Genomic DNA, 46266 nt, shown 5'->3' with positions numbered 1-46266 from the left:
GCGGTAGCCGGGGTTCGATTCCCCGTGGGGACGCCAGGATTCAGAAAAAAGCCTCGCATGAAGATGCGGGGCTTTTTTCATTCCATCAGCCAATCCCCCAATATGCCGCCGCGTCATTTGCATTGCCATTTTTCTTCGCACAACAAAAATGACATGGAGATATCCTGTTCTTCCTGATATCCATACAAGAACAGGCCCGCCGTGCATTCCGCGAAAACTCCACCCTACCCCAAGCTGCTATCCGCCCTGCTGCTTTTCTCCGCCTGGCCAGCCCTGGCCGACACGCCGCCGACCGACTCTCTGGAGCGCGTGACCGTCACCGGCTCGCGCATCGCCCGCTCCGCCAAGGAAGGTCCGACCAGCGTCACCGTCATCAGCGGCGACGACATCGAAAAGCAGGGCTACACCAACGTCTACGACGCCCTGAACAACTTGACGCAGAATACCGGCTTCACCCAGGGCGCCGACTTCGGCAACACCTTCACGCCGGCCGCCAACGCCATCAGCCTGCGCGGCCTGGGGCCCAACCACACGCTGACGCTGATCAACGGCCGCCGCATGGCCGACTACCCGATCGCTTACGAGGGCGAGGTCAACTTCGTCAATCTGGCCAACATCCCCGCCGCGCTGATAGACCGCATCGAGATCCTGAACGGCGGCGCCTCCGCCATCTACGGCTCCGACGCCATCGCCGGCGTAGTCAACATCATTCTGAAAAAGAAAACCGACGGCGCCGCCGTCAACGTCAAGATCGGCTCCACCGAGCATCACGGCGGCGAAAACGCCAGGCTGCAGCTGACCGGCGGCAAAAGCTGGGACCAGCTCAGCGTGATCTACGGCCTGGAGCTGAGCAAACGCAACGCGATCTGGTCGCGCCAGCGCGGCTTCATGTCAGACTCCACCGCCCTCGGAGAAGCCCCTTCCGCCATCCTGGCGCGGCGCATCGCCGGCGGCGCCTATCTCGATGCCGGCAGCGCCTGCGGCAATTTCGCCGGCATGTTCGCGGGCAGCGTCACCACCGTCGGCAACAGCCAAAAAGGCTATTGCGCCAGCGGCCTGCTGAAGCCCTCGTACTGGACGATACAGACAGCCAATCAGAGCCAGAGCGGCTTCCTCAGCCTCAACTATCTGATCAATTCCCACGCCGAACTGTTCGGCGACGCGATGCTGGGCCTCACCCACACCGAAAACAACACCCGCGGTCCCAACTGGACCGCGGCCGCCGGCCAAGGCGGCTACTTCCTGAACCAGAACAGCGGCAATTACGAAATCTGGAACAAACGCTTCGCCCCCGAAGAGCTGGGCGGCACCAGCAACTACAACCGCAAGTGGGACGACCTGGCGGCCAACCTGACGCTGGGCGTGCGCGGCGACCTGACCGGCAGCTGGAACTACGAGGCGGCGTACAACGCCTCGGTCTACACCAGCCGCACCACCACCCCGATGCTGCTGTCCGGCGTCAGCAACTACTTCCTCGGCCCGCAACTCGGGACCGACGGCAGCGGCGTGCCGATCTACGCCCCCAGCACCAGCCGCTTCTACCAGCCGCTGACGCCGACGCAGGCCTCCAGCCTGATCGGCGACAGCACCGGCAACAACAAATCCTGGCTGCAGGTGCTCAGCCTGAGCGCCAGCGGCGAGGCCTTCCAATTGCCGGCCGGCCCCGCCAAGCTGGCAGGCTTGCTGGAATGGGGCAGCCAAGGATTCAGCAACGATCCCGACCAGCGGCTGAGCCAAGGCGTGTTTTACAACGCCAACCCGGCCATCCGCGCCAGCGGCTCCCGCTCGCGCGAAGCGGCCGGCGCCGAACTGCTGCTGCCGCTGGCCAAACCGGTCAACCTAACCCTGTCCGGCCGCTACGACCGCTACCAAACTACCGCCAATAGCGAAGGCAAGCTCACTTACGGCGCCGGCCTGGAATACCGCCCCACCGGCAGCCTGCTGTTGCGCAGCAATTACGCCACCAGCTTCCGCGCGCCGGACATGAGCTACCTGTTCCAGACCCAGACCCGAGGCTACTACTCGTCCACCACCGACTACTGGCGCTGCGCGCAAGCCGGCCAGCCGCTGGCCAACTGCCCATACGCCGGCGTCTCGCCCGGCTCCAACTACATCAGCAACGGCAACGCCAGCCTGAAGCCGGAAAGCGGAAAATCGTACGGACTCGGCTTCGTCTGGTCGCCCAGCCGCGACGCAGACATCTCGCTGGACTACTGGAACATCACCATCGACGACCTGGTCACCACCCTCAGCGCCGACAAGCTGCTGCGCGACGAGGCGCTGTGCCGCGGCGGCCAATTGAACGCCAGCTCCACCCAGTGCCAGGACGCGCTCCGCCGCGTGATACGCAATCCGAACAATGCGGTAGTGGACCCCGGCGCGATCAACACCATTGTCGTCAATCCGATCAACGCCGCCAGCGAGCGCACCAGCGGCATCGACCTCAGCGGCAAATACCGCCTGCGCACCGCCAAGCTGGGCGACTTCCTGTTCAAAGCCACCTACACCAAGGTCCTCACCCACACCTACCAGCAATTCGCCGGCGACCCCGCCCAGAACCAGCTGACCGACATGAGCAACACCGACTGGCCGGACAAGCTGGATTTCACCACCACCTGGAACATCGGCGACTGGTCGTCCACATTGCTGCTGACCCGCTACGGCAAGATCCCCAACGGCGCCGGCAACGGCTACCTGACGCCGACCGTGCTCGCCAACCTGAGCGCCACCTATCAGGTCAACAAGAAAACCTCGGTCGGGCTGATCGTCAACAACGTTCAGGACTTCCTCAAGAAGGACTATACCGGCGGCTGGCCTTACTACCCGGTGGGCAGCTACGCGCCATACGGCCGCCAGGCCTGGCTGGAGCTGAACCACAAATTCTGAGCGCCGGAGAAAAACCTCGCCGACAAGGGCGGGACAAAGCGAGAGCGATGGAAGAGGCGGGACGCGCATGCGATGCATGCGCGGGAACACCTCTCGCCGCGCCGCATCACAGGCGCACAGCAAGCATCGAGCAAATGAACGAGAAGGGAAAGGCGAACGGGATGCCTTTTGGCATCCCGTTCTTATGCGCGGCGGCAAAGCAATGAAAAAAGCCCCGCATCTTCATGCGAGGCTTTTTTCTGAATCCTGGCGTCCCCACGGGGAATCGAACCCCGGCTACCGCCGTGAAAGGGCGGTGTTCTAACCGCTAAACTATAGGGACGTTTTGGTGCACCCGGAGCGATTCGAACGCCCGACCCTCTGGTTCGTAGCCAGATACTCTATCCAACTGAGCTACGGGTGCAGATTCTGGCGGAGAAAGAGGGATTCGAACCCTCGATACAGGTTTAAGCCCGTATGCTTCCTTAGCAGGGAAGTGCCTTCGACCACTCGGCCATTTCTCCGTTCAGAGAGCGCCATATTAAATAGCGACGCCCTCCCTGTCAAGCTGCTCGCGCAAAAATATTTACGCTGCCTGATCCAGGCCGAAAACTTTATGCAAAACGCGAACCGCCAGTTCCAGGTACTTCTCGTCCAGCAGCACGGACACCTTGATTTCCGAGGTGGAAATCATCTGGATGTTGATGCCCTCTTCCGCCAGCGTGCGGAACATGGTGGACGCGATGCCGCAGTGCGAACGCATGCCGACGCCGACGATCGAAATCTTGGCCACCTTGTCGTCGGCGTCGATCTTGGCGGCGCCGATGTGGGTCTGCACTTCGCGCAGGATGGCCAGCGCGCGGTTGAACTCGCCGCGCGGCACGGTGAACGAGAAATCGGTGGTGCCGTTCTCGCCGACATTCTGGATGATCATGTCCACTTCGATGTTGGCATCCGCGATCGGGCCCAGGATCTGGTAGGCGATGCCCGGCTTGTCCGGCACGCCCTTCACATTGATGCGGGCTTCGTTGCGATCGAACGCGATGCCTGCCACTACCGCCTTTTCCATGCTCTCATCTTCCTCAAACGTAATCAGGGTGCCCTCGCCTTCGTCCTCGAAGCTGGAGAGCACGCGCAAGCGCACCTTGTACTTGCCGGCGAATTCCACCGAGCGGATCTGCAATACCTTGGAGCCCAGAGACGCCATTTCGATCATCTCTTCGAAAGTGACCGTCTTCAGGCGGCGCGCCTCCGGCACCACGCGCGGATCGGTGGTGTAGACGCCGTCGACGTCGGTGTAGATCTGGCACTCGTCGGCCTTCAGCGCGGCGGCCAGCGCCACCGCCGAGGTATCCGAGCCGCCGCGGCCCAGCGTGGTGATGTTGCCCTCCTCGTCGACCCCCTGGAAGCCGGCGACGATGACCACGCGGCCTTCCTTCAGGTCGGCGCGCATCACGCCCTCGTCTATCGACTGGATGCGGGCCTTGGTGTGGGCCTGGTCGGTCACCACCTTCACCTGCCAGCCGCAATAGCTCTTGGCCGGCACGCCGATTTCCTTCAGCGCCATCGCCAACAGGCCGATGGTGACCTGCTCGCCAGTGGAGACGATCACGTCCAGCTCGCGCGGGTCCGGATAGTCCTGAATGTCCTTGGCCAGCGCGATCAGACGGTTGGTTTCGCCGCTCATCGCGGAAACCACCACCACCACATCATGCCCCTGAGCCTTCCACTTGGCGACGCGACGGGCCACATTCTTGATGCGCTCGGTTGTCCCGACCGAGGTGCCGCCGTACTTCTGTACGATGAGTGCCATACGTGCTTCTTGTTTCAAAATGGTTGAAATGTCGAACTTCGATTCTGACCACATAATGTCGATAAATGCAAGGCGGAATTGGGCGTCCGCGCCCGGCGCCGGCGGTTTACGACAATTGACTGCCTGTTTGCATCCCCACATCGCAGCGGCTACAAATCAGTAGGAAGAATACGCATCCGACCGACGGGACCCTTGCATGATCGCCCCTGTTCAACCCTGGCGCTGGATCCGGCTGCAAATCGGCCTGGCCGTCAACGGGGGAATCCAGTACACGCTGCTGATCAACCATCCCTTGTTCTGGCCCGCTCTGGGCCTGACTTCGCTGTTGATCGCGCTTTTGCTGCTGTGGCCGATCCCCATTGCGTCCTCCCCTCGCCTGTCCGTTTCCGACGGCGGCGGCGAAAGCTACTGGCGCGACTACGCCAGCCACGTTTATGCGCTGCTGCCGCTGTGGGCCGGACATATCGCGCTCAGCCGCGAACAAATAGACGAGGCGGCCGGCCACCTGACCCACCGTTTCGACAGCATGCTGCGCCTGCTCGGCCACCAGCCGGAGGAGCGCGATGGCCTGAATCTGATCGACGCTGCTGAAATCCCAACCGCCGATGATGCCCGCGACGCGCCATGGCCGCCCGTCGAGCTGCAGCGCAGGCTCTCGGTCGAACTGCAGCAACTGCGCCAATCCAGCTTGAAGCTGGACGAGTTGGCCCAGTCCGGAAACGACGCGGCCCATGCTAGGGAAATCGCCGGCGAGGCCCGCTTGCTGGCGCAACGGCTGCACGCGCTGGACCGGCAAATCGCCGCCGGCCTCCAGGCCGACGGCCAGGCCGGCTTCGATCTGCCCGCCACCGTGGAAGACATCCTGACCCATCTCCAATTCCAGGACCGGGTCAGCCAGATTCTGTCCCACGTGCAAAACGACATCTGGCAACTGGAAGCCTCGCTGCACGAAGCCTTGAACTGCGAGGGCGAATTGCCGCCCCCGCCGGATACCGAAGCCTGGCTGTCCGCGCTGAAGAACAGCTACACCACCCACGAGCAACGCGCGCTGCACGGCCGGGAAGGCAATGACAAGGCGCCGGGGCCCAGCGATATCACTTTTTTCTGAATAACGGGGTAGTCGCAGATGGGCAAAACCATATTGATCGTCGACGACTCCACCACCTTGCGGCAGGTGGTGCGCATGACGCTGGCCGGCGCCGGCTACGACGTGCTGGAGGCCGGCAATGGCAAGGAAGCGCTGGACATTCTGGACGGACGCAAGATCCACCTGATCATCTCGGACGTCAACATGCCGCAGATGGACGGCATCAGCCTGCTGAAGAACATCAAGCAGCTTCCCCATTACAAGTTCACGCCGGTGATCATGCTGACCACGGAGTCGGCGGAAGAGAAAAAACGCGAGGGCAAGGAGGCCGGCGCCAAGGCCTGGGTGGTCAAGCCGTTCCAGCCGCCGGTGCTGCTGACCGCGGTGTCCAAGCTGATCCTGCCCTGAGCCGGCCCACGAACCCAGGAGCGGACATGGCGCTTTCCATCGTCGCCGGACACGAACAGACCATCTACCAGGCCGCGCAATGGCGGACGGAGCTGGAAGCCGCCCTGCGAAGCGGCGAGGACATCCTGCTCGATCTGTCCTCGATAGAGGAGATCGACTGCGCCGGCGTCCAGGTGCTGCTTTGGCTGCAGCGCGAGGCCGCCAGGCTGGACAGGCGGATGGGCTTGCTCGACCCCAGCCGCGCGCTGGGCGAATTCCTCCGCCTGATGGGCATGGAGGGCGAACTGGCGTTCAGACGCAGCGGGGGCGGCGATGGATCTTGAGCAGGCAATGCAGACTTTCCTGGAAGAGTCCCGCGAATTGCTGGACGAGATGGAAAGCATCCTGCTGGACGTCGAGGCCGAGCAGACCAGCTCGGAGCAGCTGAACGCGCTGTTCCGCACCATGCACACCATCAAGGGCTCGGCCGGGCTGTTCGGACTGGACCCCATCATCCGCTTCAGCCATCAGGCCGAGAATCTGCTTGACCAGCTGCGCGACGGCAAACTGAAGCTGGACGACGAGCTGGTCGGCTTGCTGCTGCGCTGCCACGACCACGTCAAGCTGCTGATCCAGGCGCTGGCGGCCGGCGACTCGCTGGAAGCGCTGAGCGACGAGGCGCTGGAAGCCGCGCTGCTCGGCTATCTGGCCGCGCCCCAGTCCATGCAGCCGCCAGCAGCGGAAGATCATCTCCCCGCGGCCTCTCGGCCGGAGCGCTGGCTGCTGTCGCTGCGCTTCGGTCCGGACGTGCTGCGCAACGGCCTCGACCCTTCATCGTTCATCCGCTACCTGGCGACACTGGGCACCGTGGAGGCTATCCGCGCGATCACCTGCCGGCTGCCCGCCGGCGCCGATTTCGACGCGGAAAACAATTATCTGCGCTTCGAGCTGCTGTACCAGTCGGACATCGACGAGAAATCGCTGCATGAAGTCTTCGAATTCGTCCGCGAGGACAGCGAGCTGTTCATCTGGCCGCTGAAGATCGCCGCCGCCCATTTGCCTGAATCCTGCGCCAGCGCGACGCCGGACGAGGCGCGGGAAGTGGAGGACGCCTGGCGGCAGTTCGGCGCGTTGGGCCAGGCGCAGCCGCTCGAGGAGGAGCCACCCTCCGGCATCGATCCCTTGCTGGAGCATCCGCAGGCCGCGGCGGCCGAACCGTCTCCCGCCGAGCCGGCCCAGCCCGCCGCCCAGGCCGACCCGCACTCGCCCACCGAAGCCGCGCCCGCCCACGGCGAAACCCGCGCCGGACGAGGCGGAGAGAGCCGCTTCATCAAGGTGGAGGCGGGCAAGCTGGACAGCCTGATCAATCTGATAGGCGAACTGGTGATCGCCGGCTCGGCGGCCAACCTGATCGCGCGCCGCTCGCAGCAGCCGCAGTTGGTGGAGGCCACGCTGGGCATCGCCAATCTGATCGAGCAGATCCGCACCGGCACGCTGTCGATGCGCATGGTGCAGATAGGCGAAATCTTCCACCGCTTCCCGCGGGTGGTCCGCGACGTCTCGCGCGAACTGGGCAAGGACATCCAGCTGCGCATCGTCGGCGCGGAAACCGAGCTGGACAAATCCATGGTAGAAAAACTCGGCGACCCGCTGCTGCACATCGTGCGCAACGCCATCGACCACGGCATCGAACCCACCGGCGTCCGCCAGGCCCACGGCAAGCCCGCCCAGGGCAATCTCTGGCTCAATGCCTACCATGAATCCGGCAGCGTGGTGATCGAGGTGGCAGACGACGGCGGCGGCCTCGACCGCGGACGCATCCTGGCCAAGGCGCGCGAGCGCGGCCTGCTCGGCATGGACGAGGAGCCGGCCGACAGCGTGGTGTTCCAGCAGATATTCGAGGCGGGCTTCTCCACCGCCGACCATGTGACCAATCTGTCCGGGCGCGGCGTCGGCATGGACGTGGTCAGGCGCGGCATCGAGCAGCTGCACGGCAACATCGAGATCGACAGCGAAGCCGGCCATGGCACCACCTTCCGCATCCGGCTGCCGCTGACGCTGGCCATCATCGACGGCTTCCTGGTGGAGGTGGCCGCCTCCACCTTCGTGCTGCCGCTTGAGGCCGTGATCGAGTGCATAGAATTGCCGGCCGGCCTGCCCGAAAACGGCGTGCACGACTGCATCAATCTGCGCGGCGAATTGCTGCCGCTGCTGCACCTCGACAGTTTCTTCGAATTGACGCCCGCGGCGGCGCTCCGCCGCAACGTGGTGGTGGTGCAATACGGCGAGCGCAAGGCCGGCCTGGTGGTGGACGCGCTGCAGGGAGAATTCCAGACCGTGATCAAACCGCTGGGCGCGCTGTTCAATACGCTGAAGGCGATCAGCGGCTCCACCATACTCGGCACCGGCGAAGTCGCGCTGATTCTGGATGTCCCCTCGCTGATACAGCGCGCCTGCCGGCGGGAGGCCGAGCGCTTCGCGCTGCCGCCGCGCGCCGACGCCGCCCTCCGCCCCGGCGCCCCCTTGCAAGGAAACACCCCATGACAGCCCTCTCCGGCTTGCGCATTCAAACCAAACAGGCGCTGGGCTACAGCGCCATCATCGCCCTGCTGCTGCTGTGCGTGGCCGCCGCCCTGCACGGTTTCTCCAGCACCAGCGGCATCATCCACGACATCACCCAGGTCAATAATGTCGAGGCCAAGCTGGCTCACCAGCTGCTGGAGCAAAACCAGCAGACCCGCATCGACGTCCGCAACGGCTTGCTGGCCAGAGGCCCCGACGAGGCCGCGCGCGCGGCCCAGGCCCTGCAGGACTCGCTGCGCCGCTACCAGGACACCGAGCAGCAACTGGCGCAGATGTTCCAGCGCGAGCCCAGCACCCTGCCCCGGGAGCGGGAATTGATAAGCGCCATCCAGAACAGCAGCCGCATCGTCCATCAAGACTACCTGCAGGCGTTGGCGCTGATGTCCAGGCAGCAAAGCAAGGAGGCGGCGCGGCTGCTGACCGGCAAAGGCGGACAGCTGAACGAAACCATCTCGGCGCTCGCCGCCTACGAGGACAAGCTGAACGACGACCTCGCCCGCCAAGGGGAAGACACCTACTCCGACAGCCGCAACCGCCTGCTGCTGCTGGCCGGCATCGCGCTGCTCGCCAGCCTGGGGATCAGCCTGCTGATCCACCGCGACCTGCTGCGCACGCTGGGCGGCGAGCCGCGGCAGGTGGCCGAACTGATGCGCCAGGTCGCCGCCGGCAACCTGAACGGCCAGATTCCGCTGCGCGCCGGCGACCAGAGCAGCCTGGCCGCCTCCATCATGCAAACGATACAAACGCTGGGCGCCATTCTGAGCGAGGTGAAGAATGGCTCGGAAAGCCTGTCCGTCGCCGCGCAGCACATCCATACCACCTCGCAGATGATCGCGCAGTCGGCCAGCCAGCAGGCGTCAGGGCTGGAGGAAACGTCGGCCTCGGTGCAGCAGATGTCAAACTCGATCAACCAGACCAACGACAACGCGCGCCTGACCGAGAGCATGGCCGAGAAAGCGTCCGGCGAGGCCGCCGAGGGGGGCCAGGCGGTGCAGCAGACGATACGGGCGATGCGCGAGATCGCCGACAAGATCAGCATCATCGACGATATCGCCTACCAGACCAACCTGCTGGCGCTGAACGCCGCCATCGAGGCCGCGCGCGCCGGCGAGCACGGCAAGGGCTTCGCCGTGGTGGCCGCCGAGGTGCGCAAGCTGGCCGAGCGCAGCCAGGTGGCCGCCCAGGAAATCAGCGGCCTCGCCCGCAGCAGCGTCAGCCTGGTCGACGGCGCCGGCAGCCTACTGGAGGAGATCGTCCGCTCCAGCCGCCGCACCTCGGACCTGGTGCAGGAAATCGCCGCCGCCTCCAAAGAACAATCCGGCGGCGTCGGCCAGATCAGCCTGGCGGTGCAGCAGCTGAACCAGACCACTCAGCAGAACGCCAGCGCCAGCGAAGAACTGGCCGCCACGGCGGAGGAAATGAACCGCCAGGCGGAAAACCTGCATGATCTGATAGGCTTTTTCCATCTGGGATCGCTGCATGCCGCCACCCCGTCCGACGCCGCCCGCAGGCACCCGCCAGCGCCGGACCCGCATGGCTTCATGCAGTTCTGAACCGGCAGGAGGGACACAGATATGGCCGCACTCAATATTCTCCGCCGCAGCGAAACCGCCCCGGAGCCCGGCGCCCAGGCCGAGGTGCGACAATTCCTGACCTTTCAGCTCGCCGGCGAAACCTTCGCCATCGGCATTCTGCGGATACGGGAAATCCTGGAATACATCAAACCCACTTCGGTGCCTCTGATGCCGCCCTTCATCCGCGGCGTGATGAACCTGCGCGGCGCGGTGGTGCCGGTGATCGACCTGTCGCTGCGCTTCGGCCGCGAGGAAACCGCGATCAATCGCCGCACCTGCATCGTCATCATCGAAATGGAGCACGACGAGCAGTGGCAGCTGATCGGCGTGCTGGTGGACACCGTGCACGAAGTGCTCGCCATTCCCGACAGCGAGATCGAGCCGCCGCCGCAATTCGGCAGCAAGATACGGGTCGACTTCATCTCCGGCATGGCCAGGATAGACAATCGCTTCGTGGTGATGCTGGATGTGGACAAGGTGCTGTCGGTAGGCGAGATGTCGCTGTTGTCCGAACTGAGCCGGCAGGAGGAGGCGCAGGAAGAATGACCCCGCCCCGCAGCCTGAACCCAGACCGCCTGGAACCAAAATGAAAACATTCACCGTCCGCCGGCAATTCATCCTGCTGGCCGCCTGCGTGCTGCTGGGCCTGGGGGGGCTGACCCTCACCGCCTGGCAGGGCCTGCGCACCGTGATGATCAACAGCGCCATGTACCATCAGGTGGTGATAGGCAAGGACTTCATCAACGATCTGGATCCCCCCACCCAGCAGCTGATCTCCAGCTTCCTGCTGGCCAATCAGCTGCGCAACACCAGCGATCCGTCGATACGCCAGCAATTGACCAGCCAGCTGCAGAAACAGCGCGCCATCTTCTACGATGGCCAGAGAAAATGGGGAAACAGCGAACTGCCGCAGGAGCTGCGCGACATGTTGACGCAGAAGGTGAGGCAATCGGCCGAAGCCTTCTTCCTCGAAGTCGACAATCGCTACCTGCCGGCGCTGGAAGCACACGATCAGTTGGCGATCAACCAGTCGTTCGACCGCCTGGCGGCGCAGTACGACCGCAACGACCAGGCGATGCAGCCGCTGATCGCCAAGACCATGGACCGGCAAAAGCGAATGGAGGACGAGGCGCAGCGCATCACCGCGCAAACCTTCGCCGCCGTGGCGGCGGTCAGCGCGCTGGTGCTGGTGCTGTTGGCCGGATCGCTGATCATGATCTATCGCAAGCTGATTCGCGGCCTGGGCGGCGAGCCGCATGAGGTGGCGAGAATCGTCGGCGAAGTGGCGACCGGCAGGCTGGATGTCGACATGCCGCCCGCTCCGGCGGGCAGCCTGTCCGATTCGGTGCAGCAGATGTGCCGGCAGCTGCTCGCCATCATCGCCGAAGTGAAGAACAGCTCGGACGGCATCGCCTGCGCCGCGCAGCAAGTCAGCTCGACGGCGATGGCGCTGTCCCAGGGGGCCAGCACCTCGGCCGCCGGCCTGCAGCAGAGTTCGGCCTCGATCGAGCAGGTTTCGGCGTCGATCAACCAGACCAGCGACAATTCACGCACCACCGAAGCCATCGCGGAAAAAGCCTCCGCCGAGGCCTCGGAAGGCGGCGAGGCGGTGCTGCAGACGGTGGCGGCGATGCGGCAGATCGCCGAAAAGATCGGCATCATCGACGACATCGCCTACCAGACCAACCTGCTGGCGCTGAACGCCGCCATCGAAGCCGCTCGCGCCGGCAAGCACGGCGCCGGTTTCGCCGTGGTGGCCGCCGAAGTGCGCAAGCTGGCCGAGCGCAGCCAGGTCGCCGCCCAGGAGATAGGCGAGCTTGCCGAGCGCAGCGTCACCGTCTCCGAACAAGCCGGCAAGCTGCTGAAGGAGATCGTGCGCTCCAGCGGCCGCACCGCGGACTTGGTGCAGGAAATCGCCGCCGCCACCCGGGAGCAGGCCGGCGGCATCGGCCAGATCAGCCATGCGGTCCAGCATCTGAACCACGCGACCCAACAAAACGCGGCCGCCAGCGAGCAGCTCGCCTCTACCGCGGAGGAAATGAGCCACCAGGCCGAGCGGCTGCAGCAGGCGATGGCCTTCTTCAAGCTGGGCGCCGCGGCGGCGCGAGACCTGCCGCGCCACGCGCTGCAGACGGCGGCGCCGATGACAGGCGCGCCGCCACCCGCCGGAGAGGACAACGAACTGGAAGACATGTTCCGCTTCTGACAACGCGCTGTACTAGATTGAAACCATGACGACACCAACGGCTGCAAAGCCGCGCACCTGGAAGGCCAGCACCATGCCGCATACTCCGCCGGCGCGTCCGGCGGCTCCCGCCGATCATCGCTCGCCATCCGCGCCGCCCTCAGAGCCGGCGGGCGACGCGGTGTTCCTGCATCCGGGCGACTGGCATTTCGGCGACAGCCAGACCCGCATCCGCACCCTGCTGGGCTCCTGCGTATCGATCACGCTGTGGCACCCGCAAGCCAGGGTCGGCGGCATGTGCCACTACCTGCTCGCCCAACGCACGCCGCATCGCGGCGAATCGCTGTCCGGACGCTACGGCGACGAAGCGATGCTGCTGCTGCTGCGCGAGATCCTGGCCACCGGCCTGCCGCTGCTGGAATTCCAGGCCAGGCTGATAGGCGGCGCTTCGATGCTGCTGAGCCGGGAACGCAAGCTCAGCCACGATGTGCCCTCCCGCAATATTCAACAGGCGCGTTCGATGGTGAAGCAGCTTGGCCTCAAGCTGCTGGCCGAGGACCTGGGCGGCAACTGTCCACGTCTGGTGCTGTTCGATGTCTCCAGCGGCAACGTCTGGATCAAGCAATCGCAAGAAGCCGAGCTGGAGCAGGCTCCCAACACGAGGACGCGCAAATGAGCATCAAGGTTTTGATCGTCGACGACTCCGCCGTGGTCCGCCAGGTGTTGAGCCAGGTATTCACCGCGGCCAGCGGCATCGAGGTGATGGACGTCGCCAACGACCCCTATATGGCGATGGACAAGATGAAGGCGCATTGGCCGGACGTGATCGTGCTGGACGTGGAGATGCCGCGGATGGACGGCATCACCTTCCTGAAGCAGCTGATGGCCAGCCGCCCGACGCCGGTGGTGATCTGCTCGTCGCTGACGCAGAAAGGCACCGACATCAGCATGCAGGCGATGGCCGCCGGCGCGGTGGAAGTCATCGCCAAGCCGGTATCGGGCGTCAAGGGCTTTCTCGAAGAGAGCTCGCACGAGCTGGTGATGGCGGTGCGCTGCGCCGCCGCCGCGCGGATGAACCGGGTGCGGGTGATGCCGTCAGCCAGCGGCAACCCGCTGGAAACTCGCCCCAAGCTGTCGGCCGACGCCATCCTGTCCGCCCCCACCGGCAGCAATGTGTTCGCCACCACCGAGCGCATCATCGCCATCGGCACCTCCACCGGCGGCACCCAGGCGCTGGAGGCGGTACTGACCCAGCTGCCGCGGACCTGTCCCGGCCTGGCCATCGTCCAGCACATGCCGGAAAAATTCACCCGCTCCTTCGCCGACCGGCTGAACAGCTTGTCCCAGATCGAGGTGAAGGAAGCCGACAACGGCGACCGCATCCTGCCCGGCCGCGCGCTGATCGCCCCCGGCGGTAAGCACATGATGGTCAAGCGCAGCGGCGCCTACTACCAGGTGGAAGTGGTGGACGGCCCGCTGGTGAGCCGCCACAAGCCATCGGTGGACGTGCTGTTCCGCTCCGCCGCCAAATTCGCCGGCAAGAACGCGCTGGGCATCATCATGACCGGCATGGGAGACGATGGTGCCAAGGGACTGAAGGAGATGCACGATTGCGGCGCCAAGACCATCGCCCAGGACGAAGAAAGCTGCGTGGTGTTCGGCATGCCCAAGGAAGCGATCAAGCTGGGGGCCGCCGACGAGGTGATGCCGCTGGAACTGATCCCCAAAGCCATCTGCCGCTGAACAGGACGAATCCCGCCGCATGGACATCCACGACATCCTGATCATCGACGACAGCCGGGTGCAACGCCAGCACGCGATGGATCTGTGCCGCCAACTCGGCATCGCTAGCGTGCGCGAGGCGCCGGACGGCGAGCGCGGCCTGACCCTGATGCGGGTGCAGATGCCTGACCTGCTGCTGCTGGACCTGGAGATGCCCAAGCAGGACGGCGTACAAGTGATGCAGGAGATGGCGCGCTCCGGCTTGAGCGCGCCCGTCATCATCACCTCGGGCAAGGATTACCTGCTGATCTCCACCGTGGAGCTGATGGGCCGCGAATTGGGCCTGCCGGTGCTGGGCTGCCTGCAAAAGCCGCTGCAGCTGCCCGCCCTGCTCGACCTGATGCACCGCGTCTGGACGCCCAAGACCGAGCGGTCAGACGATTCGCAGCTGGCGGCGAGCGAGGTCCGCGTCGCGCTGGAGCAAGGCCAGATCATCCCCTACTACCAACCCAAGGTGAATCTCGCCGACGGCAGGGTCAAGGGCGCCGAGATGCTGGCGCGCTGGCAGCATCCCGACCTGGGCCTGATCCCGCCCAGCCGCTTCATCCCGGTGATAGAGGAAAGCGGCTGGGCCACCGAGCTGACCATGCTGATGCTGCGCCAGGGCCTGACGCAATGGCAGGAATGGGCGCGCCATGGCTTGCGGCTGCCGCTGTCGGTCAACCTGTCCGCGCTGTCGCTGCGCGGCGACGACCTGGTGGACGAGATCGAGTGCTACGTGCGCGGCAGCCACGTGCCGCCGCGCTTCATCATATTCGAGGTGACGGAAACCGCCATCGTCGACAACCTGGCGCAGGCGATAGGCTGCGCGGTCCGATTGCGGCTGGCGGGACTGGGCCTGTCCATCGACGATTTCGGCACCGGTTTCGCCACCCTGCAGCAGCTGACCCGCTTCCCCTTCACCGAGCTGAAAATCGACCAATCCCTGGTCACCGGCATCTCGGACAAGCCCCACCTTCAAGCCGTCTTCAACAGCATCATCGAAATGGCCCGCCGGCTGCAGCTGTCCACGGTCGCCGAGGGCATAGAAACCGCGGAGGATTACCGGCTGATGTCGGAGCGCGGCTGCCAGCTGGGCCAGGGCTATTACTTCGCCCGGCCGCTGCCCGCCGCCGCCTTCCTGGAATGGACCCGGCAGCCGCCGGTGCTGCCCACCGCCGGCGCCGCGAGCTGAGCGCCGCTCAGCACGACCACAGCGGCGGCTCGTCCATCAGCGCGATCTGCTCGCGCAGCGACAGGATCTGCTCCTCCCAGTAACGCTGCGCGCCGAACCAGGGGAAGGCCGCCGGAAAGGCCGGATCATGCCAGCGGCGCGCCAGCCAGGCGCTGTAATGCAGCAGCCGCAAGGTACGCAGCCCCTCCAGCAGATTGAGCTCGCGCAGGTCGAATTCGCAGAAGTCCTCGTAGCCGGCCAGCACCTCGCCCAGCTGGCGCGACTGCTCGGCCCGGTCGCCGGACAGCAGCATCCACAGGTCCTGCACCGCCGGGCCGGTGCGGCTGTCGTCGAAATCGACGAAATGCGGCCCCGCGTCGGTCCACAGCAGATTGCCGACATGGCAGTCGCCGTGCAGCCTGAGCTGCGCCACCGCGCCGGCCCGCTCGAAACAGCGCGCCACGCCCTGCAGCGCCTGCTCCGCCACACCCCGGTAAACCGCCTCCAGCTCCGGCGGCAGCAAGCGGCCATTCAGCAGAAAATCCACCGGCTCGCGGCCAAAGCTCTGGATGTCCAGCGTCGGCCGGTGGCGATAGGCCTCGGTCCGGCCGACCGCGTGGATGCGGCCCAGAAAGCGCCCGACCCATTGCAGCGTATCGTCCCGGTCCAGCTCCGGCACCCGCCCGCCGCGCCGGGCGAACAGCGCGAAGCGGAAGCCGCCATGGCTGTGCAAGGTGCAGCCATCGAACACCAGCGGCGGCACCGCCGGAATCTCGCGCTCGGCCAACTGCAGGGAGAACGCGTGTTCCTCCAGAATGGCCTCGTCGCTCCAGCGCGCCGGGCGGTAGAACTTGGCCACCAGCGGCGCTTCGTCATCCAGCCCCACCTGGTAAACGCGGTTTTCATAGCTGTTGAGCGCCAGCAGGCTGCCGCTGGCGCGCAGGCCCAGGCTTTCCACGGCATCGAGAATGGCATCCGGCGTCAGGCCGGCGAATGGGGGAGTGTGTGCGTTGTCCATCCGCGGATTATAGCGGCAGTCGCCCCCGCGACGCGGGGTTTCAACGGCGCGGCGGACCTGGGTCTGCTAATTTCAAAGAGAGAGCGTCAGGCGCGGTGCCAAGCCATGAAACTGTTATTCCCACTCCACGGCCTCCATCCTGACGGCGCCAGGCTGCGGCGCGGCGTCGAACGCTGGGCCGACATCACCCTGCAGGGCTGGCTATTGTTGTTCGACCGCGCCGCCAGGCGGCGGGCATGGCGCCGCGCCCGCCGTCGCACCCCATGGCAATTGTTGGAATGGCTGGTCTGCTGGCTCAGCGGCACGCTGGTGCTGTTGTCGCTGGCCTACCTGCTCTACCTGGCCTCGCGGCGTTTCTAGAACGGCGACTTCCTGCCCGCTCCGCGCCCGGTTTCCGGTCGGATGCGGCTTGGCCATATCAATATCATGGTCTCTGCGGCTCATTATCGTTTTCATTATCATTTACTTTATAAATCAAAATTTAATGACCGATAGGGAAAATAATGGGAAAATACCGAGATGACCCGCCGATGCGAATCACCATGAGCCAAGCACACATTCCTGTTCGCGACGAAACCGACAGCGCCGAGCGCCGGCAAGCCGCGCGCCGCAGCACGCTGGTCAGCGTCGCCGTCAACATCGTGTTGTCCACGTTGCAGATCGTGGCCGGCGCGTGGTCGCACTCCTCGGCGCTGATCGCCGACGGCGTGCACTCGCTGTCAGATCTGTTCGCCGACTTCGTGGTCCTGCTGGCCGGACGGCACAGCGGCAAGGCGCCGGACGACGACCACCATTACGGCCACCAGCGCTACGAAAACGCCGCGTCGCTGGTTCTCGGGCTGCTGCTGCTGGCCGTCGGCGGCGGCATGCTGTACTCGGCGGCAGGCAAGTTCCTGCATCCTGAAGACATCCCCTCGGTGCACTCGCTGGCATTGTGGATCGCCGCGCTGGCGCTGCTGGCCAAGGAAACGCTGTTCCGCTACATGCTGGCGGTGGCGCAGCGCGTACGCTCCAGCATGCTGGTGGCCAACGCCTGGCACGCGCGTTCCGATGCCGCCTCCTCGCTGGTGGTCGCCGCCGGCGTGGCCGGCAATCTGATGGGCTACCCCATTCTTGACCCGGTGGCGGCCTTGGTGGTCGGCCTGCTGGTAGGCAAAATGGGCTGGAGCTTCGCCTGGGACGCGTTGCACGACCTGATGGACCGCGCGGCCAGCGAGGAAGACATCGCGGCCATCCGCGATACCCTGCTGGACACACCCGGCATTGTCGGCATCCACGACCTGCGCACCCGCAAGATGGGCGACCTGATCCTGGTGGACGTGCACCTGGAGGTGGATGGCCGCATCAATGTCTACCAGGCGCATGAAATCACCGAACGCGCCCGCGGCCGGGTGCTGAATGAGCTGCCGGTTCTGGATGTGATGACCCACATCGACCCGGCGGGGCTGGAGGAGCCGCGCGGCCTGGGCCGCACCGCCTGATCAGCGGGCTCTGGCGGCGCCAGGCCGGAGGCCATTCCAATTTCATATCCATCCATATAATCTGTCAGGCAACTTTACCCTGGATGGACGGTCTATCCCCACCATGACCACACCTGTTTTCCATGCTTGGCGGCGCGGCCTGCCGACGCTGCTGATGCTGAGCCTGCTTTGGCAATTCGAGACCTACGCCGTCAACCACGCGCCGCCCCAGTCGGCAGAGCCGATGGTTGCCACCACCTGGAGCGAGTCCTGGCCGGCGGACACGCCCTTCCTGCTGGTGCAGGAAGTCCGCGATCAATTCCGCCATGCCGACGCCAAGCGCGACGCCGGCACCCCGGTGCGCGACATCGCCGCGCTGCCCCTGCGCCCCGGCGACAACGCCTGAGCCGCAAGCCTGAAAATTAAAACGCCGGCAGCGCTTCCGCAGCCGACGTTTTCGCGCCTCATGTCAAAGCGGCGCCGATTGGCGGCGCGATGGATTGCAGATAGGGCAATTGGGATCGTTGCAATGGATGGCGGCCTCATGCACCAGCGCCCGCAGCCGGTACAGCCGCGCCGCCTCCGCCGCGGATCTGCCGCCTTGAAAAGGCGGGCCCAGCACCACGCCGCCATCGCCATGCGACATCGACCGCTCCACCGGCACCGGCGCCGGCCCAGCCTGGCAAGCCGCGGCCAGCAGCATCCCGCCTGCGCCGCAGGCGTAAATCCACCTTCGGTTCTTCATCATCGACTTCCTCGCTGCGGATATCTGCTTCCTTATTCCAGCATACTGTCGTTTCAACGAGATCGCCGCCAAAATAAAACCCCGCCGAAGCGGGGTTTCGTTAACAGCCATTAACGGATGATTTCGACTTTGTAGCGCGGCGGCAGCAGCAAGGCCGGCACTTCGCGCTTTTCCTTGCGGTTGCGGCGCCCCGGGCGGGCTTGCTTCAACCCTTCGCCCTTGCCTGCCGACAACACCGGCGCCGGCGACAGATCGCGCGACGATTCACGCATCGGTTCGCGCATCGGCGCCAGCATCGGCTTGGACCGCTGCTGCGCGGACAGGCCAAAGCCGTCTACGCTCTGCGGCGTCAGCGTCTGCTTGGTCAGTTTCTCGATCGCCTCATGCTGGCGCGTCTCCTCCGGCCCCATCAGCGAAATCGCCACGCCCTTGGCGCCGGCGCGGCCGGTGCGGCCAATGCGGTGCACATAGTCCTCCGGCGAATTGGGCAACTCGAAGTTCACCACATAAGGCAGCTCGGAAATGTCCAGACCGCGGGCGGCGACGTCAGTGGCCACCAGCACCCGCAGCTTGCCTTCCTTGAACGCGGCAAGCGTCTCCAGGCGCGTGCCCTGCGTCTTGTCGCCATGGATGGCTTCGGCATCCAGGCCGTCGCGCTTCAGATCGCGCGACAGCTGGTCGGCGCTGATCTTGGTCTTGCAGAACACGATCACCTGGCTCATCTCGCGCGAACGGATCAAGTGGGCCAGCACCTGGCGCTTCTTGAAGTTGTCCACCTTGAACACCAGCTGCTCGACCTGCTCGTTGGTGGCATTCTGGCGAGCGACCTCCACGGTCTGCGGCGTATGCATGAAATCGGCGGCCAGGCGCTTGATTTCCGGCGCGAACGTCGCGGAGAACAGCAGCGTCTGGCGCTCTTTCGGCAGCATGCCCATGATCTTGCGGATATCCTGGATGAAGCCCATGTCCAGCATGCGGTCGGCTTCGTCCAGCACCAGTACTTCCACCTTGTTCAACTGCACGGTCTTCTGCTGAATGTGGTCCAGCAGACGGCCCGGCGTCGCGATCAGCACCTCCACGCCGCGGCGCAGTTCCTGGGTCTGCGGGTCCATGTTGACGCCGCCGTAGACGGTGGTGGCGCGCAACGGCAGATACTTGGTGTAGCTTTGCACGTTGACGCCGATCTGGTCGGCCAGCTCGCGGGTCGGCGACAGCACCAGCGCGCGGATCGGATGCATCGCCGGCGATACGCTGGTATTGGCGAACTTCTTCAGCCGTTCCAGTATCGGCAACATGAAGGCTGCGGTCTTGCCGGTGCCGGTCTGGGCAGCGGCCAGCAGGTCGCGGCCGGACAGCACCAGGGGAATCGCCTTCTCCTGGATCGGCGTCGGCTGGCTATAGCCCTGCTCGTCGATGGCGCGCAGGATTTCCGGCGACAAGCCGAGTTCGGAAAACAACATTCAACACACTCCTGCAATACGTAAGGGCACGTTGCGCCTTCCGCGCCAACGCGCCCCGATGTTCATCAATAACAGCTACCAGACTCATCTGGCATCGCCCGGTTCCGGGCCCTTGCCTTGCTGGCCGCTCTAAACCGGCGGCAGACAGAAACGCGCCGCCCGCAGGCGGCGATTCCAGATCAACCCATATGGCTGACCACGCTGATCAGCAGCGTCACGGCCAGCCACAGCAAGGCGGAACGCCACACCAAACCAACCGCGCTTTTCAGGAAACTGGGATCGGCTTCATCGCCCAGGCCCAGCTCCGGCCGGTATTTCACCGAATAGTCCTGGCGCAGCGGATCGCCCAGCTTGACGCCCAGCGCGCCGGCCGCGGACGCCAGCAGAATGCCGTTGGCGTAGTTGCCCCACGTCCGCGCCTGAGAGCGCCAGCAGTAGACCGCATCCTCGAAATCGCCCATGATCGCGAACGAAACCGCGGTCAGGCGCACCGGAATCCAATCCAGCCAAGCCGCGAAGCGGGCGGCGAACAGGCCGAACGGATCTTCATCGGCATTCCGGCTGCCCCACTTCTGATTCAGCATAGAACACAAGCGGTACAGCAAGGCGCCGGAAGGCCCCGGCAGCACCACGAACCAGAACATCGTGCCGAACACGTGGCGGTAGCTGTCGACCACACCCTGCTCTATCGCCAGCCGCGAAATCTCCTCCACCGACAACTCGGCGGTCGGCAGTCCGGTCCAATTGGCCAGCGCCACACGGGCATCGTACTCCCGCCCTTCCGTCAACGCTTGGGAAATCTCGGAAAAGGCGCTGGAGAAATGGCGAAAACCCATAGTCAGGTACAACACCAGCACATTGAAGGCCAGCGCCAGAACAGGGCTCATCGCCTTCAGCGAATAGAACAGCAGCAGGCTCAGCAGCAGAGCCGGCACGATGGCGGCCAGCCACGCCAGCACGCCATGGCGCTCGGCGCCGGCATTCAGGTTGCGCTCGAGATGATTGGCGTAGCGGGTGAACAGCAGCCACACCCGGTTGCGATTGCCTAGCGGGCGCAGTTGCTCCAAAGCCAGGGCAAGAATCAGTGAAATCAGGGTCATGGATTCTGGTTAGCGGTTTTCACGGGACCGCTGGGGAAGATACCATAAAGGCAGGGACGCGCCCACCCGAGATATCGCGGCCGCGCCAGAAACAACAAGGGGCGCTTCGCGCGCCCCGTGCAAATCGCTACTGCCAAAGCGGTTCAGGCTGACCCCAGCAAACGGCGTCCGGTCACCAGTTCCGGCGTTTGGCCGTCCCGGCCATAGCCCAGCGTCGCGGCGGCGGCGCTGCGCAGAATGTCCAGCGATCCCTCCACCAACGCCAAGCGCTGGTTAACGAAAACGGCGTTCAACTGGTTGATGCTCTGCGCGCGGTTCACCGCATCCTCCAGCCGGGTCCACCCCGCGCACGCCTCCGGCTTGTCCGCCAGCCAGATGTACAGCGTGTCCTTGTCCTGCACGCCCAGCGACTCCATCAGCCGCCCTCGCTGCGACGACTGCGCGGCGAGCAGGTCGAGCACCTCGCTCTTGCTATCCGCCAACCCTTCGAGCGGGAGGCTCTCGCCCTGGATCAGCAGCGCTTGCTCCTGCTCCAGCAAGTCGACCAGCCGGTCGACGATTTCGGTCTCGTCCCGGCAATAACTGACGAACTGCTCGACGGCTGACATATCGCTTCTTCCGTTATCCGTCCCGGCTTACGCCTCATCCATTCAGCAACTCGCGGGCAGACGAAATCAAGCCATCCGCGATCTTGTCGGGATTGATGCTGAAACTGCCGTTGGCGATGGCGGATTTGATCTGCTCCACCTTGGCCGCGTCAAACGACGGCTGCTGGGTGCTGGGATCGTTGCCGATGGCGCTCAGCTTGCTCGCCAGCGAATCGATCTTCACGCTGTCGTCGCCAGAGCTCGCGCTGCTGCTGGAACTGGAGGAAGCACGGGGCGACGGCTTGCTCTGGGTGCTGTAGGTGCCCAGCAGCTTGCCCGAATTGTCGATCTTCATGGCCTGACCTTCCCGTAGCTAAACTCAACTGATTCTATTATCGACCGAAAAAACAATCTCTTGAACTATTTTCTGCGAGATTTCCCGGTCTAGAAAACCACAGCCACGCTGCCGTCCGCCTGGACCACTCCCCGAACCACCCGGCCGGTGCTGAGCCGCACGCTGATCTGCTCGCCCTGGGCCGCGTTGGCCAGCGCCGTGCCTTCGGCTTCGGCGCTGAAGCCATCGCCCTGCGCCAGCACCTTCACCCTTTGGTTGCTGCGCACCAGATACGGCGCGCGCACCATGAAGCTGCGCACCCAGACGCCGGCCGGCGCGCCGGTCCGCAGCACCTGGCCTACCGCCTGGCTGGCGTCGGTCAGCACATTGCTGGCCAGCGCGGGATTGCTGATGTCAACCACCCGCACATCGTCGCCGCTTATGGTTTCGCCGGCCGCCATCGCGCGGTTCAGCACCACGCCCAGCCGCTTTTCATTGATCTTCACCGGTATACGCAAGGACCAGCCCAACTCCAGACAGGACACCGCCACGAAGGTGGATCCGGTGGTCACGCCCGGCGTCGCCCAATCCGCTTTCGGCGCCTTGCAAGCCGGCACCGCCAATCGCCGGTCAAGCTGCCCCAGCGTCCAGGTGGCGGCCCGCATCTCCAGCTCGCGCTTCAGAAACAGATTCGCCACACGCTCCAGCTGCGCCAGATCCTGCGTTCCGCCGCCCCAGGCGAGGCCGGCGGCAAGCAGCCAGCACAGGCCGATGATTAGTCTTCGCATGCCTGCATTTTAACCGATGCGCCACCCCGGCGCGACGGCGATTGACAAACGGTCGTCATATTCGAATAATCGTTTGATTAGAGCTTAGACTCTTGACACTAAATAACAGCAGACAACACCCCGAACGAAAAGAGGAACATGATGCGCAACCGCTTGACGACTCTCGCCCTGGCCACCGCGATGGCGCTGCCCGCCGCCGCCCATGCTTACAGCAATTTCTATTTTTTCGGCGACAGCCTGTCCGACGTCGGCGCTTTTGGCGGACAATCCGGTCTGCCGGCCGGTGCACGCTGGACTACTGGTTATGGTCTGAACTGGACCAATATATTGACTGGTCATTATGGCCTGAACTCTGTCGCCAACAATCCTCTCAATAGCAGCACCAGCCGCAGCGGCAACAACTACGCCCAAGGTGGCGCAGTTGCACAAACCTACCAATCGATCACCCAATTTCCCGGCACTTCCGGTAGCAGTGGTTCAGTCGAACAATATGGACCAGGCGGCTTGCTGGCTATCCAAGAGCTGCCACAACAAGTGCAATACTATTTAAGTCAAACCGGAGGAAAAGCAGATCCGAATGCTGTTTACTCTGTATGGATTGGTGGGAACGATGTCATCGCAGCAGTCGGAACCGCATCAGGTACATCCGGCACGCAACTGATCGGGACATCCGCGCAATATGCGGCAGCACAGGTCCAAGCATTACAGCAAGCGGGTGCCAAGACCGTCATAGTACCGAGTCTGCCCAATATGGCCGCGGCCCCACTCGCCGTTTATATGTCTTTGGTCGCAGTGCAACAGCAGATAAACAAGCTTGCAGGTGTAACTGTCGTCACAGACACCCAGGTTAATACGGCTTGGGGAGTAGCATGGAGCGTTCTTGGCAGCCAAGGCTCCTCTTCAGCCACCTCTGCCGCGCTGGTCCAAGCCGCACTAACTGCGGCAAACACCTCACTGACTGCGCAGAACGCCGCAGTCCCCTCTGGAAGCGTCGTCACTGCTTACAATGGCGATGGAACAGCAGCAAACCCCGGAATTTCCCCTAGCCTGCAACAACTATCAGCTGGCTACAATCAGTTGCTGGATATGAGCCTGCAAAGCTCTGGACTGCAACACAATATTGTTCGTCCAAACATCGCAACTCTATTCCAAGAAATTCTTGCCAATCCGACTCGATACGGCTTCACAAGCGTCATTGGATCTGATTGCTACACTAGCGCCATTCAATGCACTAGCTCACTATCTAGCCAAAAAAATGTCTTCAGCGACCAGCTGCACCCGACGCCCGCCGCCAACAAGATCATCGGCGACTACGTCTATGGCCTGCTGCAGGCCCCCTATTTCGCCGCCGCCATCCCGGAATCGTCGCTGAACAACGCCCGCCAGCTGGGCGGCGCGCTGGACGCCCGCTACCAGGCCATCCGCTCGCAGAAACGCGCGGTCGGCGAGGTCAGCGCCTTCGTCAACGGCGCCTTCGGCGACGACAAGGCCAGCTACGGCGGCCTGTCGGCCAAGCCCAAGGGCCAGCTGTACACGGTGGGTCTGGACTTCCAGGCCACGCCGGCGCTGAGCGTCGGCCTGGCGATGTCCCGCCAGCAGGGCAAGACAGATGTCGACAGCGTGGGCACGCCGGGCAGCATCAATGACCGCACCACGCTGATGAGCGGCTTCGCCAGCTACAACCAGGACAAGTTCTGGGTGGACGGCGACCTGCACATCGGCTCCGGCGATCTCGACACCCACCGCAACGTGACCCTGGGGCCGACAACGGTGGGCATCGACGGCAAGACCCGCGCCACCCAGTTCGGCCTGCGCGCCGCCGGCGGCTACCGGATGCAGTACCGCGGCGTCACCACCGGACCGGTGGCGGGCCTGGACTACGCCTACGCCAAGATCGCCGGTTTCGCCGAGCAGGGCGGCAACAGCAGCAGCATGAATTTCTCCAGCCAGAACGTCAGCTCGCTGGTGGGCCGCGTCGGCTGGCAGTTGGACGCCGACGTCGGCAGGTTCAGCCCCTACGCCAAGGTCAGCTTCGCCCATGAGTTCAAGCAGGACGACCGCAACGTGACCGCCGGCCTCGCCACCACCGTCGGCGACTGGACCACCAACCTGGGCAAGCCGGACGCCAACTGGATGGAATGGACTGCCGGCGTCAGCGCCAACTTCAACAAGACCGTCACCGCCTTCGGCCAATTGACTGCCACCAGCGGCAAAAACGGCGGCAACCAGACCGGTGGCAACATCGGCGTCGCCATGTCGTTCTGATCGTTTCTCCCAAAACGAAACAGGCTCCCGAGGGAGCCTGTTTTTTTGCCTGAACGCCGCGCCGGACTCAGCCCAACGTCTTCTCGATCAGCGCCTTCACCTGGCCGGCGTCCGCCGGCAGGATCACCACCCGCTGCGGCAGCGATTCCAGCGCCTCGAAACCGGCCGGGCGCGACGGATCGCGGTCCAGCGCCTCGCGGATGGTCTCGGCGAACTTGGCCGGCAGCGCGGTTTCCAGACAAACCACGGTTTCGCCTTCGCGGCGCAGCTCGCGCGCCACCTTGATGCCGTCGGCGGTGTGGGTGTCCACCACCACGCCGTCCTCGGCGTCCACCTGGCGGATGGTCGCGATGCGGTCGCTGTGCCCGCTCTTGCCGGAGACGAAGCCGAACGCGCAGCGCACGCGCTCCATGGTTTCCGCGTCCAGCTGGAAGCCGCCGCCGGCGTCAACCTCGGCCCACAGCCGCTTCACCGCCTCGCCGTCGCGGCCGACCAGGTCGAACACGAAGCGCTCGAAGTTGGACGCCTTGGAGATGTCCATCGACGGGCTGGAGGTGACGTAAGTGCGCTCGCTGCCGCGCGGCGCGTAGCGGCCGCTCTTGAAGAACTCGTCCAGCACGTCGTTTTCGTTGGTGGCGACGATCAGGCGCTCCACCGGCAGGCCCATGCTGCGCGCCACGTGGCCGGCGCAGACGTTGCCGAAGTTGCCGGACGGCACGCAGAAGCTGACTCTGTCGTCGTTGCTGGCGGTCGCGCGGAAATAGCCGTTGAAGTAATACACCACCTGGGCGACGACCCGGGCCCAGTTGATCGAGTTGACGGTGCCGATCTTGTGCTTCGCCTTGAAAGCGTGGTCGTTCTGCACCGCCTTCACGATGTCCTGGCAGTCGTCGAACATGCCCTGGATGGCGATGTTGTGGATGTTGTCGTCCTGCAGGCTGTACATCTGCGCGCGCTGGAAGGCGCTCATCTTGCCGTCCGGGCTCAGCATGAACACCTGGATGCCGCGCTTGCCGCGCATCGCGTATTCGGCGGCGGAGCCGGTGTCGCCAGAGGTGGCGCCCAGGATGTTAAGCGTCTCGCCGCGCTTATCCAGCGCATACTCGAACAGCTGGCCGAGGAACTGCATCGCCATGTCCTTGAACGCCAAGGTCGGGCCGTTGGACAGCTCCAGGATGGCCAGGCCGTCATGCAGGCGCTTGATCGGCGTGATGGCCTCGCTGCCGAACGTCTCGGCGCGGTAAGCCCGCTCGACGATGCCTTTCAGGTCGTCCGCCGGGATGTCGTCGGCGAACAGGCGGATGATCTCGAACGCCAGCTCGGCATAGCCCAGAGCGCGCCAGGCATCCAACGTGGCGCGGTCGATTTGCGGATAGCGCTCCGGCAGCAGCAGGCCGCCGTCCGGCGCCAGGCCCATCAGCACGGTTTCGCAGAACGGCAGCGGCGCCATGCCGCCGCGGGTACTGATATATCGCATCAATGTTGTTCCAGGTATTGGCCGCAGGCGGCGGAGGCTTCCTTCAGCCTCTGCTTGCCGCGCGGATCGTCCTTCTTGATCTGGCCGGTGACCACCCCCATCACTTCTTCCTCGGTGAAGGTGCCGGCCAGCTTTTCGCTCGCGCACTGGCAATAGCGCTGCACCTGCTCGTTGCCCGGCTGGCCGACGCCGTCGGACGCCGGCGTGCGCTTCAGGCAGCTTCGCATCAGAAAGCCCTGCAGCAACTGGTGCTGGCCGGAGCTGAGCGGCGTCGCGGCGGCGATGCCGGAAAGCAGCGCGGCGCACAGGCCGGCTTGCAAGAACTTAGTCATTCAACTCTTCCATTCTCAGGCGCACCACCTTGCCGTCGACGCTGTCCAGCGCCTCGATGCCGGCGATGGCGCGGTTGATCGCCTTCTCCTGCACCCGGTGGGTCAGGATCACCACTTCGGCGGTGCCGTCGCTGACCGATCCCTTCTGGATCAGCGCCTCGATCGAGATGCCGTTCTCCGCCAACAGGCGGGTGATGTTGGCCAGCACGCCGGCGCGGTCGATCGCCCCGATCCGCAAGTAGTAGGAGCTGGTCACCTCGGCGATAGGCAGGATGGGCAGATCCTGCAGCTGGTCCGGCTGGAAGGCCAGATGCGGCACGCGATGCTCCGGGTCCGAGGTCAACAGGCGGGTGACGTCGACGATGTCGGCCACCACCGCGGAGGCGGTGGGCAGCGCGCCGGCGCCGGCGCCGTAGTACAGCGTCGGGCCCAGCGCGTCGCCCTTGACCAGCACCGCGTTCATCACGCCGTTGACGTTGGCGATCAGGCGGCCTTCCGGAATCAGCGTCGGATGCACGCGCAGCTCCACGCCCTTGTCGGTGCGGCGGGTCAAGCCCAGCAGCTTGACGCGGTAGCCCAGTTCCTCGGCGTAGCGGATGTCGCGGCCGTCGAGCTTGCTGATGCCTTCCAGATAGCACTGGTCGAACTGCATCGGGATGCCGAAGGCCAGCGCCGCCATGATGGTCAGCTTGTGGCCGGCGTCGTGGCCTTCGATGTCGAAGGTCGGATCCGCCTCGGCGTAGCCCAGCTTCTGCGCCTCGGCCAGCACGTCGGCGAAGCTGGCGCCCTTGTCGCGCATCTCGGTCAGGATGAAGTTGGAGGTGCCGTTGATGATGCCGGCGATCCACTCGATGCGGTTGGCCGCCAGGCCTTCGCGCAGGGTCTTGATGATGGGAATGCCGCCGGCCACCGCCGCCTCGAACGCCACCATCACGCCCTTCTCCTGCGCGCGGGCGAAAATTTCGGTGCCGTGCAGCGCCAGCAGCTTCTTGTTGGCGGTGACCACGTGCTTGCCGTTTGCGATGGCCTTGAGCACCAGCTCCTTGGCGATGGCGTCGCCGCCGATCAGCTCCACCACGATGTCGACTTCGGGGTTGTCGACGACCTGATGCACGTCGTCCACCACAGACACCTCCGGCCCCAGCGCGGCGCGCGCCTTGGCCGCGTCGCGGCTGGCGGCCACCAGCAGGCGGATCTCGCGGCCAGCGCGGCGGGTGATCTCGCCGGCGTTGCGTTTCAGCACGGTGGCGGTGCCGCCGCCTACGGTGCCCACGCCCAGCAGGCCGATATTGATCGGTTTCATGCACATCTCCATTCAGTCCCTGGTTTTATTCCGGCCGAAGGCCGTCTGGACAGGCCAAGCCTCTCCAGACAGTCCTCAGGCGGCGGAGGACTGTCCGCCGCCCCAGGTCAAACGCTTACTCGGCGGCGCCGTGACGCTTGCGGTAGCTTTCCAGGAAGCGCGCGATGCGGCCGATGGCCTCGATCAGATCGTCCGAGTTGGGAAGGAATACCACGCGGAAGTGATCGGGCGCAATCCAGTTGAAGCCGCTGCCCTGCACCAGCAGCACCTTCTCCTGCTGCAGCAGCTCCAGGATGAATTGCTGGTCGTCGGCGATCGGATACACCTTGGGATCCAGCTTGGGGAACAGGTACAGCGCGCCTTGCGGCTTGACGCAGGATACGCCCGGAATCTCGGTCAGCAGCTTGTGCGCCAGATCGCGCTGGCGGGCCAGGCGTCCGCCAGGCGCCACCAGGTCGTCTATGCTCTGGTAGCCGCCCAGCGCGGTCTGGATCGCGTGCTGCGACGGCACGTTGGCGCACAGCCGCATCGAAGCCAGCATGTTCAGGCCTTCGATGTAGTCCTTGGCGTGCTTTTTCTCGCCGGACAGGATCATCCAGCCGGCGCGGTAGCCGCAGGCGCGGTAGTTCTTCGACAGGCCGTTGAAGGTCACCACGAACAGATCCGGCGCCAAGGACGCGATCGAGGTGTGCTTGACCGCGTCGTACAGCACCTTGTCGTAAATCTCGTCGGCGTAGATGATCAGCTGGTGCTGGCGCGCGACGTCGACGATCTGCTGCAGCAGCTCGGGCGGATACACCGCGCCGGTAGGGTTGTTGGGGTTGATGATGACGATAGCGCGAGTGGACGGCGTGATCTTGGCGCGGATGTCGTCGATGCTGGGGAACCAGCCCTGCTCCTCGTCGCACAGATAATGCACGGCTTTGCCGCCCGCCAGGCTCACCGCGGCGGTCCACAGCGGATAGTCCGGCGCCGGCACCAGCACTTCGTCGCCGTTGTCCAGCAGCGCCTGCATCGCCATCACGATCAGTTCGGACACGCCGTTGCCGACGATGATGTCGTCCATCGCCACATTCGGCAGATGCTTCTGCTGCGCGTAATGCATGATGGCCTTGCGCGCGGCGAACAATCCCTTGGAATCGGAATAGCCGGACGCCGCCGGCAGATTGGCGATCACATCCTCGATCAGTTCGTCCGGCGCGAAGAAGCCGAACGGCGCCGGATTGCCGATGTTGAGCTTGATGATGCGATGGCCCTCGTCCTCCATCTTCTTCGCGTGCTCGAGCACCGGGCCGCGAATGTCGTAACAGACGTTGGCGAGTTTCTGCGATTTGTGTACTGGCTGCATGGCGGCGGCGGTTTCCGTTTCAGGCCGCCCGCCGGACGGAACGGTCTTGCGCTGGCGGTGTGGTTGTTTCATGGGATCTCTTGTCATTGTCCTGCCGACTGGAAACCACGCTTCGCGCGTGGTCGCGCCGGCCCCGGGTCTGGGTATAATCCTATCCCAATCTTTGGTGCGCTGCACAGCGCCGCCGCGCGGCCCGCCCGCCGCGCCACCCACACACGCCAATGGAGCCATTCCGATGAAAATGCATCAGTCGCTGGGACAAGGCAAAAACCTGTTCACCGGCTACGGCGAAGGCCACGTGCTGATCAACGCCGAGCGCCGCGACGGCAACCTGATCGTCAGCGCCGACGAAGTGGCGGTCTGGTCCGCGCCGGACTTCTCCAGCCTGGCCGCGGAGCACTTCGAGACATTGCTGGCCTACCGGCCGGAAGTGGTGCTGTTCGGTTCCGGCACCACCCAGCGCTTCGTCCATCCGCGGCTGTACGCGGCGCTGACCCAGGCCGGCATCGGCGTCGAATGCATGGACACCCAGGCCGTCTGCCGCACCTTCAACATCCTGCTGGCCGAAGACCGCCGCGTGGTCGCCGCGCTGCTGGCGATTTAAAGCGCCGCGCGCTTTCGCGACTGGCCGCCGTCACGGTGGTAGAGCCACACCACGGCGGCCGACGCCAGCGACACCAGCGCCAGCAACGCGAACAGCGCCGCCTGGCTCCAGGCCAGGCCGATCAGCACCCCGCCCAGCCATGGCCCCAGCACCGAGCCGACGCGGCCGATGCCCAGGCTCCAGCCGACGCCCGTGGCCCGCAGGCCGGTGGGATAGGCGCTGGCCGCCAGCGCGTTGACCGCCGGCTGGCCGCCGATGATGAAGAAGCCGACGCAGAACAACAGCGCGTACAGCCACAAGGCCTGTCCCTCCACCTGTCCCAGCAGCCACAGGCCGAGCGCGGCCAACAGGAAACAGGGCGGCAACGCGCGGCGGAACCCGCCGCGGTCTATCCACCACCCCAGCAGCAGCGTGCCGGCCACCCCGCCCAGCTGCAGCATGCTGCCCGCCAGCAGCGCGTCGCGCATCTCCAAGCCCTGCGCCCGCAGCAGCGACGGCATCCAGTTGGACAGGAAATACAGCACGATCAGGTTCAGAAAGCTCAGCAGCCACAGCAGCAGCGTGCGCCGGGCCAGGCCCTCGCCGAACAGCGCGGCCACGGAATTCCCGGCCGACGGCGTCTCCGCCAGCCACGGCCGGCAGTCGGCCGGCAGGCCCGGCTCCATCCGCCGCAGCCAGAACAGGGCCTGGGGCGCGCGGCCGCGCAGCAGCAGAAAGCGCGCCGATTCCGGCAGCCCGCGCAGCATCGGCGGCCACAGCAGCAGCGGCGCGACGCCGCCGAACACGAACACCGCCCGCCAGCCGTGCGCCGGAATCAGCCACGCCGCCAGCAGGCCGCCCAGCAGCGCGCCGGCGGTGAAGCCGCAGGAAATGATCATCATCAGGCTGGCGCGCCGCCGCGCCGGGCTGTATTCGCCGGCCAGCGCCATCGCGTTGGGCATGATGCCGCCAAGGCCCAGGCCGGTGAGAAAGCGCAGAACGATCAGCTGCGGCAAGGTCTGCGCCGCCGCCGTCGCCAGCATGCCCGAGGCGAACATCAAGGTACAGGTCAGCAAGACCGGCCGGCGGCCGACCCGGTCGGACAAGGCGCCGAACAACAGCGCGCCCAGCAGCAGCCCGAACAGCCCGGCGGCGAACACCGGCCCCAGCGCCGATTTGGCGATGCCCCAGTCCTCCAGCAGGGCCGGCGCGACATAACCCATCGCCTGCACGTCGAAGCCGTCCAGAATCATGCACAGCCCGCACAAGACCAACAGCCGGCGCTGAAACCCGCCCAACGACCGCTCATCCAGCCACTTGCCCAACTCCATGCCCGCCCCTTCGATATGCGAATGTCAAAACAGCATCGAAGAAAGGCGGGAAAGGGTCAAGCTGCGGCGCAGCACCAGATACTGGGAAGCTAAATACAAACAGCATCAATGAATTACGGCGTTAGTCTGCAGCCTGCCAATCCCCTTTGGCCAGTGCCGACAAAACAGGCTTGGGCCAGGGGCTTTTAAGCCGCCGTTTTTTTGATCGGCGGCGCCTGGTCCAAACCTGTTTTGTCGGGGTTTCTCGGGCCACAGGGGCGGCCTGGGGGTGCCGGGGGGCTGGCCGCTCAGCCCCCTGGTCTGCCCTGCGGGCAGCCCCGCCATGCAAACATCCATCCGCACCGCGGATTCCACATCAAACAAAATGCCGCTCACTTTCAGCAAGTGAACGGCATTCCCTAAAACATTCCTACATCGGGCCTAAACAGCCCGCGCGCCCCTCAGTGCAGCTTCAACGCCGGCCGCGCCGCGCGCCGCAGCTTGTCGCCGATGAACAGCAGAATCGCCAGCGCCCAGCCATGCACGGCCGCCTGGTGCATCCGGTACAGCGAGGCGTAGATCAGCTTCGCGCCGCGGCCTTCCACATGGTAGTCGCGCTTCGGCCCCACCACCGCCGCCAGGCTGCCCACCGCGGTGTGCTTGCCCAGCGACACCATCATGCCCTGCGGCTTGAAGACGAACGGCTGCGCCGGCTTGTCGTCCAGCCTGCGCGCCAGCTCGTCTGCCAGATAGCGCGCCTGCTGATGCGCCACCTGGGCGGTGGCGGCCAGCATGCGGCCGCTGTCGCCGTCCGGCGCGGCCGCGCAGTCGCCCATCGCGTAAACGCAGTCGCCGCCGGCGCAATGCAGCCGGGTATCCACCACCAGCTGGTTGACGCGGTTGGTTTCCAGTCCGTCCAGTCCGGCCAGCCAGCCCGGTGCCTTGACGCCCGCCGCCCAAACCGTGATGTCGGCCTCCACCTTGCGGCCGTCGGACAAGGCGACGCCGTCCGCCTCCACCGCCGCCACCCGGCTGCCGGTCAGCACCTGGATGTGCTTACCGGCCAGCTGCTCCTCGGCATAGGCCGACAAGGACAGCGGCGCGGCGGCCAGGATGCGGTCGGCGCCTTCTATCACGCTGATCCTCACCCGCTCCGGCTGCAAGCGCGCGCCGTAGTGGTGCAATTCGCACATGGTGTGGTTCAACTCCGCCGCCAGCTCCACGCCGGTGGCGCCACCGCCGACGATGGCGATGGACAGCGCGCGCGCCGGGGCTTCGCCGCTGCTGGCGCGGAAAGCCTGCTCCAGCACGCGATGGCGCAGCTTCTCGGCGTCGTTGGGCGTGTTCAGGAACATCGCGTGCTCGGCCACGCCGGGCGTGCCGAAATCGTTGGCTTCGGCCCCGACGGCGATCACCAGCCAGTCGTACGCGATCTCGCGCTCGGGACTCAGCAGCTGGCCGTCGCTGCCGGGTATCGCCGACAGGCGGATGGTGCGGCGCTTCTGGTCCAGGCCCTGCATGAAACCGAACTCGAAATCGTAGCCGTTGCGGTAGCCATGGGCGAAGTAGTTGACCTCGTCCTCGCCGGTATTCAGCGCGCCGGTGGCCACTTCATGCAGCAACGGTTTCCAGATATGGGTGGGCGAGCCGTCCACCAGCACGATCTGCGCGCGATGGCGCGCGCCCAGCGTGCGTCCCAGCCGGGTCGCCAGCTCCAGCCCCCCGGCGCCTCCCCCAACGATGACGATGCGCGGCACAGCCGCGTTGCGGCTTAACATAAGCAGCTCCTGATGAGTGGTATTTTTTGCCAAGATTACCGCATTTTTCGTCCCGCCAGCGGCGTCCGGAGAAAATTAGCACCATGCCATGGAAACTTCATGCCCGCAGCCTGGCCGCGCAGGCATCCGGAGGCCGCCGACGCCGCGCCGCAGCCAGAAAACATGCCGTTGGCGCGCCGCGCAAAGACGCGATCCGGGATCAGGGCGCGGACTCGCGCCTCTTATCCACAGCCGCTCGCCGCGCCGCCACTTGTCCACAGCATAAACGCGCCCAGCATGAAAAAAGGGCAGCGGCTCATGGCCGTTGCCCGTTTGCGCCGCCATCGTCCCGCGAGGCGGCATGCTCCGATCGGAGCCGCTCTCTACCAAAGCATCTTCGCCAGCAGCCCGGCCAACAGGATGGCGATCAGCATCAGCAGGAAATTCTGCCGCTTCTGCTCGCGCATCAGGTGCATATAGCCTTCCACCAGGAGATCGGTCTTGGCCGAGCCCAGCGCCTCGTTGAATTTGCGCGGCAGGGTCGGCAGCGTGGTCGCCCACTGCGGCGCTTCGTTTTTCAGCGTGCGCAGCAGGCCGCGCCAGCCGATCTGCTCGTTCATCCACTTGGTCAGGAAGGGCTTGGCGGTGTCCCACAGGTCCAGCTCCGGATCCAGCTGCCGGCCCAGGCCCTCGATATTGAGCAAGGTTTTCTGCAGCAGCACCAGCTGCGGCTGGATCTCGACGTTGAAGCGCCGGCTGGTCTCGAACAGGCGCAGCAGCACCATGCCGAACGAGATCTGGCTCAGCGGCTTCTCGAAGATAGGTTCGCACACGGTGCGCACCGCGGCCTCCAGCTCCTCGGCGCGGGTATCCTTGGGCACCCAGCCGGACTCGATGTGGGCGGTGGCCACGCGGTGGTAGTCGCGGTTGAAGAAAGCCAGGAAGTTGACCGCCAGGTAATGCTTGTCGGAATCGGTGAGGCTGCCGACGATGCCGAAATCCAGCGCGATGTAGCGGCCGTCCGGCGCGACGAAGATATTGCCCGGGTGCATGTCGGCATGGAAGAAGCCATGGCGGAACACCTGGGTGAAGAAGATCTCCACGCCGAAACGGCTGAGCTGTTTCAGGTCGACGCCGGCTTCGCGCAGCCTGTCGATCTGCCCCACCGGGATGCCGTGCATCCACTCCAGCGTCAGCACCTCGCGGCTGGAGTAGTCATAGAACACCTCGGGCACGATCAGCATGTCGCTGCCCTTGAAGTTGCGCCGCAGCTGCGAGGCGTTGGCCGCCTCGTGCATCATGTCCAGTTCGTCGTGCAGGTATTTGTCGAACTCGGCCACCACTTCGCGCGGCTTCAGGCGCTTGCCGTCGGAGAACAGCCGCTCCACCCAGCCGGCCAGCGCGCGCATCAGGGAAAGATCCTGCTCAATCACCGGCAGGATTCCGGGCCGCAACACCTTGACCGCCACCTCGCGGCCGCGGCTGCCGTCCGGCTGGCGCAGCCAGGCCTTGTGCACCTGGGCGACCGAGGCGCTCGCCACCGGCGCGAGATCGAAATCGACGAACAGCTCCTCCACCTTGCGGCCCAGGCTGCGCTCCACCACCTGGCGCGAGATTTCGCCGTCGAACGGCGGCACCCGGTCCTGCAGCCGCGCCAGCTCGTCGGCGTATTCAGGCGGCAGCAGGTCGCGGCGGGTGGACAGCACCTGGCCGAACTTGACGAAGATCGGCCCCAGGCTTTCCAGCGCCAGCCTCACCCGCTGCGGCAGCGGCGCGGAGGTGTCGCGGCGGACCGGACACAAGCCGAACAGCTTGTGCAGGAAGGCGAGCCTGGAGTGTCCCTCGAGGAAATCGTCCAGACCGTAACGGTACAGGGTGGCAACAATCTTCAGCGAACGCGATATCGACATAAATCCGTCAGGTCTGGGAATTCTGTTTAGGTGTGAGCGCGGCTTCCAGCCGCTCCAGCCGCTTGTCCAGCCGGCCGGCGTCGTCGCGCAGATGATCCACTTCGGACACGAAGCGCTGCACCAGATGGCGGCTGGCCAGCAGCGGCGCTTCCTCGCGCAGGTGCTCGATCCAGCCCTCGGCCAGGCGGAAGGCCAGCTGGCCCTTGAAGCCGAACAGGCCGCGCGCCAGGTTTTCCATCCGTTGCGCGGCCACGTCGCCGAACACACGCGACAAATCCTCGCTGGCGTGCCAGTGCAGCTGGCCGACGATGCGCCCCACCGCCGACGCCAGCTCGGCGTCGCCCTCCAGCGCGATGTCCGACAACTGCGGCGCCTGGCCGGACAGATGCGACAGCACCGCGCCGTGGCGCAGCTTCAGCCTGGCCTCGGGCTCGCCGCCGCAGGCGGCCAGCCAGCCTTCGTCGGTGATCACGCCGGCCACGTGCAGCGGCGGCAGCGCGATCGCCACCCGGCGGCCGGCATGCGCGGCCAGCTCGGCGCGCCTCGCCGGGTGCTGGTTCAGGAGGTGGTTGAAGGCTGCGATCTGGATGGCCATGAAGCGCTCTCCCGCGAGATCAGAACTTGACGCCCTTGTGCAGCGCAACAACGCCGCCGGTGAGGTTATGGTAGTCCACCTTGCCGAAGCCCGCGTCCAGCATCATCTGCTTCAGCGTCTCCTGGTCCGGGTGCATGCGGATGGATTCGGCCAGGTACTGGTAGCTGTCGGCATCGTTCGCCACCAGCTTGCCCATGATGGGCAGCGCCTTGAAGGAATAGAAGTCGTAGAACGGCGACAGCGGCTTCCACACCTTGGAGAACTCCAGCACGAACAGCTTGCCGCCCGGCTTCAGCACCCGGCACATTTCCTTCAGCGCCGCGTCCTTGTGGGTCATGTTGCGCAGGCCGAAGGCCACCGAAACCGCGTCGAAATAGTTATCCGGGAACGGCAGCTTCTCCGCGTCGGCCAGCGACACCGGCAGGATCACGCCCTCGTCCAGCAGGCGGTCGCGGCCCACGGTCAGCATCGAGCTGTTGATGTCGGTCAGCCATACCTCGCCGGTCTTGCCGACGCGCTTGGCCCAGCCGCGCGACAGGTCGCCGGTGCCGCCGGCGATGTCCAGCACCTTGTCGCCGGCGCGCACGCCGGAGGTGGTCAGCGTGAAGTGCTTCCACACCCGGTGCAGGCCGCCGGACATCAGGTCGTTCATCACGTCGTACTTGCCGGCCACCGAGTGGAAGACTTCGGCCACCTTGCCGGCCTTGTCGCTCTCCGCCACGGTCTTGAAGCCGAAATGCGTGGTCTTATCCATGTTCACTCCCTGCTCGCGCCGGCGGCGGCGAGCTTGTCCAGGTATTGCTGCCAATACTGGCCGCGCTTGGCGCCCAGCTCGTATAGATAGGTCCAGCTGTAGAGGCCGCTGTCGTGGCCGTCGTCAAAGGTGATCTTCAGCGCGTAATGGCCCACCGGCTCCAGCGCCGTGATGCCCACATGCATCTTGCCGGTCTGCAGCTTTTCCTGGCCGGCGCCGTGGCCGCGCACTTCCGCCGACGGCGAATGCACGCGCAGGTATTCGCACGGCAGCTCGAAGCGGGCGCCGTCGTCGAAGGCGATTTCCAATATCTTCGACACCTGGTGCAGCTGGATTTCCACCGGCTGGGCGGAAGGCAAAGGCTGTCCTGACATGACCATCTCTCTCCTGAAACTCAATAACCGTCAGTTCATCCCACAATGACTGCAGGGAACTGCACAACAGTTCCAATTACAATCAGAAGTATCGCCAGTCGTTGCTTGCGCAGCATTCGTCGGTTACTTCTCTTGAGCTCGTTTAACAATGATTCATTCATAAGCCCACCAGGCGCATAACCACTTGGACTACCTCGCCACAGCAGCACGGTTCCGGCACCCACCAAACACATGCCCAAGATCGTCATCAACTTAAGCAGAATTTGGCAGGTCATGGGTGTTAGCCCTTACGTTCCAGCAGCATGGCGTCGCCGTAACTGAAGAAACGGTATTCCTTCTCCACCGCGTGGCGGTAGGCCTGGAAAATCTGGTCATAGCCGGCGAAGGCCGACACCAGCATCAACAGCGTCGATTTCGGCAGATGGAAATTGGTCAGCAGGCGGTCCACCACGCGAAAACGGTAGCCTGGCGTGATGAAGATGTCGGTCTCGCCGCGGCCGGCGGCCAACTCGCCGCCGCGGGCGGCCGACTCCAGCGCGCGCACGCTGGTGGTGCCGATGGCCACCACCCGGCCGCCGCGGGCGCGGGCGGCCGCGACGGCATCCACCGTGGCCTGCGGAATGTCGTAAATCTCGCTGTGCATCTTGTGCTCGGCCACGTTGTCCACCTTCACCGGCTGGAAGGTGCCGGCGCCGACGTGCAGCGTGACGAAGGCGGTTTCCACGCCCAGCGTCTTCAGCCTGGCCAACATCTCGTCGGTGAAATGCAGGCCGGCGGTCGGCGCCGCCACCGCGCCCTGCTCGCGGGCGTAGACGGTCTGGTAGCGCTCGTCGTCGTCGTGCTCGGCGCTGCGCTCGATATAAGGCGGCAGCGGCAGCTTGCCGGACGCGTCCAGGATGTCGTAGACGTTTTCCTCGGCCAGGAAGCGCAGTTTGAACAGCGCGTCGTGGCGCTCCACCATCTCCGCCTCCCAGCGGCCGGCGAAGATCAGGCGGCTGCCGGGCTTCGGCGATTTGGAGGCGCGGACGTGGGCCAGCGCGGTGTGGTCGTCCAGCACGCGTTCGATCAAGGCCTCGACCTTGCCGCCGCTGGCTTTTTCGCCGAACAGGCGGGCGCGGATAACGCGGGTGTCGTTGAACACCAGCAAGTCGCCGGCTTGCAGCCGGGACGGCAGATCGGCGAAACTCAGGTCGGACAGCGTCATGCCGTCCACGTGCAACAGGCGGCTGGCGCCGCGCTCCGCCGGCGGGTGCTGAGCGATCAGCGCCTCGGGCAGGTGGTAGTCGAAATCGGAAAGCTGCATTGCGGAAACTATCATTCGGAATCCGCGAATTATACCCGCGCCCACTCGCCGGGCACAGTGCCGCGCGTCGACAACCCTTGCTTTCTCCGACTTTTCGCCACATTATGCTTTTGACATTAACGTGCCCTGCGCGCCGAAAAAACGTCGAAAAATCTAGGGCCTTCACTCTAAACCGCGCGAAGCGATGCGCGCCGCGGCGTACCAAACAACCGTTTTAAATCCCGCAAACGCTGGACATCTTGCGGCGAATTGCGGCAAACTCGCGGCCAAGATGAAAAACAGGAGCCTGGCCTTGAGCCAATCCATCCTCGTGCTGCACGGCCCCAACCTCAACCTGCTTGGCGTTCGGGAACCACAACACTACGGCCGGGACACCCTTGACGACATCAATCGGCGCCTGACTCAGCAGGCCAAAGCGGCCGGCTTTTCGCTGTCCGCGCTGCAGAGCAACGCCGAACACATACTGATAGAACGCATACACCAATGCCTGGATGACGGCACCGCCTTCATCCTGATCAATCCGGCGGCGTTCACCCACACCAGCGTCGCGCTGCGCGACGCGCTGGCCGCGGTGAAGGTGCCGTTCATTGAAGTACATCTATCCAACGTCCACGCCCGCGAACCGTTCCGCCAGCATTCGTATTTCTCCGATCTGGCGCTCGGCGTGATCTGCGGTCTGGGCGCCCATGGCTACGAACTGGCGCTTGCGCACGCGGTGCGACACCTGTCCGCGCAAGCCTGACCATCGTTACAGAATATCCAATCGAAGGATCGACAATGGACCTGCGTAAACTGAAAAAACTGATCGACCTGGTCGAAGAGTCCGGCATCGCCGAACTGGAAGTGACCGAAGGCGAGGAAAAAGTCCGCATCACCCGCGTATCCTCGGCCTCCCAACAAGCTTTCGTCCAGCCGATGGCCCAGATGTATGCCGCCGCCCCGGCCGGCGTTCCCGCCGCCGCTCCGGCAGCCGCCGCGCCGGTTGCCGCCCCGGCCTCCGACACCCAGAACGCGATGAAGTCGCCGATGGTCGGCACCTTCTACCGCTCCCCGAGCCCGGGCGCCAAGTCCTTCATCGAAGTGGGCCAGAGCGTCAACGCCGGCGACACGCTGTGCATCATCGAAGCGATGAAGCTGATGAACGAGATCGAAGCCGACCGCTCCGGCGTGATCAAGGCCATCCTGGTGGAAGACGGCCAGCCGGTGGAATACGGCGAACCGCTGTTCGTCATCGAGTAAGCGCTCGGACGACATCGCGAGATTCAGGGCACGGCCAAGGTCTGTGCCCTTGTCGTTTGACGTGACAGCATGGGCCCCGGAGCGGCCAAGCGCCCGAACCGGATCAGCCCGCGGAGAGATTCCATGTTCGAAAAAATTCTGATCGCCAACCGTGGTGAAATCGCGCTGCGCATCCAGCGCGCCTGCCGTGAAATGGGCATCAAGACCGTGGTCGTGCACTCCGAGGCCGACCGCGAAGCCAAATACGTGAAGCTGGCCGACGAATCGGTCTGCATCGGCCCGGCCCCGTCGGCCAAGAGCTACCTCAACGTGCCGGCGCTGATCGCCGCCGCCGAGGTGACCGACGCCCAGGCCATCCATCCCGGCTACGGCTTCCTGTCGGAAAACGCCGACTTCGCCGAACGCGTCGAGCAGTCCGGTTTCGTCTTCATCGGCCCGCGCCCGGACACCATTCGCACGATGGGCGACAAGGTGTCGGCCAAGCATGCGATGATCGAGGCCGGCGTGCCCTGCGTGCCCGGCTCCGACGGCGCGCTGCCGGACGACCCGGCCGAAATCGCCAAAATCGCCAAGAAGATCGGCTACCCGGTCATCATCAAGGCCTCCGGCGGCGGCGGCGGACGCGGCATGCGCGTGGTCCACTCCGAAGGCGCGCTGATCAGCTCGGTGCAGATGACCCGCACCGAGGCTGGCGCGGCGTTCGGCAATCCGACCGTCTACATGGAGAAATTCCTGGAGCTGCCGCGCCACATCGAGATCCAGGTGCTGGCCGACGAATACGGCAACGCCATCTATCTGGGCGAGCGCGACTGCTCGATGCAGCGTCGCCACCAGAAGATCATCGAGGAAGCGCCGGCGCCGGGCATCACTGACAAGCAGCGCCAAAAGATCGGCGAAGCCTGCGCCGAAGCCTGCCGCCGCATTGGCTACCGCGGGGCCGGCACCTTCGAGTTCCTGTACGAGAACGGCGAGTTCTACTTCATCGAAATGAACACCCGCGTGCAGGTGGAGCATCCGGTGACGGAAATGATCACCGGCGTGGACATCGTGCAGGAGCAGATCCGCATCGCCGCCGGCGAGAAACTGCGCTATAAGCAAAAAGACATCGTGTTCGCCGGCCACGCGATGGAATGCCGGATCAATGCCGAGGACCCGTTCACCTTCGTGCCGTCCCCGGGCAAGATCGAGAGCTACCACCCGGCCGGCGGCCCCGGCATCCGCATCGACTCGCACATCTACCAGGGCTACACCGTGCCCTCGCATTACGATTCGATGGTGGGCAAGCTGATCGCTTACGGCGACACCCGCGACCAGGCGATGGCGCGGATGCGCGTGGCGCTGTCGGAAATGGCGATCTCCGGCATCAAGACCAATATTCCGCTGCACCAGGAGCTGTTCCTGGATGCGGCCTTCCAGCGCGGCGGCACCAGCATCCATTATCTGGAGCACCGCCTGCAGCAGAAAAAAGGGGAAGCCTGATGGCATGGTTGCAAGCCACCATTGATTCCGACTCCGCCGTCGCCGAACGGCTGGCCGACGCGCTGATGGATGCCGGCGCGCTGTCCACCGCCATTGAAGACGCCTGGGCCGGCACCGACAAGGAACAGCCGATCTTCGGCGAGCCGGGCGAGCCGGTGGACCAGCTGTGGAGCCAGAGCCGCATCATCACCCTGTTCGACGAGAACGCCGAAGTGGCGCTGCTGATCGCCGCCGCCGCCAACGCCTGCCAGCTGGCCATGCCGGCCTACAGCGTCGAGCGCGTGGAGGAGCAGGACTGGGTGCGCCTGACGCAGTCTCAGTTCGAGCCGATCCGCATCTCCGACCGGCTGTGGATCACCCCCACCTGGCACGAGGCGCCGGCCCCCAACGCGGTCAACCTGCAGCTGGATCCGGGCCTGGCCTTCGGCACCGGCAGCCACCCCACCACCCGGCTGTGCCTGCAATGGCTGGACAAGCAGCTGCAGGGCAACGAAAGCGTGCTCGACTACGGCTGCGGCTCCGGCATTCTGGCCATCGCCGCGCTGAAGCTGGGCGCGGCCTCGGCCGTGGGCATCGACATCGACCAGCAGGCGGTGCGCGCCAGCAAGGACAACGCCGAGCAAAACGGCGTGGCGGCCGATTTCTTCCTGCCGGACGCCAATCCGCAAGCCCAGTACGACGTGGTGCTGGCCAATATTCTGGCCAATCCGCTGCGCATGCTGGGCGACCTGCTGGCAAGCCACGTGAAAACCGGTGGTAGAATCGTGCTTTCCGGCATCCTCGCCGAACAAGCCGAAGAACTGTCCGCCATCTACAGCCAATGGTTCGAGATGGACCCGCCGGTGTTCGACGAAGGATGGACTAGACTGACAGGAACCCGACGCGCCGCCGTATGACATACACGACACAGTGCCCCAACTGCCAGACCCGTTTCAAGGTCAATGACAGCCAGTTAGCAGCCGCCAATGGACTGGTGCGCTGCGGGCGCTGTTCCCATGTATTCAAGGCGCCGGACCATTTCGTCATCACCCGCCCCGAGCCGGCCCCCGCCCCGGCGGCGGCTCCGGCGCGCGACCCGATGGACGACTTCGAGCTGGAAGTGCCGGATTTCGATCCCCAGGCCCAGCAGGGCGACGTCCAGATCCTGCCGGACCCGGTCGCCGCCCAACAGCCGCGCGCGGCGTCCGCCCCCGCCCAGGCCGAAGCGCCGTCCCCAAGGCAGGAAGACGTGGAAGCGTTTCAGCGCGCGCTGACCGAGGCGATGCAGAACCGCAATGTCTCCACGCCGATCGGCAACCCCTTCGACGATCCCGAGCCGCCGTCCGCCCCGGCCCAGCCCGAGGTGTTCGGCAGCCGCCGACGCGCCGACGCGGCGCATGCCGAGGAAACGCCGCCGGCGCGCGTCGAACTCGATGAGCCGCTGTTCACCGACGCCGACGCGGTGGAGGAGGAAGCGGCGCGCACCCACAAGCCGGCGGGCCCCTGGCTCAACGGCCTGTTGGCCGCGCTGGCGGTGATCGGCGCGCTGTTCCTCGCTGCGCAGCTGGTCTACATCAACCGCACCCGCATCGCGGCCGAAGTGCCGGAATCCCGGTCGACGCTGGAGCATCTGTGCCGCGCGCTGGACTGCGAAGTGCCGTGGCCGACCGACATCGCGCTGATCCGCACCGAGTGGTCGGAGCTGGCCTTTGTCCCCGACTATCCCAACCTGATCCAGCTGTCGGCGACGCTGAAGAACCATGCGCAGTATCCGCAGGCGTATCCGATGCTGGAAGTGACGCTGAAGGACAGCGACGACCAGGTGCTGATCCGCAAGGTTTTCGCGCCCAAGGAATATTTGAAGCCGGACGACCTGAAGCTGAACCGCTTCAATGCCAACAGCGAGGTCAAGGTCACCATGCGGCTGGACGCCGGCAAGGTGCATGCGATGGGTTACAGCCTGTACTGGTTCTACCCCTGAGAACGGACGGCGCGTCCGCGCCGCCCGGAATCCCCGCCCTACTCCTCAATCTTGAAATCGAATTCCTGGCTCAGGGTCGCGCTCGGGGCGCAGCGGTATTCGCGCAAGGCCTTGGCGATCTCCACGCGGAAGCCGCTGCGGTATTGCGGCGGAATCGCCGCGCTGAACGTCGCGCTTCTGATGCCGGATACCGAGCCGTCGGCGCCGGTCTTGAACGTCACCTTGACCAAGCCTGCCACTTCATCCCTCATCGCCGCCACCGGATAGTCGGGCTTTTGCTGCTTGGCGCATCCCGCCGCCGCCGCAGTCATCGTCGCGCCCAGAACCAGCAAACCGGCCACCACCATCTTTGTTTGCATGACCTACTCCTTCCCGATACACGGTGCGCGTGCCTACGCGCGCCGGCTTCCGTTATAGGAAAAGAGATGATTGTCCGCACACAAACATTTTCATTAAAAATCAATCGCTTGGCATGAAAATTCCGCTTCAACCGCGGAAGAATTCCGCCAGGTATTCGACGAACACCCTCACCTTGCCCGGCACATGGCGGCGCACCGGATACACCACCGACAAATCCAGGCAATGCCAATGGTAGCCGGGCAGCACCGGCACCAGCCTGCCGTCGGCCAGCTCCTCGTCCAGCAGGAAGCGCGGCTGCAGCACGATGCCCATGCCGTGCACGGCGGCATCGGTCAGCACGTCGCCGTTGTTGGCCTTGAGTCCGCCCTTCACCTTCACTCTGCCCTGGCTGCCGTCCGGCGCCTGATAGTCCCAGACATTGGGCTGGGACGTCAGCGCGTACAACAGGCACTGGTGGTCGACCAGCTCTGCCGGACTGCCGGGCGTGCCGTGGCGCGCCAGGTAGTCCGGCGAGGCGGCCAACAGATCCTCGATCTGCGCCAGCTTGCGCGCCACCAAAGAGGAGTCGCTGAGGTTGGACACCCGCAGCGCCAGGTCGAAGCCTTCCTCCACCAGGTCCACGCGACGGTCGTTCAGGCTCAGCTCCACCTCGATCTGCGGATGGCGCTGGTGGAAGCCGCCGATGATGCCCCCCAGGTAGCGCATGCCGAAGGATACCGGCGCCGACACCCTCAGCCTGCCCACCGGCTCGCTGGCGCCATGGGACAGCAGGGCGTCCAGCTCGTCCAGTTCGCCCAGCAGGCTGCCCGCCTGGGCCAGATAGGTTTCGCCGGCCTCGGTCAGCGACAGCTTGCGCGTGGTGCGATGCATCAGCCGCACGCCCAGCCGGTTCTCCAGCGCCGCCACCAGCTTGGTCACCATCGCCCGCGACAGCTCCAGCCTTTCCGCCGCCGCGACGAAACTGCCCAGCTCAGCCACGCAGACGAAGGCGCGTATCTCGGAGAATCTATCCATATAATTTCTTATAGAGAAATAATAATTTTCAAATTGTAGTATTTATTGAATATAAAGCCGATGGTCAAATAGCGCCATACCAATCTGAACCGGAGCACCCACCATGAACCGACTGCAAAACCCCTACCTGGCCGCCCTGACCCTGCGCGTGGCGCTGGGCCTGATGTACCTGTCCCACGGCGCGCTGAAGCTGTTCGTCTTCACCCCGGCCGGCACCGCCGAGTATTTCGCCAGCCTGGGCTTGCCCGGCTTCGTCGGCTATTTCGCCATCTTGATCGAGATCGGCGGCGGCCTGCTGCTGCTGGCCGGCATCCAGGCCCGTTGGGTGGCGCTGCTGCTGATTCCGCAATTGCTGGGCGCCATCGTCCTGGTCCACGGCGCCAAGGGCTGGATGTTCACCAACGAGGGCGGCGGCTGGGAATACCCCGCCTTCCTGATCGCCAGCTCGCTCGCGCTGTTCCTGCTGGGCCAGCCGGAACGGCAGCGCCAAGCCTGACCCAGTCCGGTCCCCGATCTTCAGCCCCGCCTCCGCGGGGCTTTTCCGCTTTTTAGAGTTGCATTACAAAAATGCAACAGCGCCCGTCTTTCCTACCATTTCCCCAAGTCCGCAATATTCAAGCGCTATCTCGCGCCCGGCCGCCAATATGCTGCGACGCAGCAAACAATCAAGACAATTCCGACTTGCACATTTTCTTGATTGCCATCAAGCTGCTGCGTGATTTGAATGTAGTTAAACTACAAAAATTGGCAAGATACGCACAAGCCCAGCCGCCGGCCCGACATGGCGGCTGCCTGTATATAATTGTCAAAATCCCGTCAGGACAAGCCAGCACAACAAAGCATGCCGCGGCGCAGTCATCGCCCGGCCCCATCCAACGGCTTGATTGACGCTCGTAATAAAACGACTGGAATTATCCACGAATTGAGGAGTTTCTCATGGGCACCACCGCACCAAGACTAGATGTTCTGGCCCCCCTTTCCGGGTGGCTGGTCCCCTTGGACAGCGTTCCGGACCCCGTGTTCGCCGGCAAGATGGTCGGCGACGGCATCTCGCTCGATCCCACCTCGGGCAGTCTGCTGGCTCCGGTCAGCGGCGTGGTCAGCAATCTGCACTCCTCCCACCACGCGCTGACCATCACCACCGCGGAAGGCGTGGAAGTGATGGTGCACATCGGCATCGACACCGTGATGCTGAAAGGCGAAGGCTTTTTCCCGCTGGTCGAACAAGGCCAGCAAGTTGCCGTCGGCCAGCCGGTCATCGACTTCGACCTTGACCTGGTCGGCCGCAAGGCCGCCAGCCTGCTGACCCAGATCATCGTCACCAACGGCGAGTCCGTGGCCAGGATGAGCCTGGCAGACGGCATGGTTGACGCCGGCAAGAGCGTGGTGCTGTCGCTGCAGCTGGCCAACGGCAAGGCGGTGCTGCCTGTCGAAGCCGCCGAACCCCAACTCTCCGCCGACATCGCCATCGGCAACCCCGCCGGCCTGCACGCCCGTCCGGCGGCGGTATTCGCCAGCAAGGCCAAGACCTTCGCCTCGGACATCCAGCTGATCCTGGGCGACAAGGAAGCCAACGCCAAATCCGTGGTCGCCGTCATGGGTCTGGCCACCAAGCTGGGCGACCTGGTGCGCGTGCGCGCCGCCGGCGCCGACGCCGCGGCCGCCATCGCGGAACTGACCCAACTGTTGAACGACCGCTGCGGCGAGAAAGCCGACGAGGCGCCGGTCGCCCCGGCCGCCGCGCCGGTCTTCGCCCAGCAGCAGGACAGCGACAGCCAGCTGGCCGGCGTCGGCGCTTCGCCCGGCATCGCCATCGGCCGCATCGTTCATCACCGCCTGCAGGAATTCGACGTGCCCGAGCACGGCAAGGGCGCCAATGTGGAACAACAGGCGTTCTCCCGCGCCGCCGAAGAAGCCGCCGCCCAGCTGGATCTGGTCAAGGCCCAGCTGACCGACCCGGCCAAGCAGGCCATCCTGTCCAT

The 46266-nt window shown here is 64.9% G+C and carries 44 protein-coding genes and 3 tRNA genes; 23 read left to right on the top strand and 24 right to left on the bottom strand.

Annotated features, from left to right (window positions below):
- The first annotated feature begins 201 nt into the window (after nucleotides 1–201).
- Complete coding sequence (locus tag ACY3GB_RS18605) at nucleotides 202–2886, top strand: TonB-dependent receptor plug domain-containing protein (protein ID WP_463090037.1); 2685 nt, start codon at nucleotides 202–204, stop codon at nucleotides 2884–2886.
- Between the two features lie 247 nt (nucleotides 2887–3133).
- On the opposite strand, the gene ACY3GB_RS18600 is transcribed toward ACY3GB_RS18605, so the two are convergent.
- From ACY3GB_RS18600 to ACY3GB_RS18585, 4 genes are all read right to left on the bottom strand, one after another.
- Nucleotides 3134–3208 (bottom strand) — tRNA-Glu (locus tag ACY3GB_RS18600).
- A 4-nt stretch (nucleotides 3209–3212) separates the two neighbouring features.
- Nucleotides 3213–3289 (bottom strand) — tRNA-Arg (locus tag ACY3GB_RS18595).
- Nucleotides 3290–3295: 6 nt separating this feature from the next.
- A tRNA-Ser gene (locus tag ACY3GB_RS18590) sits at nucleotides 3296–3389 on the bottom strand.
- Between the two features lie 62 nt (nucleotides 3390–3451).
- Complete coding sequence (locus ACY3GB_RS18585) at nucleotides 3452–4678, bottom strand: aspartate kinase (protein ID WP_463090036.1); 1227 nt, start codon at nucleotides 4676–4678, stop codon at nucleotides 3452–3454.
- 196 nt (nucleotides 4679–4874) lie between these two features.
- On the opposite strand from ACY3GB_RS18585, the gene ACY3GB_RS18580 reads away from it, so the two are divergent.
- The 10 genes from ACY3GB_RS18580 to ACY3GB_RS18535 all read left to right on the top strand — a co-directional run bounded on the left by ACY3GB_RS18580 (nucleotide 4875) and on the right by ACY3GB_RS18535 (nucleotide 15450).
- Nucleotides 4875–5786, top strand: a complete 912-nt coding sequence (locus ACY3GB_RS18580) for a hypothetical protein (RefSeq protein WP_463090035.1) — start codon at nucleotides 4875–4877, stop codon at nucleotides 5784–5786.
- 18 nt (nucleotides 5787–5804) lie between these two features.
- Entirely contained in the window at nucleotides 5805–6173 is a 369-nt protein-coding gene (locus ACY3GB_RS18575) for a response regulator (protein WP_114061763.1), read from the top strand.
- 26 nt (nucleotides 6174–6199) lie between these two features.
- Nucleotides 6200–6496 carry an STAS domain-containing protein gene (locus ACY3GB_RS18570; RefSeq protein WP_463090034.1) on the top strand — a complete coding sequence of 99 codons (297 nt, stop codon included), beginning with the start codon at nucleotides 6200–6202 and terminating at the stop codon, nucleotides 6494–6496.
- Nucleotides 6497–6503: 7 nt separating this feature from the next.
- Nucleotides 6504–8696 carry a chemotaxis protein CheA gene (locus ACY3GB_RS18565; RefSeq protein ID WP_463090033.1) on the top strand — a complete coding sequence of 731 codons (2193 nt, stop codon included), beginning with the start codon at nucleotides 6504–6506 and terminating at the stop codon, nucleotides 8694–8696.
- Complete coding sequence (locus tag ACY3GB_RS18560) at nucleotides 8693–10288, top strand: methyl-accepting chemotaxis protein (protein WP_463090032.1); 1596 nt, start codon at nucleotides 8693–8695, stop codon at nucleotides 10286–10288. The genes ACY3GB_RS18565 and ACY3GB_RS18560 overlap by 4 nt, the downstream gene beginning before the upstream one ends.
- Before the next feature lie 21 nt (nucleotides 10289–10309).
- Entirely contained in the window at nucleotides 10310–10855 is a 546-nt protein-coding gene (locus tag ACY3GB_RS18555; RefSeq protein ID WP_463090031.1) for a chemotaxis protein CheW, read from the top strand.
- Between the two features lie 40 nt (nucleotides 10856–10895).
- Nucleotides 10896–12515: a methyl-accepting chemotaxis protein gene (locus ACY3GB_RS18550; protein ID WP_463090030.1), complete on the top strand. Its 1620-nt coding sequence runs from the start codon at nucleotides 10896–10898 to the stop codon at nucleotides 12513–12515.
- A 73-nt stretch (nucleotides 12516–12588) separates the two neighbouring features.
- A complete protein-coding gene (locus tag ACY3GB_RS18545; RefSeq protein WP_463090029.1) occupies nucleotides 12589–13170 on the top strand; it encodes a chemotaxis protein CheD in 582 nt (193 codons plus the stop codon).
- Nucleotides 13167–14237, top strand: a complete 1071-nt coding sequence (locus tag ACY3GB_RS18540; RefSeq protein WP_463090028.1) for a protein-glutamate methylesterase/protein-glutamine glutaminase — start codon at nucleotides 13167–13169, stop codon at nucleotides 14235–14237. Before ACY3GB_RS18545 ends, ACY3GB_RS18540 begins: the two co-directional genes overlap by 4 nt.
- 19 nt (nucleotides 14238–14256) lie before the next feature.
- Nucleotides 14257–15450, top strand: coding sequence for an EAL domain-containing response regulator (locus ACY3GB_RS18535; RefSeq protein WP_463090027.1), 1194 nt, complete (start codon nucleotides 14257–14259; stop codon nucleotides 15448–15450).
- Nucleotides 15451–15457: 7 nt separating this feature from the next.
- Here ACY3GB_RS18535 and ACY3GB_RS18530 read toward each other — a convergent pair whose 3' ends face one another.
- Entirely contained in the window at nucleotides 15458–16447 is a 990-nt protein-coding gene (locus ACY3GB_RS18530) for a serine/threonine protein kinase (RefSeq protein ID WP_463090026.1), read from the bottom strand.
- A 105-nt stretch (nucleotides 16448–16552) separates the two neighbouring features.
- Here ACY3GB_RS18530 and ACY3GB_RS18525 point away from each other — a divergent pair, with 105 nt between their 5' ends.
- The 3 genes from ACY3GB_RS18525 to ACY3GB_RS18515 all read left to right on the top strand — a co-directional run bounded on the left by ACY3GB_RS18525 (nucleotide 16553) and on the right by ACY3GB_RS18515 (nucleotide 18313).
- Nucleotides 16553–16807, top strand: a complete 255-nt coding sequence (locus tag ACY3GB_RS18525; protein ID WP_463090025.1) for a hypothetical protein — start codon at nucleotides 16553–16555, stop codon at nucleotides 16805–16807.
- A 182-nt stretch (nucleotides 16808–16989) separates the two neighbouring features.
- Nucleotides 16990–17928, top strand: a complete 939-nt coding sequence (locus ACY3GB_RS18520) for a cation diffusion facilitator family transporter (protein ID WP_463090024.1) — start codon at nucleotides 16990–16992, stop codon at nucleotides 17926–17928.
- Nucleotides 17929–18031: 103 nt separating this feature from the next.
- Nucleotides 18032–18313 carry a hypothetical protein gene (locus ACY3GB_RS18515; RefSeq protein WP_463090023.1) on the top strand — a complete coding sequence of 94 codons (282 nt, stop codon included), beginning with the start codon at nucleotides 18032–18034 and terminating at the stop codon, nucleotides 18311–18313.
- 63 nt (nucleotides 18314–18376) lie between these two features.
- Here ACY3GB_RS18515 and ACY3GB_RS18510 read toward each other — a convergent pair whose 3' ends face one another.
- The 6 genes from ACY3GB_RS18510 to flgA all read right to left on the bottom strand — a co-directional run bounded on the left by ACY3GB_RS18510 (nucleotide 18377) and on the right by flgA (nucleotide 22921).
- Nucleotides 18377–18655: a hypothetical protein gene (locus ACY3GB_RS18510; RefSeq protein ID WP_463090022.1), complete on the bottom strand. Its 279-nt coding sequence runs from the start codon at nucleotides 18653–18655 to the stop codon at nucleotides 18377–18379.
- Nucleotides 18656–18762: 107 nt separating this feature from the next.
- Nucleotides 18763–20112, bottom strand: a complete 1350-nt coding sequence (locus tag ACY3GB_RS18505; RefSeq protein ID WP_463090021.1) for a DEAD/DEAH box helicase — start codon at nucleotides 20110–20112, stop codon at nucleotides 18763–18765.
- A gap of 179 nt (nucleotides 20113–20291) precedes the next feature.
- Entirely contained in the window at nucleotides 20292–21212 is a 921-nt protein-coding gene (locus ACY3GB_RS18500; protein WP_463090020.1) for a CobD/CbiB family protein, read from the bottom strand.
- A 143-nt stretch (nucleotides 21213–21355) separates the two neighbouring features.
- Nucleotides 21356–21820 carry a flagella synthesis protein FlgN gene (locus ACY3GB_RS18495; protein ID WP_463090019.1) on the bottom strand — a complete coding sequence of 155 codons (465 nt, stop codon included), beginning with the start codon at nucleotides 21818–21820 and terminating at the stop codon, nucleotides 21356–21358.
- Nucleotides 21821–21854: 34 nt separating this feature from the next.
- On the bottom strand, nucleotides 21855–22154 hold the full coding sequence (flgM, locus tag ACY3GB_RS18490; protein ID WP_463090018.1) for a flagellar biosynthesis anti-sigma factor FlgM: 300 nt from the start codon (nucleotides 22152–22154) through the stop codon (nucleotides 21855–21857).
- Between the two features lie 89 nt (nucleotides 22155–22243).
- Nucleotides 22244–22921: a flagellar basal body P-ring formation chaperone FlgA gene (gene flgA / locus ACY3GB_RS18485; RefSeq protein ID WP_463090017.1), complete on the bottom strand. Its 678-nt coding sequence runs from the start codon at nucleotides 22919–22921 to the stop codon at nucleotides 22244–22246.
- Between the two features lie 138 nt (nucleotides 22922–23059).
- Between flgA and ACY3GB_RS18480 the strand changes: the two genes are divergently transcribed.
- Nucleotides 23060–25186 (top strand): autotransporter outer membrane beta-barrel domain-containing protein, encoded by a 2127-nt coding sequence (locus ACY3GB_RS18480; RefSeq protein ID WP_463090016.1) that lies wholly within the window; start codon nucleotides 23060–23062, stop codon nucleotides 25184–25186.
- A 67-nt stretch (nucleotides 25187–25253) separates the two neighbouring features.
- Here the strand turns inward: ACY3GB_RS18480 and thrC are convergent, their stop codons facing one another.
- The 4 genes from thrC to ACY3GB_RS18460 all read right to left on the bottom strand — a co-directional run bounded on the left by thrC (nucleotide 25254) and on the right by ACY3GB_RS18460 (nucleotide 29646).
- Nucleotides 25254–26663, bottom strand: a complete 1410-nt coding sequence (gene thrC, locus ACY3GB_RS18475) for a threonine synthase (protein WP_463090015.1) — start codon at nucleotides 26661–26663, stop codon at nucleotides 25254–25256.
- Nucleotides 26663–26995, bottom strand: coding sequence for a hypothetical protein (locus tag ACY3GB_RS18470; protein ID WP_463090014.1), 333 nt, complete (start codon nucleotides 26993–26995; stop codon nucleotides 26663–26665). Before ACY3GB_RS18470 ends, thrC begins: the two co-directional genes overlap by 1 nt.
- Nucleotides 26988–28298 carry a homoserine dehydrogenase gene (locus ACY3GB_RS18465; protein WP_463090013.1) on the bottom strand — a complete coding sequence of 437 codons (1311 nt, stop codon included), beginning with the start codon at nucleotides 28296–28298 and terminating at the stop codon, nucleotides 26988–26990. The genes ACY3GB_RS18470 and ACY3GB_RS18465 overlap by 8 nt, the downstream gene beginning before the upstream one ends.
- Nucleotides 28299–28413: 115 nt before the next feature.
- A complete protein-coding gene (locus ACY3GB_RS18460; protein WP_463090958.1) occupies nucleotides 28414–29646 on the bottom strand; it encodes a pyridoxal phosphate-dependent aminotransferase in 1233 nt (410 codons plus the stop codon).
- 235 nt (nucleotides 29647–29881) lie between these two features.
- Here ACY3GB_RS18460 and ACY3GB_RS18455 point away from each other — a divergent pair, with 235 nt between their 5' ends.
- Complete coding sequence (locus ACY3GB_RS18455) at nucleotides 29882–30250, top strand: Mth938-like domain-containing protein (RefSeq protein ID WP_463090012.1); 369 nt, start codon at nucleotides 29882–29884, stop codon at nucleotides 30248–30250.
- On the opposite strand, the gene ACY3GB_RS18450 is transcribed toward ACY3GB_RS18455, so the two are convergent.
- The 7 genes from ACY3GB_RS18450 to queA all read right to left on the bottom strand — a co-directional run bounded on the left by ACY3GB_RS18450 (nucleotide 30247) and on the right by queA (nucleotide 38232).
- On the bottom strand, nucleotides 30247–31560 hold the full coding sequence (locus ACY3GB_RS18450) for an MFS transporter (RefSeq protein WP_463090011.1): 1314 nt from the start codon (nucleotides 31558–31560) through the stop codon (nucleotides 30247–30249). The two genes, ACY3GB_RS18455 and ACY3GB_RS18450, sit on opposite strands and share 4 nt — an antisense overlap.
- Nucleotides 31561–32000: 440 nt before the next feature.
- Nucleotides 32001–33317 (bottom strand): NAD(P)/FAD-dependent oxidoreductase, encoded by a 1317-nt coding sequence (locus tag ACY3GB_RS18445; protein WP_463090010.1) that lies wholly within the window; start codon nucleotides 33315–33317, stop codon nucleotides 32001–32003.
- Between the two features lie 362 nt (nucleotides 33318–33679).
- Nucleotides 33680–35206, bottom strand: coding sequence for a ubiquinone biosynthesis regulatory protein kinase UbiB (gene ubiB / locus ACY3GB_RS18440; RefSeq protein WP_463090009.1), 1527 nt, complete (start codon nucleotides 35204–35206; stop codon nucleotides 33680–33682).
- A 7-nt stretch (nucleotides 35207–35213) separates the two neighbouring features.
- On the bottom strand, nucleotides 35214–35801 hold the full coding sequence (locus ACY3GB_RS18435) for a ubiquinone biosynthesis accessory factor UbiJ (RefSeq protein WP_463090008.1): 588 nt from the start codon (nucleotides 35799–35801) through the stop codon (nucleotides 35214–35216).
- A gap of 19 nt (nucleotides 35802–35820) precedes the next feature.
- Nucleotides 35821–36555 carry a bifunctional demethylmenaquinone methyltransferase/2-methoxy-6-polyprenyl-1,4-benzoquinol methylase UbiE gene (gene ubiE / locus ACY3GB_RS18430; RefSeq protein ID WP_463090007.1) on the bottom strand — a complete coding sequence of 245 codons (735 nt, stop codon included), beginning with the start codon at nucleotides 36553–36555 and terminating at the stop codon, nucleotides 35821–35823.
- Between the two features lie 2 nt (nucleotides 36556–36557).
- Entirely contained in the window at nucleotides 36558–36929 is a 372-nt protein-coding gene (locus ACY3GB_RS18425; protein ID WP_463090006.1) for a gamma-butyrobetaine hydroxylase family protein, read from the bottom strand.
- Between the two features lie 280 nt (nucleotides 36930–37209).
- The gene (gene queA, locus ACY3GB_RS18420; RefSeq protein WP_463090957.1) at nucleotides 37210–38232 is read right to left on the bottom strand and encodes a tRNA preQ1(34) S-adenosylmethionine ribosyltransferase-isomerase QueA; all 1023 of its coding nucleotides are present in this window, start codon (nucleotides 38230–38232) and stop codon (nucleotides 37210–37212) included.
- A gap of 271 nt (nucleotides 38233–38503) precedes the next feature.
- On the opposite strand from queA, the gene aroQ reads away from it, so the two are divergent.
- The 5 genes from aroQ to ACY3GB_RS18395 all read left to right on the top strand — a co-directional run bounded on the left by aroQ (nucleotide 38504) and on the right by ACY3GB_RS18395 (nucleotide 42910).
- The gene (gene aroQ, locus ACY3GB_RS18415; RefSeq protein ID WP_021475509.1) at nucleotides 38504–38974 is read left to right on the top strand and encodes a type II 3-dehydroquinate dehydratase; all 471 of its coding nucleotides are present in this window, start codon (nucleotides 38504–38506) and stop codon (nucleotides 38972–38974) included.
- Nucleotides 38975–39009: 35 nt separating this feature from the next.
- On the top strand, nucleotides 39010–39471 hold the full coding sequence (gene accB, locus ACY3GB_RS18410) for an acetyl-CoA carboxylase biotin carboxyl carrier protein (RefSeq protein WP_463090005.1): 462 nt from the start codon (nucleotides 39010–39012) through the stop codon (nucleotides 39469–39471).
- A 123-nt stretch (nucleotides 39472–39594) separates the two neighbouring features.
- A complete protein-coding gene (accC, locus tag ACY3GB_RS18405) occupies nucleotides 39595–40950 on the top strand; it encodes an acetyl-CoA carboxylase biotin carboxylase subunit (RefSeq protein WP_463090004.1) in 1356 nt (451 codons plus the stop codon).
- Nucleotides 40950–41846, top strand: a complete 897-nt coding sequence (gene prmA, locus ACY3GB_RS18400) for a 50S ribosomal protein L11 methyltransferase (RefSeq protein WP_463090003.1) — start codon at nucleotides 40950–40952, stop codon at nucleotides 41844–41846. Before accC ends, prmA begins: the two co-directional genes overlap by 1 nt.
- Nucleotides 41843–42910, top strand: a complete 1068-nt coding sequence (locus ACY3GB_RS18395) for a DUF3426 domain-containing protein (RefSeq protein ID WP_463090002.1) — start codon at nucleotides 41843–41845, stop codon at nucleotides 42908–42910. The genes prmA and ACY3GB_RS18395 overlap by 4 nt, the downstream gene beginning before the upstream one ends.
- A 38-nt stretch (nucleotides 42911–42948) precedes the next feature.
- Here ACY3GB_RS18395 and ACY3GB_RS18390 read toward each other — a convergent pair whose 3' ends face one another.
- Together ACY3GB_RS18390 and ACY3GB_RS18385 are read right to left on the bottom strand one after the other, a co-directional pair.
- Complete coding sequence (locus tag ACY3GB_RS18390; protein WP_463090001.1) at nucleotides 42949–43269, bottom strand: hypothetical protein; 321 nt, start codon at nucleotides 43267–43269, stop codon at nucleotides 42949–42951.
- 127 nt (nucleotides 43270–43396) lie between these two features.
- Nucleotides 43397–44284: a LysR family transcriptional regulator gene (locus tag ACY3GB_RS18385; protein ID WP_463090000.1), complete on the bottom strand. Its 888-nt coding sequence runs from the start codon at nucleotides 44282–44284 to the stop codon at nucleotides 43397–43399.
- Between the two features lie 103 nt (nucleotides 44285–44387).
- Here ACY3GB_RS18385 and ACY3GB_RS18380 point away from each other — a divergent pair, with 103 nt between their 5' ends.
- Together ACY3GB_RS18380 and ACY3GB_RS18375 are read left to right on the top strand one after the other, a co-directional pair.
- The gene (locus ACY3GB_RS18380; protein WP_463089997.1) at nucleotides 44388–44780 is read left to right on the top strand and encodes a DoxX family protein; all 393 of its coding nucleotides are present in this window, start codon (nucleotides 44388–44390) and stop codon (nucleotides 44778–44780) included.
- A 440-nt stretch (nucleotides 44781–45220) separates the two neighbouring features.
- On the top strand, nucleotides 45221–46266 hold a 1046-nt coding region (locus tag ACY3GB_RS18375), incomplete at its 3' end, for a glucose PTS transporter subunit IIA (protein ID WP_463089999.1).

This window comes from Chromobacterium sp. Ag138 (assembly GCF_055181315.1).
This window is presented reverse-complemented; position numbering and strand designations above follow the sequence as displayed.

Coding starts and splice junctions, on each gene's coding strand:
- ACY3GB_RS18585 (WP_463090036.1), bottom strand. CDS start 4,678: ATGGCACTCATCGTACAGAAGTACGGCGGCACCTCGGTCGGGACAACC.
- ACY3GB_RS18580 (WP_463090035.1), top strand. CDS start 4,875: ATGATCGCCCCTGTTCAACCCTGGCGCTGGATCCGGCTGCAAATCGGC.
- ACY3GB_RS18575 (WP_114061763.1), top strand. CDS start 5,805: ATGGGCAAAACCATATTGATCGTCGACGACTCCACCACCTTGCGGCAG.
- ACY3GB_RS18570 (WP_463090034.1), top strand. CDS start 6,200: ATGGCGCTTTCCATCGTCGCCGGACACGAACAGACCATCTACCAGGCC.
- ACY3GB_RS18565 (WP_463090033.1), top strand. CDS start 6,504: ATGCAGACTTTCCTGGAAGAGTCCCGCGAATTGCTGGACGAGATGGAA.
- ACY3GB_RS18560 (WP_463090032.1), top strand. CDS start 8,693: ATGACAGCCCTCTCCGGCTTGCGCATTCAAACCAAACAGGCGCTGGGC.
- ACY3GB_RS18555 (WP_463090031.1), top strand. CDS start 10,310: ATGGCCGCACTCAATATTCTCCGCCGCAGCGAAACCGCCCCGGAGCCC.
- ACY3GB_RS18550 (WP_463090030.1), top strand. CDS start 10,896: ATGAAAACATTCACCGTCCGCCGGCAATTCATCCTGCTGGCCGCCTGC.
- ACY3GB_RS18545 (WP_463090029.1), top strand. CDS start 12,589: ATGCCGCATACTCCGCCGGCGCGTCCGGCGGCTCCCGCCGATCATCGC.
- ACY3GB_RS18540 (WP_463090028.1), top strand. CDS start 13,167: ATGAGCATCAAGGTTTTGATCGTCGACGACTCCGCCGTGGTCCGCCAG.
- ACY3GB_RS18535 (WP_463090027.1), top strand. CDS start 14,257: ATGGACATCCACGACATCCTGATCATCGACGACAGCCGGGTGCAACGC.
- ACY3GB_RS18530 (WP_463090026.1), bottom strand. CDS start 16,447: ATGGACAACGCACACACTCCCCCATTCGCCGGCCTGACGCCGGATGCC.
- ACY3GB_RS18525 (WP_463090025.1), top strand. CDS start 16,553: ATGAAACTGTTATTCCCACTCCACGGCCTCCATCCTGACGGCGCCAGG.
- ACY3GB_RS18520 (WP_463090024.1), top strand. CDS start 16,990: ATGAGCCAAGCACACATTCCTGTTCGCGACGAAACCGACAGCGCCGAG.
- ACY3GB_RS18515 (WP_463090023.1), top strand. CDS start 18,032: ATGACCACACCTGTTTTCCATGCTTGGCGGCGCGGCCTGCCGACGCTG.
- ACY3GB_RS18510 (WP_463090022.1), bottom strand. CDS start 18,655: ATGATGAAGAACCGAAGGTGGATTTACGCCTGCGGCGCAGGCGGGATG.
- ACY3GB_RS18505 (WP_463090021.1), bottom strand. CDS start 20,112: ATGTTGTTTTCCGAACTCGGCTTGTCGCCGGAAATCCTGCGCGCCATC.
- ACY3GB_RS18500 (WP_463090020.1), bottom strand. CDS start 21,212: ATGACCCTGATTTCACTGATTCTTGCCCTGGCTTTGGAGCAACTGCGC.
- ACY3GB_RS18495 (WP_463090019.1), bottom strand. CDS start 21,820: ATGTCAGCCGTCGAGCAGTTCGTCAGTTATTGCCGGGACGAGACCGAA.
- flgM (WP_463090018.1), bottom strand. CDS start 22,154: ATGAAGATCGACAATTCGGGCAAGCTGCTGGGCACCTACAGCACCCAG.
- flgA (WP_463090017.1), bottom strand. CDS start 22,921: ATGCGAAGACTAATCATCGGCCTGTGCTGGCTGCTTGCCGCCGGCCTC.
- ACY3GB_RS18480 (WP_463090016.1), top strand. CDS start 23,060: ATGATGCGCAACCGCTTGACGACTCTCGCCCTGGCCACCGCGATGGCG.
- thrC (WP_463090015.1), bottom strand. CDS start 26,663: ATGCGATATATCAGTACCCGCGGCGGCATGGCGCCGCTGCCGTTCTGC.
- ACY3GB_RS18470 (WP_463090014.1), bottom strand. CDS start 26,995: ATGACTAAGTTCTTGCAAGCCGGCCTGTGCGCCGCGCTGCTTTCCGGC.
- ACY3GB_RS18465 (WP_463090013.1), bottom strand. CDS start 28,298: ATGAAACCGATCAATATCGGCCTGCTGGGCGTGGGCACCGTAGGCGGC.
- ACY3GB_RS18460 (WP_463090958.1), bottom strand. CDS start 29,646: ATGCAGCCAGTACACAAATCGCAGAAACTCGCCAACGTCTGTTACGAC.
- ACY3GB_RS18455 (WP_463090012.1), top strand. CDS start 29,882: ATGAAAATGCATCAGTCGCTGGGACAAGGCAAAAACCTGTTCACCGGC.
- ACY3GB_RS18450 (WP_463090011.1), bottom strand. CDS start 31,560: ATGGAGTTGGGCAAGTGGCTGGATGAGCGGTCGTTGGGCGGGTTTCAG.
- ACY3GB_RS18445 (WP_463090010.1), bottom strand. CDS start 33,317: ATGTTAAGCCGCAACGCGGCTGTGCCGCGCATCGTCATCGTTGGGGGA.
- ubiB (WP_463090009.1), bottom strand. CDS start 35,206: ATGTCGATATCGCGTTCGCTGAAGATTGTTGCCACCCTGTACCGTTAC.
- ACY3GB_RS18435 (WP_463090008.1), bottom strand. CDS start 35,801: ATGGCCATCCAGATCGCAGCCTTCAACCACCTCCTGAACCAGCACCCG.
- ubiE (WP_463090007.1), bottom strand. CDS start 36,555: ATGGATAAGACCACGCATTTCGGCTTCAAGACCGTGGCGGAGAGCGAC.
- ACY3GB_RS18425 (WP_463090006.1), bottom strand. CDS start 36,929: ATGTCAGGACAGCCTTTGCCTTCCGCCCAGCCGGTGGAAATCCAGCTG.
- queA (WP_463090957.1), bottom strand. CDS start 38,232: ATGCAGCTTTCCGATTTCGACTACCACCTGCCCGAGGCGCTGATCGCT.
- aroQ (WP_021475509.1), top strand. CDS start 38,504: ATGAAAAACAGGAGCCTGGCCTTGAGCCAATCCATCCTCGTGCTGCAC.
- accB (WP_463090005.1), top strand. CDS start 39,010: ATGGACCTGCGTAAACTGAAAAAACTGATCGACCTGGTCGAAGAGTCC.
- accC (WP_463090004.1), top strand. CDS start 39,595: ATGTTCGAAAAAATTCTGATCGCCAACCGTGGTGAAATCGCGCTGCGC.
- prmA (WP_463090003.1), top strand. CDS start 40,950: ATGGCATGGTTGCAAGCCACCATTGATTCCGACTCCGCCGTCGCCGAA.
- ACY3GB_RS18395 (WP_463090002.1), top strand. CDS start 41,843: ATGACATACACGACACAGTGCCCCAACTGCCAGACCCGTTTCAAGGTC.
- ACY3GB_RS18390 (WP_463090001.1), bottom strand. CDS start 43,269: ATGCAAACAAAGATGGTGGTGGCCGGTTTGCTGGTTCTGGGCGCGACG.
- ACY3GB_RS18385 (WP_463090000.1), bottom strand. CDS start 44,284: ATGGATAGATTCTCCGAGATACGCGCCTTCGTCTGCGTGGCTGAGCTG.
- ACY3GB_RS18380 (WP_463089997.1), top strand. CDS start 44,388: ATGAACCGACTGCAAAACCCCTACCTGGCCGCCCTGACCCTGCGCGTG.